General features: G+C 75.0%; 49 protein-coding genes and 1 pseudogene (1 of these 50 cut by a window edge). 27 read left to right on the top strand and 23 right to left on the bottom strand.

Going from position 1 to position 56,554, the window contains the following annotated elements:
- From PV342_RS24985 to PV342_RS25000, 4 genes are all read right to left on the bottom strand, one after another.
- Positions 1-2,735 (bottom strand): DUF5682 family protein (locus PV342_RS24985; protein ID WP_500318775.1); only part of this gene is annotated, 2,735 nt, incomplete at its 3' end.
- 10 nt (positions 2,736-2,745) lie between these two features.
- A complete protein-coding gene (locus tag PV342_RS24990; protein WP_500318716.1) occupies positions 2,746-3,915 on the bottom strand; it encodes an ATP-binding protein in 1,170 nt (389 codons plus the stop codon).
- The gene (locus PV342_RS24995; protein WP_500318717.1) at positions 3,912-8,897 is read right to left on the bottom strand and encodes a hypothetical protein; all 4,986 of its coding nucleotides are present in this window, start codon (positions 8,895-8,897) and stop codon (positions 3,912-3,914) included. The genes PV342_RS24990 and PV342_RS24995 overlap by 4 nt, the downstream gene beginning before the upstream one ends.
- Positions 8,894-9,748 carry a DUF4132 domain-containing protein gene (locus PV342_RS25000; RefSeq protein WP_400807075.1) on the bottom strand — a complete coding sequence of 285 codons (855 nt, stop codon included), beginning with the start codon at positions 9,746-9,748 and terminating at the stop codon, positions 8,894-8,896. The genes PV342_RS24995 and PV342_RS25000 overlap by 4 nt, the downstream gene beginning before the upstream one ends.
- 182 nt (positions 9,749-9,930) lie before the next feature.
- On the opposite strand from PV342_RS25000, the gene PV342_RS25005 reads away from it, so the two are divergent.
- The 4 genes and pseudogenes from PV342_RS25005 to PV342_RS25020 form a co-directional block, all read left to right on the top strand.
- The gene (locus PV342_RS25005; RefSeq protein WP_400807077.1) at positions 9,931-10,653 is read left to right on the top strand and encodes a transporter substrate-binding domain-containing protein; all 723 of its coding nucleotides are present in this window, start codon (positions 9,931-9,933) and stop codon (positions 10,651-10,653) included.
- Positions 10,654-10,805: 152 nt separating this feature from the next.
- Positions 10,806-12,683: a hypothetical protein gene (locus PV342_RS25010; protein ID WP_500318718.1), complete on the top strand. Its 1,878-nt coding sequence runs from the start codon at positions 10,806-10,808 to the stop codon at positions 12,681-12,683.
- A gap of 72 nt (positions 12,684-12,755) precedes the next feature.
- The gene (locus tag PV342_RS25015) at positions 12,756-13,310 is read left to right on the top strand and encodes a P-loop nucleotide/nucleoside kinase family protein (RefSeq protein ID WP_354795364.1); all 555 of its coding nucleotides are present in this window, start codon (positions 12,756-12,758) and stop codon (positions 13,308-13,310) included.
- A 320-nt stretch (positions 13,311-13,630) separates the two neighbouring features.
- Positions 13,631-14,191, top strand: a pseudogene (locus PV342_RS25020) (beta-galactosidase small subunit-related protein); the annotation flags it as partial.
- A gap of 363 nt (positions 14,192-14,554) precedes the next feature.
- Here PV342_RS25020 and PV342_RS25025 read toward each other — a convergent pair.
- The 3 genes from PV342_RS25025 to PV342_RS25035 form a co-directional block, all read right to left on the bottom strand.
- Positions 14,555-15,721: an MBL fold metallo-hydrolase gene (locus tag PV342_RS25025; protein WP_400807081.1), complete on the bottom strand. Its 1,167-nt coding sequence runs from the start codon at positions 15,719-15,721 to the stop codon at positions 14,555-14,557.
- 288 nt (positions 15,722-16,009) lie between these two features.
- Positions 16,010-16,438 (bottom strand): PPOX class F420-dependent oxidoreductase, encoded by a 429-nt coding sequence (locus PV342_RS25030; protein WP_329184379.1) that lies wholly within the window; start codon positions 16,436-16,438, stop codon positions 16,010-16,012.
- Positions 16,439-16,546: 108 nt separating this feature from the next.
- Positions 16,547-17,170: a GNAT family N-acetyltransferase gene (locus PV342_RS25035; RefSeq protein WP_500318719.1), complete on the bottom strand. Its 624-nt coding sequence runs from the start codon at positions 17,168-17,170 to the stop codon at positions 16,547-16,549.
- Between the two features lie 122 nt (positions 17,171-17,292).
- Here PV342_RS25035 and PV342_RS25040 point away from each other — a divergent pair, with 122 nt between their 5' ends.
- The 4 genes from PV342_RS25040 (at position 17,293) to PV342_RS25055 (ending at position 22,057) form a co-directional block, all read left to right on the top strand.
- Positions 17,293-18,120 carry an alpha/beta fold hydrolase gene (locus PV342_RS25040; RefSeq protein ID WP_500318720.1) on the top strand — a complete coding sequence of 276 codons (828 nt, stop codon included), beginning with the start codon at positions 17,293-17,295 and terminating at the stop codon, positions 18,118-18,120.
- Between the two features lie 255 nt (positions 18,121-18,375).
- On the top strand, positions 18,376-19,320 hold the full coding sequence (locus PV342_RS25045; protein ID WP_500318721.1) for an AraC family transcriptional regulator: 945 nt from the start codon (positions 18,376-18,378) through the stop codon (positions 19,318-19,320).
- Positions 19,321-19,337: 17 nt separating this feature from the next.
- The gene (locus tag PV342_RS25050; protein ID WP_400807091.1) at positions 19,338-20,474 is read left to right on the top strand and encodes a site-2 protease family protein; all 1,137 of its coding nucleotides are present in this window, start codon (positions 19,338-19,340) and stop codon (positions 20,472-20,474) included.
- Between the two features lie 47 nt (positions 20,475-20,521).
- The gene (locus PV342_RS25055) at positions 20,522-22,057 is read left to right on the top strand and encodes an ATP-dependent DNA ligase (protein ID WP_500318722.1); all 1,536 of its coding nucleotides are present in this window, start codon (positions 20,522-20,524) and stop codon (positions 22,055-22,057) included.
- Positions 22,058-22,067: 10 nt separating this feature from the next.
- Here PV342_RS25055 and PV342_RS25060 read toward each other — a convergent pair whose 3' ends face one another.
- The 3 genes from PV342_RS25060 to PV342_RS25070 all read right to left on the bottom strand — a co-directional run bounded on the left by PV342_RS25060 (position 22,068) and on the right by PV342_RS25070 (position 24,032).
- The gene (locus tag PV342_RS25060) at positions 22,068-22,466 is read right to left on the bottom strand and encodes a hypothetical protein (RefSeq protein WP_500318723.1); all 399 of its coding nucleotides are present in this window, start codon (positions 22,464-22,466) and stop codon (positions 22,068-22,070) included.
- Between the two features lie 140 nt (positions 22,467-22,606).
- Positions 22,607-23,137: an O-acetyl-ADP-ribose deacetylase gene (locus PV342_RS25065; RefSeq protein WP_400807095.1), complete on the bottom strand. Its 531-nt coding sequence runs from the start codon at positions 23,135-23,137 to the stop codon at positions 22,607-22,609.
- A gap of 52 nt (positions 23,138-23,189) precedes the next feature.
- Positions 23,190-24,032, bottom strand: a complete 843-nt coding sequence (locus PV342_RS25070; RefSeq protein WP_400807097.1) for an NUDIX domain-containing protein — start codon at positions 24,030-24,032, stop codon at positions 23,190-23,192.
- A gap of 144 nt (positions 24,033-24,176) precedes the next feature.
- On the opposite strand from PV342_RS25070, the gene dnaK reads away from it, so the two are divergent.
- Positions 24,177-26,045 (top strand): molecular chaperone DnaK, encoded by a 1,869-nt coding sequence (dnaK, locus tag PV342_RS25075; protein ID WP_400807099.1) that lies wholly within the window; start codon positions 24,177-24,179, stop codon positions 26,043-26,045.
- On the top strand, positions 26,042-26,737 hold the full coding sequence (grpE, locus tag PV342_RS25080; protein ID WP_400807102.1) for a nucleotide exchange factor GrpE: 696 nt from the start codon (positions 26,042-26,044) through the stop codon (positions 26,735-26,737). Before dnaK ends, grpE begins: the two co-directional genes overlap by 4 nt.
- Positions 26,738-26,768: 31 nt before the next feature.
- Here the strand turns inward: grpE and aroQ are convergent, their stop codons facing one another.
- The 3 genes from aroQ to PV342_RS25095 all read right to left on the bottom strand — a co-directional run bounded on the left by aroQ (position 26,769) and on the right by PV342_RS25095 (position 29,227).
- Positions 26,769-27,236 carry a type II 3-dehydroquinate dehydratase gene (aroQ, locus tag PV342_RS25085; protein ID WP_500318724.1) on the bottom strand — a complete coding sequence of 156 codons (468 nt, stop codon included), beginning with the start codon at positions 27,234-27,236 and terminating at the stop codon, positions 26,769-26,771.
- A 22-nt stretch (positions 27,237-27,258) separates the two neighbouring features.
- Entirely contained in the window at positions 27,259-28,020 is a 762-nt protein-coding gene (locus PV342_RS25090; protein WP_018561052.1) for a pirin family protein, read from the bottom strand.
- A gap of 61 nt (positions 28,021-28,081) precedes the next feature.
- Positions 28,082-29,227: a helix-turn-helix domain-containing protein gene (locus PV342_RS25095; protein WP_329184397.1), complete on the bottom strand. Its 1,146-nt coding sequence runs from the start codon at positions 29,225-29,227 to the stop codon at positions 28,082-28,084.
- 69 nt (positions 29,228-29,296) lie between these two features.
- Here PV342_RS25095 and PV342_RS25100 point away from each other — a divergent pair, with 69 nt between their 5' ends.
- From PV342_RS25100 to PV342_RS25110, 3 genes are read left to right on the top strand one after another with little or no spacing between them, the layout of a single operon-like run.
- A complete protein-coding gene (locus PV342_RS25100; protein ID WP_018561050.1) occupies positions 29,297-31,054 on the top strand; it encodes an FAD-dependent oxidoreductase in 1,758 nt (585 codons plus the stop codon).
- Between the two features lie 12 nt (positions 31,055-31,066).
- A complete protein-coding gene (locus PV342_RS25105) occupies positions 31,067-31,933 on the top strand; it encodes an intradiol ring-cleavage dioxygenase (RefSeq protein ID WP_018561049.1) in 867 nt (288 codons plus the stop codon).
- A complete protein-coding gene (locus PV342_RS25110; RefSeq protein ID WP_400807109.1) occupies positions 31,930-32,997 on the top strand; it encodes a maleylacetate reductase in 1,068 nt (355 codons plus the stop codon). Before PV342_RS25105 ends, PV342_RS25110 begins: the two co-directional genes overlap by 4 nt.
- 234 nt (positions 32,998-33,231) lie before the next feature.
- Here PV342_RS25110 and PV342_RS25115 read toward each other — a convergent pair whose 3' ends face one another.
- Positions 33,232-33,423: a hypothetical protein gene (locus tag PV342_RS25115; protein WP_400807112.1), complete on the bottom strand. Its 192-nt coding sequence runs from the start codon at positions 33,421-33,423 to the stop codon at positions 33,232-33,234.
- Positions 33,424-33,472: 49 nt separating this feature from the next.
- On the opposite strand from PV342_RS25115, the gene PV342_RS25120 reads away from it, so the two are divergent.
- Positions 33,473-33,928, top strand: a complete 456-nt coding sequence (locus tag PV342_RS25120; protein ID WP_400807114.1) for a hypothetical protein — start codon at positions 33,473-33,475, stop codon at positions 33,926-33,928.
- A gap of 322 nt (positions 33,929-34,250) precedes the next feature.
- Here the strand turns inward: PV342_RS25120 and PV342_RS25125 are convergent, their stop codons facing one another.
- Positions 34,251-34,505: a hypothetical protein gene (locus PV342_RS25125; protein ID WP_400807117.1), complete on the bottom strand. Its 255-nt coding sequence runs from the start codon at positions 34,503-34,505 to the stop codon at positions 34,251-34,253.
- 333 nt (positions 34,506-34,838) lie between these two features.
- Here PV342_RS25125 and PV342_RS25130 point away from each other — a divergent pair, with 333 nt between their 5' ends.
- Positions 34,839-35,870, top strand: a complete 1,032-nt coding sequence (locus PV342_RS25130) for a saccharopine dehydrogenase family protein (protein WP_400807118.1) — start codon at positions 34,839-34,841, stop codon at positions 35,868-35,870.
- Positions 35,871-36,031: 161 nt separating this feature from the next.
- On the opposite strand, the gene PV342_RS25135 is transcribed toward PV342_RS25130, so the two are convergent.
- The 3 genes from PV342_RS25135 to PV342_RS25145 are packed head-to-tail and all read right to left on the bottom strand — an operon-like array spanning position 36,032 to position 39,912.
- Entirely contained in the window at positions 36,032-37,180 is a 1,149-nt protein-coding gene (locus PV342_RS25135) for a glycosyltransferase (RefSeq protein WP_391575846.1), read from the bottom strand.
- Positions 37,180-38,439 carry a nucleotide sugar dehydrogenase gene (locus PV342_RS25140; RefSeq protein WP_500318725.1) on the bottom strand — a complete coding sequence of 420 codons (1,260 nt, stop codon included), beginning with the start codon at positions 38,437-38,439 and terminating at the stop codon, positions 37,180-37,182. Before PV342_RS25140 ends, PV342_RS25135 begins: the two co-directional genes overlap by 1 nt.
- Before the next feature lie 18 nt (positions 38,440-38,457).
- On the bottom strand, positions 38,458-39,912 hold the full coding sequence (locus tag PV342_RS25145) for a glycosyltransferase family 4 protein (RefSeq protein ID WP_500318726.1): 1,455 nt from the start codon (positions 39,910-39,912) through the stop codon (positions 38,458-38,460).
- A gap of 38 nt (positions 39,913-39,950) precedes the next feature.
- Between PV342_RS25145 and wecB the strand changes: the two genes are divergently transcribed.
- From wecB to PV342_RS25175, 6 genes are read left to right on the top strand one after another with little or no spacing between them, the layout of a single operon-like run.
- Positions 39,951-41,036, top strand: coding sequence for a non-hydrolyzing UDP-N-acetylglucosamine 2-epimerase (gene wecB, locus PV342_RS25150; RefSeq protein WP_500318727.1), 1,086 nt, complete (start codon positions 39,951-39,953; stop codon positions 41,034-41,036).
- Positions 41,029-41,670: a class I SAM-dependent methyltransferase gene (locus PV342_RS25155; protein ID WP_500318728.1), complete on the top strand. Its 642-nt coding sequence runs from the start codon at positions 41,029-41,031 to the stop codon at positions 41,668-41,670. The genes wecB and PV342_RS25155 overlap by 8 nt, the downstream gene beginning before the upstream one ends.
- On the top strand, positions 41,670-43,469 hold the full coding sequence (locus PV342_RS25160; RefSeq protein WP_500318729.1) for an NACHT domain-containing protein: 1,800 nt from the start codon (positions 41,670-41,672) through the stop codon (positions 43,467-43,469). The genes PV342_RS25155 and PV342_RS25160 overlap by 1 nt, the downstream gene beginning before the upstream one ends.
- The gene (locus PV342_RS25165) at positions 43,466-45,628 is read left to right on the top strand and encodes a glycosyltransferase family protein (RefSeq protein ID WP_500318730.1); all 2,163 of its coding nucleotides are present in this window, start codon (positions 43,466-43,468) and stop codon (positions 45,626-45,628) included. The genes PV342_RS25160 and PV342_RS25165 overlap by 4 nt, the downstream gene beginning before the upstream one ends.
- Complete coding sequence (locus PV342_RS25170) at positions 45,625-46,215, top strand: PadR family transcriptional regulator (RefSeq protein ID WP_500318731.1); 591 nt, start codon at positions 45,625-45,627, stop codon at positions 46,213-46,215. The genes PV342_RS25165 and PV342_RS25170 overlap by 4 nt, the downstream gene beginning before the upstream one ends.
- Positions 46,216-46,246: 31 nt before the next feature.
- Positions 46,247-47,170 (top strand): carbohydrate kinase family protein, encoded by a 924-nt coding sequence (locus PV342_RS25175; protein WP_500318732.1) that lies wholly within the window; start codon positions 46,247-46,249, stop codon positions 47,168-47,170.
- On the opposite strand, the gene PV342_RS25180 is transcribed toward PV342_RS25175, so the two are convergent.
- Entirely contained in the window at positions 47,146-48,210 is a 1,065-nt protein-coding gene (locus PV342_RS25180; RefSeq protein ID WP_400807137.1) for a DUF6745 domain-containing protein, read from the bottom strand. The two genes, PV342_RS25175 and PV342_RS25180, sit on opposite strands and share 25 nt — an antisense overlap.
- 21 nt (positions 48,211-48,231) lie before the next feature.
- Positions 48,232-48,558 (bottom strand): DUF8820 family protein, encoded by a 327-nt coding sequence (locus PV342_RS25185; RefSeq protein WP_361011344.1) that lies wholly within the window; start codon positions 48,556-48,558, stop codon positions 48,232-48,234.
- Between the two features lie 240 nt (positions 48,559-48,798).
- On the opposite strand from PV342_RS25185, the gene PV342_RS25190 reads away from it, so the two are divergent.
- From PV342_RS25190 to PV342_RS25215, 6 genes are read left to right on the top strand one after another with little or no spacing between them, the layout of a single operon-like run.
- On the top strand, positions 48,799-49,755 hold the full coding sequence (locus PV342_RS25190; protein WP_400807139.1) for an STM4015 family protein: 957 nt from the start codon (positions 48,799-48,801) through the stop codon (positions 49,753-49,755).
- Positions 49,756-49,762: 7 nt separating this feature from the next.
- Positions 49,763-50,728, top strand: coding sequence for an STM4015 family protein (locus PV342_RS25195; RefSeq protein WP_500318733.1), 966 nt, complete (start codon positions 49,763-49,765; stop codon positions 50,726-50,728).
- Positions 50,709-51,866 (top strand): STM4014 family protein, encoded by a 1,158-nt coding sequence (locus PV342_RS25200; protein WP_500318734.1) that lies wholly within the window; start codon positions 50,709-50,711, stop codon positions 51,864-51,866. The genes PV342_RS25195 and PV342_RS25200 overlap by 20 nt, the downstream gene beginning before the upstream one ends.
- 1 nt (position 51,867) lies before the next feature.
- Positions 51,868-52,677, top strand: a complete 810-nt coding sequence (locus PV342_RS25205) for an STM4013/SEN3800 family hydrolase (RefSeq protein ID WP_386993509.1) — start codon at positions 51,868-51,870, stop codon at positions 52,675-52,677.
- Positions 52,674-54,053 carry an STM4012 family radical SAM protein gene (locus PV342_RS25210; protein ID WP_500318735.1) on the top strand — a complete coding sequence of 460 codons (1,380 nt, stop codon included), beginning with the start codon at positions 52,674-52,676 and terminating at the stop codon, positions 54,051-54,053. The genes PV342_RS25205 and PV342_RS25210 overlap by 4 nt, the downstream gene beginning before the upstream one ends.
- Positions 54,054-54,064: 11 nt before the next feature.
- Positions 54,065-54,955, top strand: coding sequence for an STM4011 family radical SAM protein (locus PV342_RS25215; RefSeq protein ID WP_400807168.1), 891 nt, complete (start codon positions 54,065-54,067; stop codon positions 54,953-54,955).
- 83 nt (positions 54,956-55,038) lie between these two features.
- Here the strand turns inward: PV342_RS25215 and PV342_RS25220 are convergent, their stop codons facing one another.
- From PV342_RS25220 to PV342_RS25230, 3 genes are all read right to left on the bottom strand, one after another.
- Positions 55,039-55,845: an SAM-dependent methyltransferase gene (locus PV342_RS25220; protein WP_391575832.1), complete on the bottom strand. Its 807-nt coding sequence runs from the start codon at positions 55,843-55,845 to the stop codon at positions 55,039-55,041.
- Between the two features lie 79 nt (positions 55,846-55,924).
- Positions 55,925-56,167: a DUF397 domain-containing protein gene (locus PV342_RS25225; protein ID WP_018561026.1), complete on the bottom strand. Its 243-nt coding sequence runs from the start codon at positions 56,165-56,167 to the stop codon at positions 55,925-55,927.
- Positions 56,164-56,554, bottom strand: the end of a protein-coding gene (locus PV342_RS25230; protein ID WP_386993308.1) for a Sco1979 family transcriptional regulator. It continues 476 nt past the right edge of the window; the window shows 391 of its 867 coding nt (coding positions 477-867); its start codon lies off the right edge, out of view; it ends in the stop codon at positions 56,164-56,166. Before PV342_RS25230 ends, PV342_RS25225 begins: the two co-directional genes overlap by 4 nt.

A 56,554-nucleotide genomic window follows, 5' to 3' on the forward strand; every position in this document is an offset into this window, starting at 1 on the left:
GTGCCAGGCGACGCCGCGTCGGCGGGGCCCGACGCGGCGTCGGCCGCCGGGCCCGCGGGCCCGTCCCCGCGGGTGGCCGCGTCGCGGGCCCATACGGACACGACACCTGAGGCACCACCGGCGGACGCGGCCGTGACCGCGGCCGGACCACCGCCGCGAACGGCCGCGTCAGGCGCGGCGGCACCGCGTGGTGCACTCGGCGTCGCAGTGGCGGCGGGCCCGGGCGGGAACGCCGCCGCCGGGCCGGTGGAACCCGAGGCGCCGTCGGCCGCCGGGCCCGCGGGCCCGTCCCCGCGGGTGGGCGCATGGACGGGCGGTACAGACGCTGCAGCTGAAGCACCGTCGGTGGACGTGACCGTGACCGGGTGCGAGGGCGGCGTCGTGCGGGGCGGGAGCAGGGCGAGCCGGTCCAGGGCCGCGCGCGCGGTGAGGTCGGCGCGGGTCCAGGTGGCGAGGGCGACGGGGTCGAAGCCCGCGGTGTCGGCGATGCCCTCCGCGTCCAGGCGTTCCTCGACGGCGGCCAGGAGGCGGTCGCGGGCGGCCGGGCTGAGGGTGTCGAAGCCGCCGCGCAGGGCGGGGAGCCGGGAAAGGAACGCCCGGTCGGGCAGGTCGCGGACGCGGTCGAGCAGTGGTTCCAGCGCGGGGGCGGCCGCCTCCAGCAGCGGGCCGGCCGCCGTCAGCAGTCCGGTCAGCCGGGCGGTGAGGGCGGCGCGGGAGTCGGGGTCGCCCGCCGCGTCGACCCAGGAGGCGGCACGGGCGCCGAGGGTCTCGGCCGCCTCGTGCCCGAGGAGGACCCGGACGGCGCCCGCGGCGCCGCGCATGAGGGGGGAGCCGTCCGCGGCGAGCCGTGCGAGGGCGTCGGTGAGGCGGACGCCGCCCAGGAGGTCGGCGCGGTGGGCGAGTTCGAGCAGCGCGTGCGCGTCGGCGGGGTCCTCGGAGCCGGTGAGGCCGTCGACCTGGCGGACGGCCGCCGCGGTCAGCAGCTCGGCGACGGCGGTGACGCGGGCGGCGCGGGCCTCGTCGGCGCCGAGCCCGGCGATGTGCCCGGCGCGGACACGGTCCAGCAGGGCGAGTCCCGCGAGGAGTTCGGGGAGGGTGCCGGAGGCGGGGAGCACCTCGCCGGTCTCGGCGAGGCGTTCCCCGGCGAGCACGGGCAGCCCGCACTCCGCGGCCTGGGCGAGTCCGGCGAGGGTCTGCGCCGCGGTGGGGCCGCCCTCGTCCGTCTCCTGGCGGCGGCGTTCGCGCAGCACGCCCTCGGCGGCCTGGAGGGCGGTGACGCCGCGGACCCCGGCGGCGGTGAGCATGGCCGCGGTGGCGGGTGTCCAGCGGACCTCCCATCGGGTGGTGAGGCCCTCGGCGCCGGCCGCTCCCCTGACGTCCTTCGCTTCGGCGTAGGGCACGCCGCACACGGCGAGCCTGCGCAGCAGGAGTTCGCGGCGGCGGTCGAGATCGGAGCGGAGCGGGTCCAGGCGCAGGTCCCGGGCGTCGGCCGGGGCCGCGGCGTCCGGGCCGGGGGCGGGCAGGCCCAGTGCGGCCAGTTCCGCCTCGACGGCGGGGGCGAGGCCGCTGCGCGGCGCGCCGGGCGCGGGGCGGCCGCCGCGGGTGCCGACCAGCACCCGTTCCATGGCCCGCGCCACGGCCCGGCCGCGGCCGTACGGCTCCCCCTGGGCCAGCACGGTCTGCACCGCCTCGACGAGTTCCCCCCGGCCTGCCGCGGGCAGCCCGCGGAGCCGGGCGAGGTCGCCGGCGAGCCGGCTGATCTCGCGCGCGTCGGCGGGGCCCGAGGGGTGTCCCTGGGAGCGCAGTTCGGCGCAGATGCGAACGGCGGCCCGGGTGAGCGCCTCCTCGAGGGCTCCGGGGTCGCCGCCCGCCTCCAGCACCGTGTGCTGCCACTCGGGGTCGCGGATGCCCGCCGGATAGCCGGAGCGTTCGTCCAGCAGCGGGTACGCGTAGGGGATCAGGGAGGTCGTCCAGGCCGCGCCGCCCCCGGGTACGGGCGGTGCGTCCGGGCCTTCGGCGGGGGCGGTGCCCTGCGGCCACAGGCCGGCCGGTACCAGGGCCGGGGCGTGGAAGGCGCCGACGACCACGGCGGCGCGGCGGCCGTCCGCGGCGGCCTCGGCGATGCGGGCCCGCATCCACCGCTCGCGGCGCAGGTCGAGGGCCGGCACTCCGACCCCTTCGGCGGCGTCACGGCGAAGCGCCCAACCCGTCAGGAGCGCGGCGCGGCGCAGCGCTTCGGGCGGTGAGCCCGGGGCACCGGCCTCGACGAGGCGGTCCCACAGGTCGTCGCCGGGGCGGCCGGTGAGCCGGGCGCTCAGCGCGGCGTGGAGTCCGGGCCGGGGGGCGCCCGTCGGGGCCGTCGTGCGTCCGGCGTCCCAGGCGCGGTCCGCGAGCGGCAGGTCGCAGGCGACGACGGGGACGCCGCACCGCGCCGCCCAGCGGACGGCGGCGAGTTCGGGCGAGAAGTCGGCGAAGGGGTAGAAGGCCGGGCCGCCGCCCCCGTCGCCGGGGGCGGCGGCGAGGGCGACGGGGGCCCGGGTGTCCTCGTGGGCGAGCCAGGGCAGCCACTCCTGCATCTCGCCGGGGAGTTCGACGAGCAGCACGTCGGGCTCGGCCCCGTCGAGCAGTGCGGGCAGCGCGGCCGCCAGGGACGGGGCGTGGTGCCGTACGCCGACGAGGTAGGGCGCCGACGGGTCGGTGAGGACCGCGACGGCCTCGTCCGGGGTGAGGGGCAGGGACACGTGCTCAGCCTTCCAGGACGGCGCGCAGCTCCCACAGGGTGCGCCAGGTCGGGGAGCCCTGCTCGGCGCGGCGCCGCACGGGGCCGTCCCAGTAGCCGAGCAGCCGGGCGGCGTCGGCCGGGTCGTCCTTGCGCACGACGCCGAGGAGGTGGCCGGGCAGCAGCCCGAGCACGTCCCGGTCGCCGGGGAAGTACGCGGCCGCCAGTGCGAGCGCGCCGGCGACCGCGACGGCCTCCGCGGTGCTCATCACCGTGGAGGGCCGCTCGACTTCCCAGCCCTCGGCGGAGCGGCCCTCGCGCAGGTCGCGGAAGGCGGTGACGAGGGCCTCCAGGACGGCGTCGTCGACCTCGTACGGGGCGCCGGCCCGTTCGACGGCGGCGCGGGACTGGCCGCGCACGAGCGCCGTCTCGGCGTCGAGGTCGCCGATGGGGCCGACAGTCTCGAAGTTGAAGCGCCGCTTGAGGGCGGCGGACATCTCGGAGACGCCCTTGTCGCGGAGGTTGGCGGTGGCGATCAGGTTGAAGCCGGGCGCGGCGTGCGCCAGGGCGTCGTCGCCGCCCGCGAGTTCGGGGACGGCGATGCGCCGTTCGGAGAGCAGGGAGACCAGGGAGTCCTGCACCTCGGGCAGGCAGCGGGTCACCTCCTCGACGCGGGCGACGGCGCCGCGGGTCATGGCGGTGAGCACCGGTGAGGGGACGAGCGCCTGCCGGCTGGGGCCCTGGGCGAGCAGCAGGGCGTAGTTCCAGCCGTACTTGAGCTGGTCCTCGGTGGTGCCCGCGGTGCCCTGGACGACGAGGCCGCTGGTGCCGCAGATCGCGGCCGACAGCAGTTCGGAGAGCATCGACTTGGCGGTGCCGGGCTCGCCGACGAGGAGCAGGCCGCGCTCCCCCGCGAGGGTGACGACGCACCGCTCCACCAGGGCGCGGTCGCCGACGAACTTGCCCTCGACGACGAGGCGGCGCGGCACGCCCTCGGCGGTCTCGGCGTCGTCGGGCAGGCGCAGGGCCCGGCCGTCGCTGCCCATCACGAAGGTGACGACGGCGCGCGGGGTGAGCAGCCAGGCGGGCGGGCGCGGTCCGCCGTCGTGGGCGGCGAGGAAGGCGAGTTCGGTGGCGTACCGGTCCTCGGGCGGGGTGATCTGCCGCGCGGCGGGGGCGGGTGCTGTGGTGGTCATCGGCGGCGGCCCTTCCGGGTGGCACGGGTGGTGAGTTCCTCGAAGGCGGGGGCGTCGCCGGCGCGGACGCGTTCCCAGGCGCGGGCGAACAGCTCGGGCACGGGCAGCAGCGGTACGACGCGGGCGTGGTCGCGGACGGGGTAGAGGCCTTCCTTCCACGTCTCCACGGGAAGGGCGGGGGCCTTGAGGTCGCGCCAGCCGCAGGGCAGGAACAGGGTGCGGCCGGCCCGTGGGCGCTTGGCCTCCACGACGAGGCCGGTCGCGGTCAGTTCGGCGCGGGCCTTCTTCGTACGGGTGGGCTTCCAGCCCGTCCAGCGGGCGCAGTCGCGGTCCGTGGGGTCGGGCAGGGCGAGCAGTTGGAGGTAGAGCGCGGCGGCGTCCTCGCTCAGGCCGTGGGCCGCCGCGACCTCGGTGACGAGGGCGGGCACGGACACCGTGGGGTCCTGGGCGTGGCCGGCGGGTGCGCCGGCCTCACCACCCGCCGCGAGGGCACGGGCGAGTCCGTCGCCGAGCACGGCGCGCAGCGCCTGGACGCCCCCTCCGCCCTGGACGCCGACGAGCCCCTCCACGAGGCCCAGTACGGGATCGTCGGCCCCGGTCAGCCCGGCGGGCCGGACGAGCACCGTCTCGGTGTCGCTGTACCAGGGGCGGAGCACCAATGCCTCGCCGACATGGGTGAGTCCCCGCAAGCCGGCGCCGCCGGCGACGGGCAGCCCGTACGCCTTGCGGATCTGCACGGCGGTGGGGCCGCCCTTCTCCGACCAGGCGATGTCGAGGTCGAGCAGGAGCCCGGGGTCGGCCATCCGCCGCCGCAGCGCCGCCAGGCCCTCGGGGAGGGCGGAGCGCAGCGGGTGGCCGTACGGCAGACCGTAGGCGAGCCCGGCGAGGGCGGCGACGGAGCGGGTGATGTCCTGCCTGCCGGGCAGCGCGGAGGGGTCGGCCGGGACGAGGTCCCCGTCCTTGTCGGGGCGCTGCACCGTGGTGCGGCTCAGCCACGGCGTCCGCGCGGGGTTGAGAACGGCCTCGGCGGACGCCACGGTGACCCCGGCGAGGCCGGCGGCGACGTCCTCCGGCAGACGGACGACGGAGCCGAGGCGTTCCCGCCAGAGGCGGCCCGCGGCGGCCGTGTCGGGGCCGTGGGTCCACAGCTCGGCGGGGTCGTCGGGGAGCAGGGATCCGATGAGGTCGGCGCAGTCGTGCCGGGGGACCGGGCTCAGCAGTTCGTCACCGAAGCTCTTCTGGCGTGGCTTCAGTTCCATGAGTGCCAGCGCGTCGGCGCCCGGCTCCTCCGGTCGCCCGGCGACGATCAGGGCCGCCTGGACGGGGCCCAGTCCCGTGCGGGTCGACGCCGCGAGCGCGGCGGGCGCGTCGGCGCGCCAGGGCGCGGGGCCCTTGTCGCGTACGAGGCGGGCGACGGCGGCGAGCCGCTCGGCGGGGTAGACGGGCGCGCGGTCCGTCTCGTCCTCCAGGGTGAAGTGGGCGACGGCGCCGAACGCCCCGGTGGGGTCGTGGTCGAGGGCAAGCCAGTGGACGCGGTCGCGGTCGCCGTCGATGTTCTTGCAGCCGAGGATCACCACGGTGCGGCCGCCCTTGCGCAGGACCTGGCCCGCGCGTCGCTGCTTCTCGTGCCTCTCGCCGAGGACGATCTCGCGCAGGCCGCTCCCGGGGACCGCCAGTGGGCCCTCGGTGATCGCCTCGAAGAGGAGGAGCAGCCCCTCGCGCGTCGCCTGACTCGTGACGGGCGACGCGGCACGGTAGGCCAGGGGGCGCAGCACGGCCAGCGTGGACGGCCACACCATGCCGATGCCGGGGACGGTGTACTCCTCGCTGTGCCAGCCGTCGCCGAGGGCGCCCAGCGCGGCCGGGTCCGGCAGCGGCTTGCCGTCGGCCTCCTTGCCGGACAGGACGTGGTTGACCGCCCGGATCTGCCGGAGCACGCTCCACTCCATGCCGCCGCTCCACCAGGAGTAGCCCTGCTGGTCGGTGATGCCGGAGCCGGCGGAGCGAAGGGTCTGGTCGTCGCCGTGCAGCGGCTTGTAGTCGCCGAACATGCCCTCGGTGCGCCGGAGCGGCTGCCGGGACTTCTCGGCGGGCGGGGCGACGAAGGACGCGACGGACTCGGCGTGGCGCAGGGTGCCCCGGACGAGGGCGGTGACCCCGATGAGCAGCCGTTCGTCCGTGAGCGCGGGAAGGGCGGCGGCGACGGCGGTCCGCGCGGCCTCCTCCGCCGTGGGGCCGGTGTACTTCTTGGCCCGCTTCACCTCGGCCTGACGCTCGGCGAGGGCGTGCGCGGTGACACGCAGCACCTCGGTCGCCTGCCCGTCGTCGAAGGCCCGCAGCACCGCCGAGGCCCCCTCGTCGCGCGGGCGCAGGGCGTGCCAGTAGGCGAGCGGCGGTACGTAGCGGGTGCCGGCCGCGAAGTCGCCGCCCGGCTCGGTGAGCGCCACACTGCCCAGTTCGCCGTCGCGGGTGACGTCGCCCGCCGCGTACAGCGACACGGTCTGGTTCACGAGCGTGACGACGGGCTCGGCCCCGCCGGGCAGCCGCAGCGCGCCCAGGGGAACGCGGTGGATCCGCCTCCCGTCCCGGGTGGGGAGCGTGACCGTGCGGCCGTCGGGCGTACCGGTGGCGGTCCGGGCCTCCTCTCCCTCCCCCTCTTCGCGGACCCAGCGGCCCAGGACCACGCCATCGGTGCCGAAGGGGCTCTGCTCGAGGCCGGGTTGCAGCGGCAGGACCTCGCATTCCTCCTGGCGCAGCCTCGCCCCGTCGCGGATGCCGGAGCGCAGGAAGGCGGGCAGTGAGGCGCGGCCGTGGGTGCCGGTGGCCGGGTCGTACTCCATCCACACCTCGTGGCCGCCCTGCTTGCCCCGGCGCCAGAGCGTGGTGCCGTCGCCGAGGACGGGCCGGCCCGGCGGCAGCACGGTGTCACCGGCGTGCAGGGTGCGTCCGCCGGTGGCGCGGCCGCCGCCGGGCAGCGGGATCGACGGGGCGGCGACGTGGCCGTACCACCAGTGCGGGAGCTCCTCGCCGCCGACGGTGAACACCTCGGCGGGCCGGGCGGACCAGTAGCCGAGCTGCTTTCCGTCCTGCCACCACATGACGAGGAGTTCGCCGTCGGTCCAGCGGAAGTGGGGGCGGTTCCAGCGGTCGAGTTCGACGGGGATGCGCAGGTCGTGCTCGAGCAGCACCTGGTCGGGCCCGACGACGACGGCCTTGTCGCCGCGGTTGAGGATCAGCGCGGGCCACGCCTCGGCGACGGCCAAGGTGTGGTCCTTGGTCTTGGCGACCGCCGTGTCGAGCAGGCGCAGGCCCTCTTCGAGGGCGGGCCACCCCAGTTCGTCGAGGATGCCCTCACGCAGGGTGCGGCCGAGCAGTGGCGCGACCTCGTGCGCGGCGACCCGGGCCACGGCCTGCGGGTTGACCCGGCCCGCTACGGAGCGGAAGGGGCGCAGCCGTCGGACGGCGGTGCGCGCGGCGGGCAGACCGGCGGCGCGGGTGAACTGCCCCGCGGCCTCGTCCAGCCACGCGTGCAGGACGTCGCCGAGCACCGGGTGGCCGGCGAGGGCCTCCACCACGCCGGGCAGCCCGTGGTCCTCGCCGAGGCGGCCCACGGCCTGGTGCAGCAGGCGGCGCAGACGCGGGTCGGCGCCGGTGGCGACGAGGTCGCGGCGTCCGGGGTCGGCGGACTCCAGCCACTGGCGCAGCGGCAGGTGCACGGAGACGTCGTCGCCGGGGACGGTCAGCGGCACGCCCTCGGCGGCGCACAGGTCGAGCAGGTCGAGTTCGGCGCTTTGCTGCCAGCGGCCCGTGAAGAGGTCGACGGGCCTGCCGTCGGCCCGCAGCCGGGGCGCCATGCGGGTCACGAGGCCGAGGGTGGCCGCGGAGCGTTCGGAGGCGCCGGAGCCGTGCTTGCGGTGGCTCGCCCAGCGGCTCAGCCAGTCCGCCGCGTCGATCACCCGCGAGGCCTCTCCCGCCTCGCCGGTGAGCAGGGTGTCGGCGCCGGTCTCGACGAGCAGGGCGAGCCAGAGCTCGTCGCCCGCGGCATCGTGCCCGAGCCCGGTCGGCATGATCTCCAGAAGCCGAGCGCGGACGGCCGGTTCGCGTTCGGCGAGGACGGCGAGGATGGCGCGGTAGGCGGTCCAGAAGGACCCGGGGGCACGGACGACGGCGGGCGAGGCGACGAGGTCGGCGACGAGGGCGCACTCCTCGGTGACCCGGTCGAGGCCTGCGGCCTTGATCAGGCTCCTGGCGTCCTGCGGCAGGGACGCGTACGGGGGCATCCCCGCGGCGCAGCGCTCCACGGTCAGCTGCCGGAACTGCCGCCAGGCCTCGGCCGGGTCCAGCCGCCGCGCCAGGTCCTTGACGTGTTCCTTCAGGGCCTTGACGGTGAGGGCGCCGGCGAAGGCGAACTCCAGGAAGACGGCGCGCTGCCGGTCCTCGTCGACGGCGAGGCCGTGGACGCGCTCGGCGGCGCGGGCCTTGCCGAAGAAGGCGGCGGCGTAGGTGGTGTTCTCGTGCTGGAGGAAGACGCGGGCCGCCTGCTCGTGGAAGGTGGGCAGGAAGTGCGGTACGGCGCGGCCCAGGCGCTCGGCGAGCGCGTCGAAGCCGTCCTTGGCGGCGCCGGCACGGGACTTGGCCATCCGGGCGAGCCGCTCGACGTCCTTGACGAGGGCGAGCGCGTGGTGCCCGTTGGCCGGGTCGTTGACCAGGGCCCAGGCGGGGAACCCGAGGGTCTCCCGGCGGACCTGGCCGACCTCGGGGGCCTCGTCCTCGCGGGTCAGGCCGAGGAAGTCCAGGGCGAGGTCCTCGGCCTCCCCGAGGGTGCCGGGCACGAGGCGGACGACGCGCCGGTCGTCCAGCACGGGGTGGGTGTAGGTGCGGACGGTGAGCGTGTCGGCGTCCTCACGGGTGGTGGTGCCGGGGGGCAGCACCGCGCCGGCGTCGAGCAGCGCGGCCGTGGTGGTGGGGTCGTACGTGGTCATGCCGCCTGCTCCTCGTCCTCGATGTCGCGTCCCGCGTAGAGCGCGGCCGCCATGCGCATGCCCTCCGACCAGGCGACGGGCCCGACCTGATCGAACGTCAGGGTCTTGCCGGCGGTGTCGGTCCAGGACAGGGAGCCGGTCTCGGTCTCGCTCCAGCCGTCGTAGTCGCCGATCCAGATGCGGGCCTCGACGGAGCGGCCGTCCTCCAGCACGGGGCAGACGGAGTGCCCGCCGCGCACGCGGTAGCCGAGGGAGGTGGCGCGGCCGTGCAGGAAGCGCAGCTCCTTGAAGGTGCCGCCCGCGTACTCGTCGACGAGCGTGCCCTCCGGGTCGACTCCGGCGGGCCGCTGCCACACCTCGCGGAAGAGCTGCTGCGCCTTCTGCTCCACGCCCAGCTCGACGGCGAACTCCCGCAGCTCCGCCAGGTCGTCGAGGAGGACGGGGTGCGGGATGCGGACCATGTCGGGGGCGATGCGCACAGTGTCGCCGTCGAGGTCGACCAGGCCGAGGCCGCGCTCGGTGCCGGCGTCCCGCAGGAAGCCGGCGACCTGGCCGTCCTCCCCGGTGACGACGAGGTCCCGCAGGGCCGCCCGCCACGCGGGGTCGGGCCACACGCGGCCGATCACGGCGAGGGGCACCGGCAGCGAACGCACCATCCAGCGCTCGACGTCGGCCAGGCACCGGCGTTCGTGACGCTCCAGCCACTCCGTGAGCTGCCGCAGCCCCGTGATCACCGGGTCGTCCGCGAGCTTGGCGGGCACCGACTTCAGCCGGCGGCCCGCCGCGTTGCGGCACACGACCTTCCCCTCGTCGAGGGCGACTTCGTAGTCGCCCACCGATACCCACCCCATGCGTGCCTCCCTGCAACGCCGTGATCAAGTGACCGGAACACTAGGCGAGGCCACTGACAACGCCCCCGCCACTCTGTTGACAAGGCGCCCGGCCGCAACCGGAAGGGCTCGCGACGGCCGCCGGGAGCCGCGGGCGGGGGCCCTGACGGGCGGCCGGCGAGGGCGGGCCTACACTCCGCACCGTGAGGACCGTGACTGCTGCCGTCGTGAGGGACCTGGCGCCGACCGGCGTCCTGCGGGCGTCGATCAACCTGGGCAACCCGGTGCTGGCGCACGGCACCGCGCGCTCCCCCGGCGGTGTCACCGTCGACATCGCGCGCGAGGTGGGCGCCCGGCTGCAGGTGCCGGTGGAGTTCGTGTGCTTCGACGCCGCGCGCGCGTCGTACGAGGCGATGGCGAGGGGCCGGGCCGACGTCTGCTTCCTGGCGATCGAGCCCGCCCGTGAGGCCGAGGTCGCGTTCACCGCTCCGTACGTGCTGATCGAGGGTGTGTTCGCGGTGCCCGGCGACTCGGGGTTCACCACGGCGGACGAGGTGGACCGTGCGGGTGTCAGGATCGGGGTGAAGCGCGGTTCCGCCTACGACCTCTTCCTGTCGCGCACGCTGCGCCACGCGACCGTCGTCCGAGGGGACGAGGGCGTGGACGTCTTCCGCGCCGAGGGCCTGGAGGTCGCGGCCGGGATCGGGCAGCCGATGTCCGAGTACGTCGCGCGGCACCCCGACGTCCGTCTCGTCGAGGGCGCGTTCATGCAGATCCGGCAGGCCGTGGGCACGACGGTGAACCGGCTGCCGGAGTCGGTGGCCTTCCTCCGGGAGGTCGTCGAGGAACTGAAGGCGGACGGCTTCGTCGCCCGCGCCCTGCGCCGGGCCGGGCAGACGGGGACGCCGGTCGCCCCGCCCGCCTGACGGCCCGTCCGGCGCGATCCGTCCCGTACGCCGCGCAATGCCCCCTGATGGCAGGGCGGCAGGCGATTCGCCGCCCTTGCGCGGGCTTGGTGATCTCCGGTTGCGGGGATCACCAAGGGGTGCACAAGGGGGATGTGACGGGGGGATGTGCCGTGGGGACGGTCTTCGCCGCGCCCGCGGCCGCCGGGGACGGCGGCCCGTGGCCCGAGGGGTTCTGGCAGCAGTCCGGGGGCACCGCCGTGTGGGTGCTCGGCATCTTCGCGGTCGCCGTGTTCATCGGCCTGGTACGGCTGGGTTCGGGGCTGCTGCGGCGCCATCGCGGCAACCGGCTGCTGCCCGTGGTGGTCTGCGAGGACCGGGGTCTGCTCGGCGGCCCCGCCAACGGCCACCGCGGCAACGGCGGCGGGCCGGGCGGCCCCGACCACGGCCACGAGTCCGCGGCCACCGCCGAACTGGCCGCGTACATCACGGAGCACATGGCCGCCGACGCGCTCGGCCCGAACGTCCTCACCCCCGGCAGCGGCACGACCATCGGGCCCGATCCGGCGCCCGAGACGGCCTCCTCCCCGCACGGCTGGGTGGACGTGATGAAGCGGCTCGCGTTCTTCCGCCCCCGGGCCTACCACGTGATGCTGCACCGCCTGTCGACGGGCGACCAGCCGGCCCGCTTCTCCGTGCGGATCCTGTACATGCCGAAGAACACGGTGGTGGCGGCGACCCTCATGGAGGCCCGCGAGGTCGAGCCCGGCGCCACCGACCGGGACAGACGCGAGGCCGACCGGCAGCTGTACGAGCGCATCGCCTGCTACTGCACCGTCAAGATCCTCGCCGACCCGCGCTCGCAGGACCGCATCCCCCGCTGGGAGAGCTGGGGCGACGACCCCGACGCATACCTCCTCTACCGCCTGGGCACCAAGGCGCAGGAGGACGCGCTGGCCGCGAACAAGCGCCGGGACGTGGACGGCGAACGGGCCGGGCACGAAAGGGCCCTGAGGCACTTCGAGGAGGCGGCGGCGCTGGTGCCGGGCAACCTCACGGTCCGGCTGCACCAGGCGGGCGTACGGGAGCTGATGGGCCAGTTCCCCGGCGTCACCGACCCCGGTGACCACATCCGGCGGGCCGTCGAGATCTACACGTACTGCGTCCAGTTGTGGCCCGAGCACGTCGAGACCGCCTACCGGCTCTCCATCGCCCGCGCCGAGGAGAGCCGCCACCCGGCGCACCGGGACGAGCGGGCGAGCCGCCGCGAACCCGGTTCGCGGGAGCACCTGGACCTGCTGCTCGGGCGCCTGTCGCGGCGCGCCATCCTGCGGCGGTACGCCCGCACCCTGCTCCCCGGCCGCCGCAACCTCGGGGAACGCCGCTACTGGCGGCAGTGGTGGGCCATGGAGCGGCCCCGTCCCTCCCTGCGCACCCGCCGCCGGTCCTTCCGCGGGGCGGTGCGGATCGCCAGCGCCGCCGAGGTGCTGCGCGCGAACGGCTCGCCCCCTCCCGGGGAACTGCGCACGGCGTTCCGGGACGTGGCGCGGGAGGTCACCGGTGGCTGGGCACGCTGGGGCCGGCTGTGGGACGGCCCCGACTGGGGGATGCGCAGGCTGCTCTACGCCGACCACCACTCGGGCGCCGACCACGTGGGCGGGGACACCCACAGCCGGGCGGGCATCTCCGGTTCCGCGCCCCGGCACCGCGGTTCGAACCGGGCCGCCGCCGGATACCTCGTCAACTACAACGCGGCGTGCTTCCTCAGCCTGGCGCTCGCCACGCGGCCCCCGGCGGGGTCCGCCGCCTGGACGGACGACGAGTGGCGTGAGGACTGCGCACGGGCTGCCGTCGTCCAGCTCAACACCAGTCTGCGGGTGACCCGCAGCCAGTTCTCCGCCGCCTGGGCGGAACGCGACACCGACCTGCGCCCGCTGTTCACCGGCCGGCTGGGCGGCGGGCCGGTGACGGCGTGGGGCGAGATCGGGCGCAACTGGGCCCGGTTCACGGGCATCGACGTCACCGAGGAGGCGGCCGCCGCCCAGCCGTGAGGCACGGGGTGCCGCGCGCACGGAAGGGGCGGCGTCCACCACTCCCGCCCGTGGCGTGGTTAAGGTCGCGGCATGTTAGCTGTGTTGGTCAACGGACTGCCCGGCGCCGGGAAGACGACCCTCGCCCGGTTGCTCGCCCGCGAACTGGAACTCCCGCTGTTCAGCAAGGACTCCGTCAAGGAGACCCTGGCCGACGCGCTGGCCGCGCTGCGCCCCGCCGGGAGCGGCACGCGGGAGTGGAGCCGCAGCCTGGGGGCCGCGGCGGGCGAGACGTTGTGGACGCTGCTGGCGGACGCGCCCGTCGGGGCCGTGCTGGAGAGCCCGTGGCTGGCGCACATGCGCCCCGTCGTGGCCGCGGGCCTGGCCCGGGCGGGCGCGTCCGAGGTGCACGAGGTGTGGTGCGCCGTGCCGCCGGACACCGCGCGCCGCAGGTTCCGGGAGCGGGCGGCGGCGCGGCACCCGGTGCACACGGAGGGCGCGCGGTTCCCCGAGGAGGAGTGGCGGTTCTGGACGGAGATGGCCGAACCGCTGGGCCTGGGCAGCGTGCACCGGGTGGACACCACCCGCCCGGTGGACGTCGTACAGCTCGCGCTGCGGATCGCGGGCGGCCCTTTCCCGGCGCTGTGACGCACGGCGGGGTGTGCGCGAAGCGCTTGTCCGCCTCCCGCCCGGCGCCTTAGGCCTTGTCGTCAAATGCCCTCCCCCAACCTTCGGCCGGGGGTGCCCCCACTCAGCGACGCCTGGCACGGCGCCTCGCTGCGTTGTCGAATCGTCCGAGTAGCCCACTACGAGGACGATCCTCCGCCTTGCGATGCACCGCACCTGGGGGCCCCTCCCAGCGTCAGCTGGGGGAGCCGCTGAGCCCGCCCTTCGGGCGGCCGGCGCTCATTTGACGACAAGGCCTACCGTGAGGACCCGTCGGCGCGGGCGGCGGCACGGCACCGCCCCCGTCATGCGGAGGGCGTGTGGTGCTGCTCGGGCCCGGCACCTTCGACGCGGCCACCGGCGAACTGCGGCTGCTCGACGGCTTCGCCCTCGCCGGCCCCCGGCTGGACGTGTGGCGCGCCCCGACGGACAACGACCTCGGCGCCCCTGGCAGTCCGAACCGCGCCACGGCCTGCTGTGGCGGGAGGCCGACCTGCACCGGATGCGGCACCGGGTGGACGGCGTCGTCGCCGGGGACGACGCGCTCACCGTCACCACGCGGGTGGCCCCCGCCGCCGGTTCCATCGGGCTGCGCACGGTCTACCGCTGGACCGCGGACGGCGAGCGGCTGCACCTGGCGGTGGCGGTCGTCCCCGACAGGCGGTGGACGCTGCCGCTCCCCCGGCTCGGGGTACGCCTCGGCCTGTGCGGCACGCTCACCCGTGCCGAGTGGTTCGGCGGCGGCCCCGGCGAGGCCTACCCCGACACGCGGGCCGCCTCCCGCCGTCGGCCTCCACACCGCCTCCGTCGACGCCCTGCAGACCCCGTACGTCCGCCCGCAGGAGAACGGCGCCCGCGCCGACGAGTCCCGGTGACCACCGTCCTGCGCGACACCAGCCCGCGTCCCGCCTCTTCAGCCGGCCCGCGGTGGTGGCCTCGTGCGCCGGGTTCGTCCTCATCAGCGCCCTCCGGCGCTGTACGGCGCCGCGCTGCCCGCCCTGCGGCAGGAGCACGGGCTGTCGCCGTCGGTGGCCGGGCTCGGGCTGAGCGCGCACTTCGTCGGCGGTGTCGCGCCGGCATCGGCGCCGTCCCGCTGCTGCTGCTCGTGCTGCCGGCGGCGAGCCTCGCGGCGACGGCCTGGCTCACACGGGCGGCGGGCGACCGCTGACGGTGACCGCCCGCGGTGGAGGGGAGGGGCGGGCGCGGTGGGCGCCCGCCCCTCGTGCTCACGCCGGGGCGCTGTCCGGCTGGGGGGCGGGCGGCCGCGCGTCGTCGGTGAGGGCGGGCCAGGTCCGGGCGGCGGCGCCGTGCGCGATCGCCCGCCACCAGGGGTCGAGCGGGAGCCCGGCCGCGGGCTCGAAGGGCTCGCCGGGCCGCGGTACGGCGACCCGGGCCCCCACGGCCAGCGCCGCGGCGACGGTGCCCTCCGCGGGCTCCTCCCAGGGGTGCGGGGCCAGGTTGAACGTGCCCCAGTGGATGGGGAGCATGATCGCGCCGCGCAGGTCCTGGTGGGCGCGGACGCCTTCCTCGGGGGTCATGTGGATGTCCGGCCAGAAGTCGCTGTAGGCGCCGATCTGCACCATGGTGGCGTCGAACGGTCCGTACGCCTCGCCGATCTCCGCGAAACCGGGGAAGTAGCCGGTGTCCCCGCTGTGGTAGACGCGGTGCTCCGGCCCCGCGACGACCCAGGACGCCCACAGGGTGTGCTGGGTGTTGCGGATCGCGCGGCCGCAGAAGTGCCGCGCCGGGGTCGCGGTGAGGGTGAGGCCGGCCACCTGCGTCGACTCGTGCCAGTCCAGCTCGGTCGTCCGGTCCGCGGGGACGCCCCAGCGTTCCAGGTGCGCACCGACGCCCAGCGGCACCACGAAGCGGGTGCCGGTACCGGCCAGCGCCTTGATCGTGGGCATGTCGAGGTGGTCGTAGTGGTCGTGCGAGATGACGATCACGTCGGCCTCGCCCAGCTCCTTCAGCGCCGCCGGCGGCCGGTGGAGGCGCTTGGGGCCGACGAAGGAGAAGGGAGAGCACCGCTCGCCCCAGACCGGGTCGAACAGGACGCGGCGCCCGTCGATCTCGGCCAGGACGGTGGAGTGGCCCATCCAGGTGAGTCGCAGGCCCGAAGCGGGCGGGGCGGCCAGATCGGCGAGGGTCGTGGTGTGCAGCGGGATGGCCCCGGCCGGGGCCCTGCGGATCCGCTCCCCCTTGCGGAAGTACGTCCGGGCGAACCGCAGCATCGATCCGGAGGGCGCCGTACGTGCGCCGACGGGGTTGGTGAACACCCCGTCGGCGAAGTTCGGCGACCGCCGGATGCGCTCCATCCTCTCCCCGTAAGGGTTGTCGCCGAAGGCGGGGATGAGGCTGGAGAGCAGGGAACGCTTCGGACTGGAGCCGGACACGGCACCTCCCGTTGGTCGGCGGTCACGAACGTGCCGTGAGCCGTCCGGGCCCCGGCAGAACCAGTATGTACAGCGACAACTCCTACACCGGTCATTCCGGTTCCGCGCCCCTTTGCGGGATCGGCCGGCGGCAGCCCGCCCCCACCCGCCCGCAACCGGCGGCACGACTGTGACCAGGCTGTTCGCCGGAGCGGGAGATCGTCGCCCGCACTTTCGATGGTGCCACCGTCACGGGCCGGGTGCCGCCCGCCCCACCGGGCGCGAGCGGCGGACCGCGCCGGAGGGGCCCTACGCGGGGCGGGGCTGGCCGTAGGCGCGCTCGACGTGCAGCTTCAGCACGAGGCGCCTGTCCTCCACCATGGCCCGGCGGTAGTCGTCCCAGTCCGGGTGCTCGCCCTGCACGGCACGGAAGAGGTCGATGAGCTCCTCGACCGTGGCATCGTCCCGCTCCGCGGCGACGGGGGTGAGTTCCGCCGTGCCCTCCGCGACGGTCCAGGCCCAGCGGTCGGCCGTGGTGACGTGGTAGCTGGCCCGGGGGTCGCGCCGCAGGTTGCGGGTCTTGGCCCGGTCGTCGGTGAGGGAGACCCGCAGGACTGCGGTCTCCGGGTCGTAGTGGTGGTTGACGTTGGACATCTGGGGGCGGCCGTCGCGCTTGAGGGTGACGAGCACGCCCCCGTTGGTGTCGGCGAGCAGGCGGAGAAGGTCTTTGTCGCTCATGCCAGCCTCAACGACCCTCCGGGGGCGGGGATTCCACGACCGCGTCCGCCGGGGCCGGCAATCTCCGTGCGACGCTCCCCCTCCGCCGGGGGCGCCGCCCGGAATCTCTCAGCCCCCTGCCGACGTCCCGCGTCCCAGGTACGTCAGGGGGCCCGGGTCCGGGACGGGGAGCTCGCAAAACCCCATCCGGTCGTAGAAGGCACGGGCCGGGGTGTTCGCGGTCACCATGGCGAGGTACACGGCCTCGACGCCCCGGCCGGCCAGGGCCGCGAGAAAACGTCCCATCAGTTCCCGTCCGTAGCCGCGTCGTTGGCACTCCGGCAGCAGGTCGATGTGCAGGTGCGCGGGGTATTCGGCGAGTTCGGGCACGATCATGTGCTCGGGGCGGTGCAGGAGTTCGGCCATCTCCTCGTCCGGGGTGGCGGGCGGTCCGGACGGCTTCGGATGGCGGTGTTCGAGCCGGGGAAGCCACTCGGCGCGGAAGCGCCGCACGAAGGCGGCGGTGTCCGCGGTGCCGACGATGTAACCGACGGCGCGCGTGCCGTCGTCGACGACGAAGGCGAGTTCGGGTTCGAGGTGCGCGTAGGGCCCCGCGAAGATGTCCGGCAGCAGATCGTGGTCGGTGTAGAGGTGCCGCGCGTCCCCGCCTTCGTGGCCGGTGCGCACGCAGATGTCGTAGACGGCCGCCCGGTCCTCCGGGCGGTACGGGCGGATCACGGCGCGTGGGGTCATGCGGGCATGATGCGCCCATGGGAGCGCTCCCACAACCCCCGCGGCACACCGCGTTAGGCTGAGCCACACGGGGGCCCACAGGCCGAGGGAGGTCGCCATGGCCCCGGCCAGAGGCACTGGCCGTGTCGCACGGCCCGTACCGGCTGCACGCCGAGATCACCCCGGGCCCCGGGGCGCCCGCCGTGCTGATGCACGGCTTCCCCGACAGCAGCCGCCTGTACGACCGCCTCGTCCCCCACCTCGCGGGCAGACTCCCGGTGGTGCGCTTCGACTTCCTGGGGTGGGGGCGCTCCGACAAGCCGTCCGGCCACGCCTACACCGTCGCCCAGCAGGTGGACGACCTCGCGGCCGTCGCCGACGCCCTCGCGGCGGGCCGCACGAACCGGCGCCTGGTCCTGGTGGCGCACGACGCCTCGGGACCGCCCGCCATCGACTGGGCGCTGGACCACCCCGAACGCGTGGCCCGGCTGGTGCTGCTCAACACCTACTACCACTGGACCCCCGCGCTGCGCCGCCCTCCGGCGATCGCCCTCTACTCCACCCCGCTGCTGCGCTCGGCGGCCCGCGCGGTCGCCAGGCGCCTGCCCGACCTGGACCGCAGGCTCTACGTCTGGCAGGTGGGCGGATTCATCCGCGACCCTCAGGTGCGCGAGGCGTACGTGGAGCGGCTCTACGCACAGTTCCCCGCGGCGCGTCCGGCGTTCTGGGCGCTCAACGACGAGTTGCTGCACGCGGTGCTGAGCCGGCGCCGGCGGATTCCGGAGATGCGCGAGTTCCAGCCGCCGGTCCGGGTGGTGTTCGGCACCCTGGACCGCTGGCTCAACACCCGTGTCGCCCGGCAGTTCTCCGTGATCTTCCCGCACAGCGAACTGCGCCTTCTGATGCGCGCCGGGCACTACGTCCAGGTCGACGAGCCCGAGCGGGTCGCCGACGCCATCACCGCCCCGTAGTGCGACGGGGCCGGGCCCCGGACCGGGCGTCGCGCGCCGCCCGCGCACACGACACCATGCGTCACGACTCACGCGCGGAATCCCCCCGGTGCCCCGCACGAGTGACCGACCCCTGTCGTCCCGGACGCGGAAGTGCCGTATGGACCAGGGACGGTGACGCCGCGTCAGTCGAGTGCGGCAAGTTCGCCGGCGCCGGTCGAGACGTACCCTGCACGGGAGGCGCCCTCCCCTACGCGGACGTCTACGCTGGAGGCCGTGGACGCGCTCTCGGGCCTGCTCGACGGACCCCGTGCGAGGGGTGCCTTCCTGCTGCGCGTGGTCATGGAACCGCCGTGGTCGGTGCGGATCGAGGACCGGGCGCCGCTGTGCGTGATGACGGTCGCCCGCGGCGGGGCGTGGGTCGTCCCCGAGGACGGGGATCCCGTGCGGCTGCGCCCCGGGGACGTGGTGGTGGCGCGCGGCCCCGCTCCGTACGCGGTCGCCGACCTCCCCTCGACCCCGCCGCACGCGTGGATCCTCCCCGGCGAGGTGTGCCGCACCGCGGACGGCCACGCTCCACCCGACGCCATGGCGCTGGGGGTGCGGACGTGGGGCAACCGGCCGGACGGCCGCGACGTCGTGCTGGTCGGCACCTACCTCCTGGACGGCGCCGTCGGCCGGCGGCTGCTGGAAGCGCTGCCCCCGCTGCTGGTGCTCCCGGCGCGTGAGTGGGAGAGCCCCCTGCTGCCGCTGCTGGCCGAGGAGATCGTCAGGGACGAGCCGGGGCAGGAGGCGGTGCTGGACCGGCTGCTGGACCTGCTGCTGATCTCGGTGCTGCGGACGTGGTTCGCCCGGCGCGGCGAGGCCGCCCCCGCCTGGTACCGGGCCTTCGCCGACCCGGTGGTGGGCCGGGCGGTGCGGCTGCTGCAGAACAACCCGGCCCACCCGTGGACGGTGGCCGGGCTCGCCGCCGAGGCGGGCGTGTCGCGGGCGGCGCTGGCCCGGCGCTTCGGCGAGTTGGTGGGCGAGCCGCCGATGGCGTACCTAACGGGCTGGCGGCTGGCGCTCGCCGCCGATCTGCTGCTGGAGCCGGACGCGACGCTCGGCGCGGTCGCCCGCCGGGTCGGCTACGGCAGTCCGTTCGCGCTGAGCGCCGCCTTCAAGCGGGTACGGGGGGTGAGCCCCCAGGAGCACCGTGCCGGAGCGGTCCGGGCCGAGTGACACTGGAGAGAGGAGTCATGAACGGTTCGGTCCAGGTCGGACGCGTGTTCGGGGTCCCGCTCCGGATGCACTGGAGTGTCCCCGTCCTCGTCGTGCTGCTCGCCTACGGGCTCGGCCGCGAGACGTTGCCCGCCCGCGTCCCGGGGCTGTCGGCGACCGTCTACACCGTCGCGGCGGCCGCCGGCGCGGTCCTGCTGATGGCGAGCCTGCTCGCGCACGAGGTCGCCCACGCGGCGACGGCACGGCGCGAGCACCTGTCGGTCGAGGACGTCACCTTGTGGGCCATGGGCGGTATGACGCGCATGGGGCGGCCGGGCTCCGCGGGCGCGGCCTTCCTGGTGGCGGTCAGCGGCCCGCTCGCCAGTCTGGTCATCGGCGGCGCCGCGCTGGGCGCCGGTGCAGGCCTGGACGCGGCGGCCCACCGCTCGGTACCGGGGGCACTGCTGACGTGGCTGGGCTGGGCGAACCTGCTCCTCGGCGTCTTCAACCTGCTGCCCGCCGCGCCCCTGGACGGCGGGCGCGTGCTGCAGGCGCTGCTGTGGTGGCGGACCGGGGACCGCGACCGCGCCGACCGGGTCGCCGGGCGTGGTGGGCAGGTCCTCGGCTTCGTGTTCGTCGTGGTGGGCTGGCTGGTCTTCGCGCGCGGCGTGCCCAGTGGGCTGTGGCTCGCCCTGGTCGGGCTCTTCATGGCGCTCACGGCGGGCGCCGAGCGCCGCAGCGCGGTCATCAGCGCCGCCCTGCGCGGCGTACGGCTCGGGGAGGCCATGTCCGCCCCCGTCGTGACGGGCCCCGACTGGCTGCCGGTGGACCGCTTCATCGACGAGGTCGCGGTGGCCGCCCGCCATTCCACCCTGCCCCTGGTCGACTTCGACGGCCGCCTCAGCGGGGTGGTGCAGTTGCGGCGGCTCACGTCCGTCCCGGCCGATCGCCGGGCCGAGGTGCGGGTCCGCGACGTCGCCGTACCGCTGTCGCAGACCACCACCGGCACCCCGGAGGAGTTCGTCAACGACGCCCTCGACCGCCTCCGTCCCGGCGCCGGCGGTGTCCGCGTGGTCGTCGTCGACGGCGGGCGGCCGGTCGGCATCGTGACCGGCGGCGACATCTCCCGGCTCGTCCAGCGCCGCCGCCTGACGGGCGGACGGCCCCCGGTCTGACCCGTCCGACGGCTGCGCGCACGGCCCGGGCGGTCCACGATGGAGCCATGTTGCTCGCGGAGCTCGCACGGACGTCCCGGGAGGTGGCGGCCACGTCCGCCCGGTCGGAGAAGGTGGCGGCGCTGGCCCGGTTGCTGCGTACCGCGGAGCCCGACGAGGCGTCCGTGGTGGTCACGTACCTGGCGGGCCGGCTGCCCCAGCGGCGCACCGGGGTCGGCTGGAGCACCCTGAGGGAGCGGGTGGAGCCCGCGCCGGCGCCCCGGCTGACCGTGCGCGAGGTCCACGGGGCGATGGACCGGATCGCGGCGGTCACCGGCAAGGGGGCGGCGGCCGAACGCAGACGGCTGGTGGCGGAGCTGATGGGCGCTGCCACACGGGACGAGCAGGCGTTCCTGCTCGGGCTGATCGGCGGGGAGTTGCGGCAGGGGGCGCTGGACGCGCTCGCGGTCGAGGGGCTGGCCGTGGCGGCGGGGGCGCCTCCGGAGGGGGTGCGCCGCGCCGTGATGCTGGGCGGTTCGCTCGGCGCCGTCGCCCGGGCGCTGCTGGCCGGGGGCCCGGAAGCGCTCGCGGCGTTCCGTCTGGAGGTGGGCCGGCCGGTGCAGCCGATGCTCGCGCAGACCGCCAAGGACGTGGACGAGGCCCTGGACCGGCTGGGCCCGTGCGCGCTGGAGGAGAAACTGGACGGCATCCGCGTCCAGGTGCACCGCAAGGGCGAGGACGTCCGCGTGTACACCCGCACTCTGGACGAGATCACCGACAGGCTGCCGGAAGTCGTCTCCGCGGCGCGGGAGTTGGCCGTCGACGAGGCCGTGCTCGACGGGGAGGTCATCTCCTTCGGCGAGGACGGCCGCCCCCGCGCGTTCCAGGAGACCTCCTCCCGGGTGGGGTCGCGTCTGGACGTCGCGGCCGCCCGGGAGTCGCTGCCCGTGGCCCCGGTCTTCTTCGACCTGCTGTCGGTCGACGGCCGCGACCTGCTGGAGATGTCCACCGCCGAACGCCACGAGGAGCTGGCCCGGGTCGCCCCCGCGCCGCGCCGGGTGCGACGGCTGGTGGCCGCGGATCCCGGCGACCCGGCCGTCCGCCGGGCGGCCCGCGACTTCGCCGGGGAGGTGCTGGAGCGGGGACACGAGGGGATCGTGGCCAAGGCGCTCGACGCCCCCTACAGCGCCGGGCGGCGCGGGGCGGCCTGGCTCAAGGTGAAGCCGGTGCACACCCTCGACCTGGTCGTCCTCGCCGCCGAGTGGGGCCACGGCCGCCGGACCGGCAAGCTGTCCAACCTCCACCTCGGCGCGCGCCGCCCCGACGGCACCTTCGCGATGCTGGGCAAGACGTTCAAGGGCCTGACCGACGCCATGCTCGCCTGGCAGACCGAGCGCCTGCGGGAACTGGCGGTCAGTGACGACGGATGGGTGGTCCGGGTCCGCCCGGAACTCGTCGTGGAGATCGCCTTCGACGGCCTGCAGCGCTCCACCCGCTACCCGGCGGGTGTCACGCTCCGCTTCGCCCGCGTCCTGCGCTACCGCGAGGACAAGACGGCCGCCGAGGCGGACACCGTCGACGCGGTGCTGGCGCTGCGGCGCTGAGCGGCGGGGCTCACACCGTCCTCCCCGGTTCGCACAGGGGCGTCACCGAGGCGAGCCGATCGGCCAGTTCGTCAAGCGCCGCGTCCACCTGCTGCCACTGCGCGCGGCTCAGCGGGGGCGGCGGTATCCGCTCGCCGTCCGAGCCGGCTGCGTCGTGGGGGTGCTGCGCGGGGTCCGGCTCCCGGTCGCCCTCCCGCGTGCCGCCGGGATTCGCGCGGGCGGTGCCGAGGCCGCCGCCGCTGCCGAAGCCGGTCCGTCCGGTCAGCTCGAACTGCACCGTGGTCTCCAGGATCTCGTGTGCCCGCGGCCCCGGTCGGGCGGGGCCCGTGCGGGCCTGCGACCAGTCGTCGCGCAGTCCGCTCACCGTGGCGACCGGGGCCTTCCCCGGCGTCGTACGGTGCGTGACCACCCCATGCTAGGCAGGGCTTGGGAGCCCTGACCTCTCCCAGAGGAATCGATGACCAAGAGTTCCGCCCCGGTTAACCCGCGCCGCCGGCCGGAGGGCCCGGGCGCAGGAGCATAGGGGCGCCCTGCCTCCGGAGGCCGTCATCACCGCCCACCCGGCCCTCCCTCGGGCAGTCGCGCGGCGAACGCGGCGTAGGCCGCCTCGTCGAAGAGGACGAAGCGGACCTCCTCGACCCCCGTCTCGGTGTCCTGGACGGTGCCGACGGCGATGCGTGCGGCGTCCTCGACGGGCCAGCGGTAGACGCCGGTGGAGATCGCGGGGAAGGCGACGGTCCTGGCGCCGACCTCGTCGGCGACGCGCAGGGCCTCCCGGTGGCAGGAGGCGAGCAGTGCGGAGCGGTCCTCGCCGGCGCTGTGCACCGGGCCGACGGTGTGGATCACCCAGCGTGCGGGGAGGCGGCCTGCCGTGGTGGCGACGGCCTGCCCGGTCGGCAGGCCGCGCCCGTACCGCGAGGCCCGCAGCGCACGGCACTCCTCGAGGATCTCCGGGCCGCCGCGGCGGTGGATGGCGCCGTCGACGCCTCCGCCCCCGAGCAGCGAGGAGTTGGCCGCGTTGACGACGGCGTCGACGGACTGCTGCGTGATGTCGCCCCGGACGAGGGTGATGCGTGGCATACCCGTGATCCTGCCACCGCCGGTGCCCGGCCGCCCGGCCGTTCCCGCCTGGTCACCAGTCGCAGGGCACCCGCAGGTCGAGCAGCGAGTCGCAGAGCTCGGCGGGGTGCTGCGGCCAGCCCTCGCGGTGCCAGTGCGCGATGCGCCAGCCCAGCCGTTTGGGCCACAGCGGCAGGTGCCGCAGGTCCTCGACGGGTACCCAGACGGGAGCGGCCGTCTCCTCGAGGTCCAGCGAGGAGCGGGGGCCGATCTCGCCGTGCGCCTCGACGAGGAAGTAGTGCCCGGGATGCGAGCCTCGGTGCACCCGGTTCACCCGAGCGATCTCCGGCCCGACGGTGCCATGGAGCCCGGTCTCCTCCGCGAGTTCGCGCAGGACGGCCGTCTCGGGGGTCTCCCCCGGCTCGACCCCGCCGCCGGGGATCTCGTAGAAGTCCCCGCGCCGGTGGCGGTAGCGGATCAGCAGCATGTGCCCGTCGCGGATGATCACCGCGCCGGCCCGGGTCCGCTTGGGCGGCCGGCCGAGCGGGTCCTCCAGCACGAGGCGGCCCCGCCACCAGGGCGGTCCGTCCCAGGAGCGCAGGATGGCCTCCCACGCCGTCCAGGGCGCGAGCGGCAGGTGCAGCGCCTCGGAGCGGCTGAGCAGCCGGGCGGGCGTGGGGCCGGGCGGCGGTACGGCGGCCCGGTAGTACAGATGGGTGCCGCCGGTCGCGCGCACCTCCAGGCAGGGCCGGGGGTCGGTGCGGACGTCGGCCCCGAGGATGTCGCGGGCTGCCGCACGGGCGGTCCCGGCGGGGTCGCCGCGCGGCGGGACGGGGGCCTGCGGCAGGTTCGAGTCGCTGTTCACGGCGAGGCGTCGGTGGTGGAAGAGGATCACTCCCGCATGCAGTGAGGACATCCCGCCGACGCTAGCAGCGCCCGCCGCGCGGGCCCCGCGATTATTCCGGACCGGCGCACGGCGGTCCGGAAGGTACGCGCCGCCGCGGCCGTCTGGTGGTCGGCCCTCTCGCGTCGCACCCTGGAGGGGAGGAGGCGAGCTGACATGACACGTCCGGTCGGTATTGACCTCGGTACCACCAATTCGGTGGTCTGCGCGCTGGAGGGCGGTGAGCCCACCGTCATCACCAACACGGAGGGTGCGCGGACCACGCCTTCGGTGGTGGCCTTCAGCAAGGGCGGCGAGGTCCTCGTCGGCGAGATCGCCAAGCGCCAGGCCGTGACCAACGTCGAGCGGACCGCCCGCTCGGTCAAGCGGCACATGGGCGACCCCGACTGGCGGTTCCCCGAGTCCGGCACCATCGACGGCAAGCGCTACACGGCCCAGGAGATCTCGGCCCGGGTGCTGCAGAAACTGAAGCGGGACGCGGAGGCGTACCTGGGCGAGGACGTCACGGACGCGGTGATCACGGTGCCCGCGTACTTCGACGACGTCCAGCGCACCGCGACCAAGGAGGCCGGGGAGATCGCCGGCCTGCGGGTGCTGCGGATCATCAACGAGCCCACGGCCGCCGCGCTGGCGTACGGCCTGGACAAGGAGAACGACCACACGATCCTCGTCTTCGACCTGGGCGGCGGCACCTTCGACGTGTCCCTGCTGGACATCGGCGAGGGCGTGGTGGAGGTCAAGGCCACCAACGGCGACACGGAACTGGGCGGCGACGACTGGGACCAGCGGGTCGTCGACCACCTCGTGGAGCGCTTCAAGAACGCGTACGGGCTGGACCTGGCGAAGGACAAGATGGCGCTGCAGCGGCTGCGCGAGGCGGCCGAGCGGGCGAAGATCGAGCTGTCCTCGTCCACCGAGACGACGATCAACCTGCCCTACATCACGGCGTCCGCCGAGGGCCCGCTGCACCTGGACGAGAAGCTCACCAGGGCGCAGTTCGAGCAGCTGACCGCGGACCTGCTGGAGCGCTGCAAGGGCCCCTTCCACCAGGCGGTGAAGGACGCGCGGATCAACGTCGCCGACGTCGACCACGTCATCCTGGTGGGTGGTTCGACCCGGATGCCGGCGGTGACGGATCTGGTGAAGTCGCTGACCGGCAAGGAGCCGCACAAGGGCGTCAACCCGGACGAGGTGGTGGCGATCGGCGCCAGCCTCCAGGCGGGTGTGCTCAAGGGCGAGGTCAAGGACGTCCTGCTGCTGGACGTCACCCCGCTGTCCCTGGGGATCGAGACCAAGGGCGGCATCATGACCAAGCTGATCGAGCGCAACACCACCATCCCCACGAGGCGTTCGGAGATCTTCACGACGGCGGAGGACAACCAGCCGTCGGTGCAGATCCAGGTCTTCCAGGGCGAGCGCGAGATCGCGGCGTACAACAAGAAGCTCGGGGTGTTCGAGCTGACCGGGCTGCCCCCGGCGCCACGCGGCATCCCGCAGATCGAGGTCTCCTTCGACATCGACGCCAACGGCATCATGCACGTCGCGGCGAAGGACCTCGGTACCGGCAAGGAACAGAAGATGACCGTGACCGGCGGCTCCGGGCTGGCCAAGAGCGACATCGACCGCATGATGCGCGAGGCCGAGCAGTATGCGGAGGAGGACCATCGGCGCCGCGAGGAGGCCGAGACCCGCAACAACGCGGAGAGCCTGGTCTACTCCACCGAGAAGCTGCTGCGGGACAACCCCGACAAGGTCCCCGGCGACCTGAAGTCGGAGGTCGAGTCGGCGGTGGCGGAGCTGAAGGAGCAGTTGAAGGGCGAGGACGCCGCCGGCATCCGCCAGGCGACGGAGCGGCTGACCGCCTCGGCCCAGAGGATCGGTACGGCGATGTACGCCCAGGCCCAGGCGGAACGGTCCGCGGCAGGCGAGGGCGGGGCACCGCACACGGCGCCGCCGGAAGGCGACGAGGACGTGGTGGACGCCGAGATCGTCGACGACGACAAGCGGGAGGGGGGCCCGGCGTGAACCGCGCCGGTCCGCCTCCGGGCGGCGAGCTGCGGGCGCGGCTCGTCGAACGCACCGCGGACCTGCAGCGGCTCAAGGCCGAGTACGACAACTACCGCAAGCGTGTGCACCGGGACCGGCTGGCGGTGCGGGAGGTGGCCGTCGCGAACGTGCTGCGCGGGCTGCTGCCGGTGCTGGACGCCGTCGACGGTGCGCGGGAGCAGGGCGAGGTGACCGGTGGCTTCCGGGCCGTGGTCGAGGTGCTGGAGACGCGGCTGGCGGAGCTGGGCCTGCGGTCCTTCGGCGAGCCGGGCGAGCCCTTCGACCCGGCTCGTCACGAGGCGGTCGGCACCTCGTGCGCCGCCGGCGCGGACGGCCTCGTCTGCGGCGCGGTCGTGCGGTCCGGTTACCGGGTCGGCGCGCACCTGCTGCGGCCCGCGGAGGTGGTGGTCGGCGGATCTGCGGGGGCGACGGCCGGGGTGCACCCTGGAGGCATGGAGACAACCCACAAGGTCGACGTGGCCCCGCTCGGGTCCGACCACCGCTACCGCCGGGTGCACATCCGCGGTGTGGGGTGGGAGCAGCTGGAGCGCGAGGAGTTCGAACTGCGGGTGCGCCGGGCCTTCCCGGGCATCGACGTCTCGGACCCGGATCAGGTGCACTGGGCCGACCACCCGGGCGAGTGGCCGGACTGGCAGCCGGGCGAGGCCTGAGCCCGGCGGTCCGGGGAGGTACCCGCGCGGTTCAGCGGGCGCCGGCCTCCAGCAGCGCGGCGATGCGCTCGACGGCGAAGGCGTAGCCCTGGACGCCGCAGCCCGCGATCACGGCGTCGGCCCGCGCCGAGACGTAGCTGTGGTGCCGGAAGGCCTCGCGCCGGTGGATGTTCGAGATGTGCACCTCGACGACGGGCAGGCCGTCGCAGGCGTTGAGCGCGTCCAGGATCGCCACCGAGGTGTGGGAGTAGGCGCCTGGATTGATCACGATGCCCGCGTGGTGTTCGCGGGCCTCGTGGATCCAGTCGATCAGCTGTCCCTCGTGGTTGCTCTGCCGGCAGTCGGCGGTGCCGCCTTGCCGCGCCGCCGTCGCGGAGCACAGCGCCGCGACGTCGGCGAGGGTCTCGGAGCCGTAGATCTCGGGCTGCCGCTGACCGAGCAGGTTCAGGTTGGGACCGTTGAGGACCATGATCGGCGCGCTCGCGAGGGTACGGGTCATGGCCCCAAGGTCTACCACGCGATCACCCGAAGGTGACGGCGGCGTCCATCTCCCAGACCAGCACCTCGGCACCCTCGGCGCCGGCGGTGACCCGCTGGCCCTCGGCCCCGGTGACGCGTACGGCGTCGCCCTTGGCGAGCAGTCCGGCACCTTCCAGGGCGACCTCGCCCTTGGCGACGTACAGGTGCGCGAAGGGGGCGGTGGGCAGGGCGAGGGTCTGCTGCGGGCTCATGCGGGCGGCCTGGAGCGCGGCGTGCTTCTGCGCGATGGAGATGGCGCGCTCGTCGCGGTCGCGGTCCATCCCGGAGGCGACGGTGACCCAGCCGCCGCGGGCGAGTTCGTCGTTGATGTCGAGCTGCTCGTAGCCCGGCTTGATGCCCTGCTCGTCGGGGAAGACCCACATCTGGACGAAGTGCACGGGGTCCTTGTGCTCGGGCGCGCCGGTCAGCTTCCAGCTGTCGTTCTTCTCGCTGTGCAGGATGCCGGTGCCGGCGCTCATCCGCTGGGCGAGGCCCGGGTAGATGACGCCGTTGTGGCCCTCGGAGTCCTGGTGGACCAGGCCGCCGTCCAGCACCCAGGTGACGATCTCCATGTCCCGGTGCGGGTGGGTGTCGAAGCCGGTGCCGGGGGCGACGACGTCGTCGTTGGACACCAGCAGCAGCCCGAAGTGGGTGTTCTTCGGGTCGTAGTGGTGGCTGAAGGAGAAGCAGTGGTGCGAGTCGAGCCAGCCGGCGCGGGTGTGGAACCGCTGGCCGGCGCGGCGGACATCCAGCTGGGTGGCCATCGGGGATCTCCTTCTGCGGGGTGTGCTGCCTGTCAGCCAACCTAACATGTTGAATCTCGAACTATATTCCTTGGATGCCGTAGCTCCGCAGCTTGCGGTAGACCGTGGCCCGCGCGATGCCCAGCGCCTTCGCCGCCCGCGCCTTGTTGCCCCCGTGGGTGCGCAGCGCCTCCAGGATCGCGTCCCGCTCGGCCCGCTCCAGGCTGCCGAGCCGGCGACCGCCGGCCCCGCCGCGCACGGCGTCCGGCAGTTCCTCCGGGCGCACCGGACCGCTCAGCCGGCGCTCCTCCGCGAGCGCCCTGACGACCGTCGCCAGCTCGGCGACGTTGCCCGGCCAGCTGTGCCGCTCCAGCGTGCGCCGGGCCTCGACGGTCCAGGTCAGCGGCGGATGACCGGGGACAGGGCGTGGGCTGAGGGCGGCCAGCAGTACCGGGAGGTCCTCGGGGCGCTCGCGCAGCGGCGGCAGGGACACCGAGCGCACCGCCAGCCGGCCCATCAGACGGTCCAGGCACGGGTCCGTACGGTCGCCGGGAGTGCGGGTGGCGGTCAGCCGCAGGGCGGGACGCTGCTCCAGGAGCGCCACCAGCGCGGCCGCGGCACCGGCGTCCAGCGCCTCGACGTGGCGGACGAGCACCTGTCCCGGCGCCGGGCGCACGGCCGTCCGCCGCACCCAGTCACGGGCCGCCGCGCCGGTGACCTGCGCCGCGTCGAGCTCCAGGTCGCCCGCCCGGACGGCGCGGGCCAGCGTGGCCTTGCCGGTGCCGGGCTCCCCGGACACCAGCAGGGGACCCTGCTCGCCCCCCAGCCGTACCGCCCGGGCCACCGCGGCGCGCCAGGACAGCGAGACGCCCACGAGCCCGGGCAGCGCCGGCTCGGGCACCGCCGGCGGCGTGCCGGCCCCGTCCGCCGAGGCGGACAGCACGGCGACGGCGCCGATGACCTCGCCGGAGTCCAGCACCGGATGGAGCCGGGCGCGCCAGCCGCCGTCCGGCAGGGGCAGCTCGTACGCCTCGGTCCGGCCGTCGCGCACCATGCCGCCGGCGCGGCGCTCCAGTAGCGCCAGCGCCTCGTCGGACAGCCGCCGCGCGGCCTCCGCGCTCACGATCCGGGTCCTGCCGTCGGCGGCGACGACCGCCCGGCCGCCCGGCCGCTCGCGCAGGTAGGCGCCGAGCAGCAGCTCTTCGGGGGTTGTATCGGATTGAGACACGCCGGCGGTCTCCCTCTGATCCACGATCGGTTCGTTGCCATTTCAATTATCCGTCAAGGAGCCGCATTGATGGAGACCGTCGAGACCGATGTGCTCATCGTGGGCAGTGGGCCCGCCGGGGCGAGCGCCGCACTCGCGCTGAGCACGTACGGGGTGCCGAACATCGTGGTCACGCGCCACGCCAGGCTGGCCGACACCCCACGGGCCCACATCACCAACCAGCGCACCATGGAGGTGCTGCGCGACCTGGGCGTCGAGCAGGAGGTCGTCGCCCGGGCCACTCCCCAGCACCTGATGGGGAACACCGTCTTCTGCACCAGCCTCGCGGGCGAGGAGCTGGGGCGCCTGCGCTCGTGGGGCAACGACCCGCTGGTGCAGGCCGCGCACGACCTCGCGAGCCCCAGCCGCATGTGCGACATGCCGCAGAACTGGATGGAGCCGGTGCTGGTCGAGGCGGCCGTGGCGCGCGGCACCCGGCTGCGCTACAGCACCGTCTACAAGTCCTTCGAGCAGGACGCCGACGGCGTGACCGTGGTCGTGGAGGACCGCCTGCGCGGCGACGAGTACGCGATCCGCGCCAAGTACCTGATCGGCGCCGACGGCGGACGCAGCAAGGTCGCCGAGGACGCCGGGCTGCCCATGGGCGGCAAGATGGGCGTGGCGGGCAGCGTCAACATCGTCTTCGAGGCCGACCTGTCCCGGTACGTCGCGCACCGCCCCAGCACCCTGTACTGGGTGCTCACCCCCGGCGCGACCGTGGGCGGCATCGGCGCGGGCCTGGTGCGCTGCGTACGGCCGTGGAACGAGTGGCTCATCGTGTGGGGCTACGACGTCGAGGGCGCGCCCCCGGACCTCACGGAGGAGTACGCCCTGTCGGTCGTACGGCAGCTCGTCGGGGACGACGACGTCCCGGTGACCATCCGCTCCTCCTCGGCGTGGACGGTCAACGAGATGTACGCGGAGAGCTACTCGAACGGCCGGGTGTTCTGCGCGGGCGACGCCACCCACCGGCACCCGCCGTCCAACGGGCTGGGCTCCAACACCTCCATCCAGGACGCCTACAACCTGGCATGGAAGCTGAAGCTCGTCCTGGACGGCGCCGCCGCGCCCTCACTGCTGGACACCTACACCGACGAGCGGGCGCCGGTCGGCAGGCAGATCGTCACCCGCGCCAACAAGTCGATCGGCGAGACCGCCCCGGTCTTCGACGCCCTGGACCTGCTCACCCCGCAGAGCCCCGAGCAGCTCCTCGCCAACATGGAGTCCCGCAAGGAGGCGACCCCGGCCGGCGAGAAGCGGCGCGCCCGGCTGCGCGAGGCGATCGATTTCAAGCGGTACGAGTTCAACGCGCACGGCGTGGAGCTCAACCAGCGCTACGCCTCGGCCGCGGTGGTCCCGGACGGCACCGCCGACCCGGGCTTCGACCGCGACCCCGAGCTGTACCACCAGCCGAGCAGCCGCCCCGGCGCCAAGCTGCCGCACGCCTGGCTGACGGCGGGCACCCGGACGCTGTCGACCCTCGACCTCGGCGGCGGGGGCCGGTTCACGCTGCTGACCGGCATCGGCGGCGAGGCGTGGGTGGCGGCGGCCCGTACGGCCGGCGCCGAGCTGGGCCTGGACATCGCGACCGCGGTGGTCGGCCCCGGGCGCGAGTACGAGGACCCGTACGGCGACTGGGCGCGGCTGCGCGGCATCGGCGACACGGGCGCGCTGCTCGTGCGGCCGGACCTCTACATCGCTTTCCGGCGCGCCGACGGGGCCGCCGACGACGCCGAGGCGCGGGCCGTGCTCGGCGCCGCGCTGCGGCGCATCCTGGGACGGGACTGACGAGGAGAGAGCATGGACTTCAACGAACTGAGCGCGACCCCCGCCGTGGTGGAGAGCTTCGCCGGGACGCCCGACCCGCGGCTGCGGGAGATCCTCGGCAGTCTGACCCGGCACCTCCACGACTTCGTCCGGGACATCGAGCCCACGATGGAGGAGTGGGAGGCGGCGATCGGCTTCCTCACCCGCACCGGGCACGCCTCCACCGACACGCGGCAGGAGTTCATCCTGCTGTCCGACGTGCTCGGCGTCTCGATGCTGGTCGAGACGATCAACCAGCGGAAGTCGGCCGGCGAGGGCGTGACCGACTCCACCGTGCTGGGCCCGTTCCACATGGTCGACTCCCCGGAGCGGGAGTTCGGCGACGCCATCGACCTGATCGGCTCCGGCGAGCCCTGCGTGGTCACCGGGCGCGTGGTCTCCGTGGACGGCACGCCGCTGCCCGGCGCGAAGGTCGACGTGTGGCAGGCCGACGACCAGGGCTTCTACGACGTCCAGCAGCCGGGCGAGCAGCCCCAGGGCAACGGGCGCGGGCTGTTCGAGACCGACGGGGAGGGCCGCTTCCGGTTCCGCACCGTCGTCCCCGCGCACTACCCGATCCCGACCGACGGCCCGGTCGGCGGGCTGCTGAACGCCACGGGGCGCCACCCGTACCGGCCCGCGCACATCCACTTCATCGCGGCCGCCGAGGGCCACCAGCCGGTCACCACGCACGTCTTCGTGCAGGACAGCCCCTACCTGGAGTCGGACGCGGTCTTCGCGGTGAAGAAGAGCCTGGTCCAGGAGTTCACCGAGGTGGACGACCCGGAGCGGGCGGCCGGGTACGGGGTGGCCAACCCCTTCCGGCTGGCGACCTTCGACATCGTGCTGCAGCGGTCATGAGCCCGGAGTTCGTCCACGAGGCGCTGCCGATGCGGGTCGTCTTCCGCGCCGGGGCCGCCACCACGGCCGTCGCCGGGGAGACCGGGCGCCTCGGTCTGCGCCGCGTGCTGGTCCTCTCCGGCCGCCACGGCGAGGACACCGCGCGCTCGGTCGCCGCCTCGCTCGGCGCCGTCTGCGCGGGCGTCCACCCGGGCGCGGTGATGCACGTGCCGGTGAAGGTGGCGGACGAGGCCGTCTCCGTGGCCCGGGAGCTGGACGCCGACGGGCTGGTCGCGGTCGGCGGCGGCTCGGCCGTCGGCCTCGGCAAGGCGGTCGCGCTGCGCACCGGGCTGCCGCTGCTGGCCGTGCCGACGACCTACTCGGGCTCCGAGATGACCCCGATGTGGGGCCTGACGGAGGACGGCGTCAAGCGCACCGGCCGCGACCGCCGCGTGCTGCCGCGCAGCGTCGTCTACGACCCGGAGCTCACCCTGTCGATGCCGCCGGCGCTGTCCGGTACCAGCGGCGTCAACGCCCTCGCCCACGCGGTCGAGGCGCTGTACGCCCCCGACGCGACCCCCGTCGTGTCGCTGATGGCCGAGGAGGGGGTGCGCGCCCTGGCGGAGGCGCTGCCCCGTGTCGTCGCCGATCCGGGCGGCCTCGACGCGCGCGGCCGGGCGCTGTACGGGGCCTGGCTGTGCGGGGCGTGCCTCGGGGCCACCACGATGGGGCTGCACCACAAGCTGGCCCATGTGCTCGGCGGCGCCTTCGACCTGCCGCACTCCGCGACCCACACGGTGCTGCTGCCGTACGTGCTCGCCTTCAACGCCCCGGCGGTTCCGGACGCGACGGCCGCGCTGCGCCGGGCGCTGGCCACCGAGGACCCGGCGCGCGGACTGTGGGAGCTGGGCGGACGGCTCGGCGCGCCGCGCTCGCTGGCCGAGGTCGGTCTGCCGGCCGACGGCATCGGCCGCGTCGTGGACGTGGTCGCCGCGGCCTCGTACGCCAACCCTCGCCCGGCGGACGCGGACGAGCTGCGCGCGCTGCTGACGAAGGCGTACGAGGGCGCCCCGCCGACGGGCTGAGCACCGGGCCCGCGCCCGGGCTTTCCCGCCGGGCCCCGTCGGGGCCCGGCGGGGCCCGGCGGGGCCCGGCGGGGCCCGGCGGGGCCCGGGAACGGGCCGGCGGCATCCGGGCCGTATTCCGCGGACACACTCAAACACCTTTGCGCTTTTCGCACATCCGGCCGAGCGCATTTCCCGGCGGCGGCCCCGTGCAATTCCCGGCGGGGCCCGCCTTCCGCCGGCGGGCGGAATACCTCAGCCCTGGCTCCGCGCCTCCCCGTCCGCCGCCGCGGGCGGGCCGCCGCCGTAGTCCAGCCGTTCCGCCGTCCTCACCAGCCGGTCCAGCGCGGCACCGTCCCGCGGGCCGCCACCCAGGGCGCGGCGGGCCCGCGCCGCAACACCGTACAGGCGTACGGAAAACAGGCGTTTCGCGTTCCAAAACGCCATGCCCCGCCACCCCTTCCGCCGGTTAGAAATATCTACCAAGGTTGAGCGTATGAGAAATGCGGCACCGAAACAGGCAATGGAGTGGCTGGCCGCCGCCGCGGCGGATCCGCGGGCGTGCAAGCGGGAATGGGAACACGGCGAGAGCGGGACCGTCCTGCTGCCCGCCGGGCGTTTCTGGGACGTGCTCGTCGTGCCCGAGGACCTCGGCCTGCTGGCCCTCGACGCGCTGCTGCGCCTCCCCCGCACGGAGCCCGGGCCCACCCTCGCCGACACGGCCTCCCACCGGGTCGGCTTCTTCCTCCCACCGGACCCCGTCAGCAGATGGGTGGGCACCGGGATCCGCTACGCCGGCCGGGGCGCCTGGATCGCCGTACCGCCCCCGAACCGGGCCGCGGGGGCCCTGCGGTGGCTGGTACCCCCCGACGGGACGGGCACCCTCCACACGCCTACCTCGGTGGAACTTGCCCTGTTCCAGGCGGCAGTTGCGGCAGAGTGCCGCCGCTGAGCCCCGCCGCGCGCGGTACGTCCGCCGCCGCGGACCCGGGGACGGCGCGCCCGCGGGCCCGCCAGTCGGCCAGGAGTTCCGTGTAGATCGGCGGGTCCATCCAGTAGGCGCCGGTGAGCTCGGCGAAGGTCCGGTGGTGCTCCGGGTGGTCCTGGAGAAGGCATCCACGGGTCGTGGGCGTGCTGCTGTCCATGTCCCCTTGCAACGCGGCTCGTGCGCCGGTGGTACGTCCTGGGCGGCCGGCGCCACTGGAACGAGTGAGCGCGCCCCCCTCGATAGGGGCCTTGCGCTCACCGTCTCACCCTTTCGTCGGCTCGTCCTCTCATCGGTGTGCGGCGGCAGTGGGCCCCGGCAGCCCGAGCGCACGGGCGAGCAGCGGCCATGCCGTGGCGAACTCCCTTCGCCAGTACGTCCATTCGTGCCGGCCGCCCTCGCAGTAGTGCGTCGTCACCGCAATGCCCCGGAGCTCCAGCGCGGCGGCGAAGACACGCGTGGCCGGCCACAGGGTGCTCTCCAGCACCTCCGGCAGCAGTTCGGTGCCGCCCGCGACGGGGGCGGCACCGCTTCCGCAGGACACGTACAGTGCCGTGCCGCGCAACCCTCCGGCGCGCGCCGCGGGGTTGAAGGCTCCGCCAGGTGTCCCGGTGGTCGACGGGATCGCCCCACAGCGACCCGGGGCACAGGCTCTCACGGAGCAGGAGGGCGTCGAGGGCGGCGGGCACCCCGGCGAAGGCGGTGTCCAGGACGCCGCTGAAGGAGGCGGCGGCGCGGAAGGCGCCCCCAGCGGGGGCCGCGGTTCCTCGCGACGCACCGGCACTCCACGGCGCGAGGGGGGAACTCCGGTGACCGACCGGTAGCTTCGGAGCCGGGCCCCGGCGCGGGGCCCCGACGGACGAGGGAGCGCACTCGCATGACCTGGTTGCTGTACGGAGCGACGGGCTACACCGGCCGCCTGGTCGCACAGGAGGCCGTAGCCCGCGGGGAACGCCCGGTGCTCGCGGGCCGGTCGGCCGCCGCGCTGGCCCCGCTCGCGGCCCGACTGGGCCTGGAGCACCGGGTGGTCGGCCTCGGCGACCCGGCGGCGCTGCGGGCGGCCCTCGCGGACGTGGACGCCGTGGCGCACTGCGCGGGGCCCTTCTCCGCGACGGCCTTGCCGATGGCGGAGGCGTGCCTGGACACCGGCACGCACTACCTCGACATCACCGGCGAGATCGACGTGCTCGAGGCGCTGCACGCGATGAGCGCCCGGGCCCGCGCGGCGGGCGTGATCCTGCTGCCCGGGGCGGGGTTCGACGTGGTCCCCACCGACTGCCTGGCCGCCACCGTCGCCGCCGCGCTGCCCACCGCCACCCACCTCGACATCGCCTTCGTGGCCGGCGGGGGCGCGAGTCCCGGCACGGCGCGCTCCGCGCTCGAGGCACTCGACAGGGGCGCCGGGGGCCGCGCCCGCGTCGACGGGGTGATCCGCGACGTCCCGCTCGGGCACCCCCGGGTGACGGCGGCCTTCCGCTCCGGCCCGCGCCGCGTCGCCGGCATCGCCTGGGGCGACGTCAGCACGGCCTACCACTCGACCGGCATCCCGAACGTCTCGACGTACACATGGCTGCCGGGCGCCCCGCTGGTGGCACGCGTGCTGGGCGCCGGCCCGGTACGGCGGCTGGCCCGCGCGGGGGTCGACCGCTTCCTGACCGGCCCCGGCGAACGGGCGCTGAGGCGGAGCCGTTCGCAGGTCTGGGCCCGCGCCCGCGACCCCCATGGCGGCGAGGCCCAGGCGGCGCTGTCGGCCCCCAACGGCTATGCGCTGACGGTCGATTCGGTGCTGCGCATCGTGACCCGGCTGCCGCGGCTGCCGCACGGCACCCGGACGCCCTCCTCGGCCCTCGGCGCGGACTTCGTCCTCGAACTGGACGGAGTGCGCCGCAACGGGCCCCACGTCAGCTGATCCCGGCCACGGCGCGCGGTCGTGGCGCGCGGCGGGGACGGACCCCCACGGCCGTGCGGTGACACTCGGTCCGGAGCCGCGGCCGGTGATCCCGCCGAGGGCCGCGGATTCGGGGCAGCGCGCCGCGGCCCGGCTGCCGCGGCCCGGCTGCCGCGGCCCGGCTACGACGGGCGCACCGCCCGGGGGCGCTCGCCCGCGGCGGTGGCGGCCGCCACCGCCCAGCCTTCCAGGCTCGTGACGAAGCGCGCCGCGCAGTCCGGCCAGTGCAGCGCGCCCCGGGCGGCGGCATGGCCCCGGGCGCCCATCGCGCGGCGCAGTTCCGGGTCGTCGCGCAGGCGGCGGACGGCGTCGGCGGCGGCCGCGGGGGCCTGGAACGGGACGAGGAGGCCGCAGTCGTGCCCGCGGACCAGTTCCGCGGCGAGGGGGTTGGGGGTGCTCACGACGGGGATGCCGTAGGCCATGTACTCGACGACCTTGGTGGGCCGCGAGTGCCGGTAGTTCGCCTCGTCGCGCAGCAGCGACACCCCGGCGAGGGCGCCGCGCAGCCGGTCCAGGGCCGCGTCGTTGGGCAGGAAGCCGTGCCAGCGCAGCACGCCGTCGCGGTCGGCCGCCGCCAGCACTCCGCGGACGTCGCCGTCGGCGGCGCCGATGACCTCCACGCGCACGTCCGGGGCCAGCAGCCGTGCCATGGCGACCAGTTCCTCCGCGCCGCGCGCCCGGGACATCTGCCCGAGGTAGACGACCCGCTCGTCGCCCGCTGGCGGGGGGTCCTCGGGGACGGTGACCAGGTTGGGCACCACGGGGTGCGTACGGCGGAACCGGCGCTGGTAGGCGTGCTCGGCGAGCAGCAGGTGCAGATGCCGCTCGGCGGCGAGTTCCGCCGCGCGCACGACGAGGCGCAGCGGCGGGCGCAGCGGCCGCGGCACCCAGCCCTTCATGGCGAGGGCGGCGGCGGTGTCCTCGTGGACGTCCCACACCACGGCGGGCCGCCGGGCACCCGTGCGGTGCCAGTGCCGCAGGGTGCGCGGCAGGGTGAGCAGGAGTTCGGGGTCGTGGAGCACCACGGCGTCGACGGTGGGCCCGCGCCGCGCCAGCAGGCGCCGGGCCTCGCGGACGGCCGCCCTCCGGTCGCGTCCGGTGGCCCGGGGCAGGTCGACGCCCTCGACCCCGGGGCGGGGCGGGGTCGCCCGGGCGGTGAAGGGCGCGGCGTAGGTGACGGTGTGCCCGTGGGCGATGAGGGCGGCTATCTGCCGGTGCAGGATGCGCGCGTCCTCGGGGTGGTGCACGACGGTGACGACCAGTACGTGCATCACAGCACCTCGACGTCCGGCCGGAAGATCCGCCCGCGCGTGTCGAACAGCAGGCGGGCCCGGTCCGCCACCATCTGCAGGTCGTACACGCTGTGGTCCTGCAGGAGGATCGTCAGGTCGTACTCACGCAGGGCCGCGGCCAGGTCGCCCGCCCTGGTGACGGGCTCGCCGTCGACCTCCCAGACGTCCACGAAGGGGTCGTGGAAGGAGATCCCGGTGCCGAGCCTGCGCAGCAGCCGCGCCACGGGGACGGCGGGGCTCTCGCGCCGGTCGGCGACGTCGGGCTTGTAGGTGACGCCGAGCAGCAGCACCCGCGAGCCGTGCAGCGCCTTCCCTGCCGTGTTGAGCAGGTCCTGCGCCCGGCGCACCACGTACTCCGGCATCCGGTGGTTGATCTCCCGGGCGAGTTCGACGAAGCGGAACTCGTAGCCGAGCGTGCGGACCTTGTACGACAGGTAGTTGGGGTCGATCGGGATGCAGTGGCCGCCCACGCCGGCGCCGGGCCGGAAGGCCTGGAAGCCGAAGGGCTTGGTGGCGGCGCAGTCGATGGCGTTCCAGATGTCCACACCCAGTTCGCGGCAGAGCACGGCCAGTTCGTTGACGAGCGCGATGTTGACGTGGCGGTAGGTGTTCTCCAGCAGCTTTGCCATCTCGGCCTCGCGGGTGCCCTTGGCCCGGACGACGGTGTCGACGAGCTTGCCGTAGAACGCGACGGCGCGCGCCGCGCAGCCGGGGGTGTGCCCGCCGACGATCTTCGGGGTGTCGCGGAGGCGGTGCGTGTGGTTGCCCGGGTCGATGCGCTCGGGTGAGAAGGCGAGGGCGAAGTCCGTCCCGGCGCGCAGTCCCGAGCCCTCCTCGAGGATGGGCCGGACGACCTCGTCGGTGGTGCCGGGGTAGGTCGTCGACTCCAGCACGACCAGGACGCCGGGACGCAGCCGCGCGGCGACCGCCCCGACGGCCCCGGTGACGGCGGTGAGGTCGGGTCCGCCGTCCGCGGACAGCGGGGTGGGGACGCAGATGACGACGGTCTGCGCCTCCCCCAGGCACTCCTGGCCGGTGGTGGCGGTGAACCCGGCGGCCAGCATGTGCCGCAGATCGGCGTCGGAGACGTCGTCCACGTGCGAGCGCCCGGAGTTGAGGGCGTCCACCACCACGGGGTCCAGATCGTGTCCGACGACGCTCAGTCCCACCGCCGCGGCTTCCCTGGCGAGGGGCAGACCGACGTACCCGAGGCCTACGACTGCGAGTTGCACCGTCATGCCGCACCATCCAGAGCGCTATACGGCCCCCAGACCGCGGTAGGCGTCGCGCGTCCGCCCCGCGATGTGCGCCCACGTACGGTCGCGGGCCACTCGTGCGCGGGCGGCGTCACCCATCATCCGCCGTCGATTCGGACTATAGAGCAATATTTCGAGCGCATCCGCCCAGGCTTGTACGTCTCCTGGCGGAATCAACCTTCCGTTCACCTGGTCCTCGACCAGTTCACCCATCGCCGTGACGTCGCTCGCCGCGACGGGAAGACCACTGGCCATGGCCTCCACCGGCTTGAGAGGCGTGACGAGCCGGCACACCCGCGCCCCCGTCCGGGGCACCGCGAACACGTCCAGCACGGCGTGGTGGGCCCGCACCTCGGCGTACGGCACACGCCCCGTGAACAGGGCGGCGTCCCCCAGGCCCAGCCCGGCCGCCTGCCGCTGCAGCGCGGGCCGCAGCGGGCCGTCCCCCACGATCAGCAGGCGCAGCGGCACCCCCCGTCGGCGCAGTTCGGCCCCGGCGCGCAGCAGGGTGCCGACGCCCTCGTGGGGCGTGAGCGTGGAGACCGTGCCCACGACCACCTCACCGGGGCCGATGCCGAGGCGGGTGCGCAGGTCACCGGGGTCGGGCAGGGGCTGGAGGAACACGTCGTCCACGGCGTTGGGCACGACCCGCACCCGTTCCTCGGGCACGCCCCGGGAGACGATCTCCTCCTTCATGGCCTCGCCGAGGGTGAGCACCAGGTCGGCGGCCTTCATGCAGTGCGTCTCCAGGGTGCGCCGCTCCCGGTAGGACGCGCTGTCACGGCCGCGTCCGGGCCCCTGGGTCAGCCAGGTCTCCTCCAGGAAGCCGCGCACCTCGTAGACGACCGGCAGGCCGAACGATTCACGCAGCGCGAGGGCCACTCGGCCATTCGGGTGATCGGTGGCCGCGTGCAGCACCGCGGGGCGGAGCCGTTCGACGAGCCGGGCGGCCAGTTCGGCGTTGCGGGCGAGGGCGGCCTCCGGCGTCCCCGGCATCCGCAGGGGCAGCAGACGGTGGTAGGGCACCCCGTCCACGACCTGCGCGGGCCGTCCGTCCCAGACCCCCTGGGCCACGGGGAAGCCCAGCCGGGTGACGACCTGCGGGTCCAGGCCCGCCTGCCGCTGGGCGCGTGCGATGGCGTGCGTCCTGACGGTGTAACCGGCGTCGCGGTACGGCAGGGAGTTGGTGACCAGGTGCAGCACCCGCCCCGGCACCGCCGTCCCCGGGACTCCGGCAGGGGCGGGCACGCCGCGCGGCCCGTACCGGCGGGCGCCGCCGCGCCCGCGGTGCGGATCGCGCTCGGGGAGCCGCGCCAGCGCCCGCCGGGCGGGCCGCCGCGCCGGCCCCGGGGCGACCCGCAGGGCCAGGGACGCGGCGCGCAGCGGGTCGTCCCGCAGATGACGTACCGCCACCGAGGCGGCGAGAATCAGGGCACGAAGAGTACGACGACGCACATTCCCACCCTAAGCACGTCCAGTGAACGGGAGGCACCGTGCTCGGCTCGGTGGTCCACGTGGTCGGTGCCCGGCCCAACTTCGTCAAGGCCGCCCCGGTCGTCGCAGCGCTGCGCGCGGCCGGGCAGCCGCAGTCGGTGGTGCACACCGGACAGCACTACGACGAGCGCATGTCGCACGTCTTCTTCCGGGAGCTCGGCCTGCCCGAGCCGGACGTGGACCTCGGCGTCGGCTCCGGCAGCCACGCCCGGCAGACCGCCGCCCTGCTGACCGCGCTGGAGGACGAGCTGGCGGCCCGCGCCCCCGCCCTGGTCACGGTCTACGGGGACGTCAACTCCACGCTCGCCGCCGCGCTGGTCGCCGCCAAGCTGGGACTGCCCGTGGCGCACGTGGAGGCGGGCCTGCGCAGCTTCGACATGACGATGCCCGAGGAGGTCAACCGCCGGCTGACCGACCAGCTCTCGGACCTCCTCTTCGCCACCAGCCCGGAGGCGGTGGGCCATCTGGCGCACGAGGGCGTGGACACCGCCCGGGTGCACTTCGTCGGCAACCCGATGATCGACACTCTCCTGGCCCATCTGCCGCGCTTCGACCCGCGGGCCGCACGCGCCGCCCACGGTCTGCCCGGGCGCTACGGCGTCGTGACGCTGCACCGGCCCGCCAACGTCGACGACCCGGCCGCCGCGGCCGCCGCCGTGGCGGCGCTGCGCGAGGCGGCGCGGCACCTGGAGCTGGCGGTCCCGCTGCACCCGCGCGGCCGGGCCGCGCTGGAGGCGGCCGGGCTCGGCGACGCACCCGGCATCCGGATCCTGGAGCCGCTCGGCTACCTGGAGTTCATGGGGTTGCTGCGGGGCGCCGCCGCGGTGGTCACCGACTCGGGCGGGGTGCAGGAGGAGACCACCGTCCTGGGTGTGCCCTGCCTGACGCTGCGTCCGAACACCGAGCGGCCGGTGACGGTCACCCACGGCACGAACCGCCTCGTGACCGCCGACGGGCTGGCCCCGGCCCTGCGCAAGGCACTGGACGGCGACGCCCCCGCCCCCGAAGGCCCCCCGCTGTGGGACGGCCGCTCGGGCCCCCGCATCGCCCGCGTCATCACCGAGTGGCTGGACCACCATGTCTGAGCCGCGCCCGCTCGACCCGCTCGCGTACGGGGACGGCCGCCCCGGCGGGCACGAGGACCTCGGCCGCGACGGCCCCGGCGGCCTCGACCGGCCGGGGAACGAGATCTTCGACGCCCTGCGGGTCGCGCAGGTGCTGCGCATCGCCGGCGACGGCGAGAGCGCCGGCGACCGGCCGCTCGTGCTCGACGCGAGCTGCGGCGAGGGGCACTTCGCGCGGGCCCTGGCCCGCTGCGGCCACCTCGTCGACGCGATCGACGCCGGCCCCTCGGCGGTGGACCGCTGCCGCGCGCTCGGCGGCGGCCCCCGCTACGCGGTGGCGGAGATGTCGCAGTGGCGCAGCCCGTGGCTGTACGACGTGGTGCTCGCCGTGGACGTGCTGTTCCGCGTCCTCGACGACGCCGCCTGGCGGGCCGCGCTGGTCAACCTCGCCTCCCTCGTCCGGCTGACCGGCCGGCTGGTCGTCACCGACGAGGACGCGCCCGGGCGCGTGGCGCGCGGCGACCGCGTCCTGCACCGCCCGGCGGCCGAGTACCGCGCCGCCGTCGAACCGCTCGGTCTGCGCTACGGCGGCTTCACGCCGTACGGTTTCCGGGAGAGCAGGGTCGGTTTCCACGTCTTCACGAGGACCTCCTGATGCGCCTTCTCGATCTGCTCCACCCGCACCTGGACGGGGTGACCGAGGTCGTCGACGCAACCGGCGGCGGCCTCCCGCTCGGCCCGTACCTGCACCTTCCCGAGGGCGTGCGGCTGCGCCCCTCCCCGCCCGGCGACGGCGAACCGGTCGGCGGTGGACGGCTGGCCCTGCTCAGTTACGGCCCCGACCCCGCCCGGCACGGCGACGAGGCCGCGTGCCTGGCGGCGCTGCGTCGCATGCGGCCCGGCGGCAAGGGCCTGATCGTGTTCGGCCACCCCGGCGCCGAACTGCCGTACCACCGGCTGCTCGACTCCCTGGTGGCGCAGCGCTGCCAGGTGCTGCGGGCGGCCGCTCTCGACTATCTGCACCTGCACGGCGGCGCGGTGTTCACCTGCACCGAGGCCCTGCTGCCGCTCCTCGACCCGGCCGGGCGGCCCGTGCCGGACGGGGACGCCACGGCGCTTCGGCTGGCCGGCGAGTACGTCCTGGCGGAGTTCGTGTCGCGCGCCGGACGGGCCCGGCTGCTGGAGCTGGAGCGGCGGCACGAGGAGGACGGCCGCGCCCTGGAGGCGCTGCGGGACGGCACGGACGGTGAGCGGACGGGGGCCGTCACCCGCGAGCGCGACCGGCTCGCGGCGGAGTTGCGGCGCGCCCGGGAGCGCATCGGGGTGCTGGAGGCCCGCATCGCCATGCTGCAGGGCTCGACGTCACTGAGGGTGGGCCAGGCGCTGGTCTCGGCCGCCCGGTCCCCGGTGCGCGGTTCGAAGCGGCTGCCCGGCGAGCTGTACGGGATGTGGCGCGGCCGCGGCAAGGGCGGCCGTCCGTCGGCCCCACCGGCCGGTGCCGCCGCGCCAGCGGCTGACCCGGCGGCCGACGGGCACCTGCACCTGGCCCACCGGGCGTTCACGGCCGGCCCGCGCGACCGGCTGGTCGTCGCCGGCGTGCTGGACGCCGCGACCGCCGCCGACTTCGGCCACGACGCCGTCGTCAACCGTGCGCTGCCGCACGACGCCCGGCAGGTCGCCGAGCGCACCGACCCGGACGTGCTCGTCGTGCAGCTCAGCGCCTGTCTCTCCGGCCCGTGGGCGCACACCGGCACCGGTGCCGCCCCCGACCTGGACCGGCGGCTGGCCGAACTCCTCGCCGCCGCCCACGCGCTCGGCCGCACCGCCGTGCTGTGGCGGGACGCCCCCGCCTCCGCCGCCCCGGGTCTGGCCCCCTTCCCCTGGGACGCCGTGCTCGACGGGGACACCGGGGTGCAGCCGGCCCGGCTGGACCCGGCGACGGTGGACCGCGCGGGCCTGCGGGAGATCTTCGTCTCCCGGGCCACCCGGGTCCGGCTGTCGGAGCTCGCCAGGATCGCCGGGGCGCCGGACCCGCTGGACGCCCGGCGGGTGGCCGTGCTGTCCGCCCCGCGGGACGACGCCGAGATCTCGCGCCTGGTCGCGCAGGTCATGGCGCAGCGGCACCGTCCCGCCGAGGTGCTGGTGCCCGCACCGGGGCCGGCCTACGCGGAGCTCACCGCGGGCGGGGTCACCGTGCGGGCCGCGGCGGACGGGCCGGGAGCGCCCTGGATCGCGGACTGGTCGGACCTCGCGGAGGAGCGGTCGGCGGTCCACCTGCTGGACCTGATGTGCGCCCAGGAGTGCTCCGGGGCCGACGCGGTGGCTTTCAGCGCGCACACGGCGGGCTTCGTGCCGCACGTCAACGGCTTCCGCCCGGCGCTGGTGCGCAGGACGCTCTGGCCGTCCCCCGGGGCGGGGCGGCTGTTCACGATCCGCCCGGAGGAGGTCCAATGACGGGCACGCGCACGGTCAGGGCGATGGTCTACGGGGACGTCGACCTCAACCTCATCGACGGTTCCGCGGTGTGGGCCCAGTCGACGGTGCAGGCGCTGGCCCGGGCCGGCTGCGCGACGCGGCTGGTGCTGAAGGCACCGGTGCGCACCGGGCGGCTGGTCGATCCGCTGGCGGAGCTGCCGGGGGTGTCCGTCGTACCGTCCGGGCACGTCCTGTCCCCTGTCCAGGCCTCCCGGGTGCTGCGCGAACGGGACGAGCAGGAGCCGTGCGACCTGCTGGTGCTGCGCGGACGGCGGCTGGTGGCGCAGGTCGTCGCCGACGGCGCCTTCGACGGGCGGATCTGGGCGTACCTCACCGACATCCCGCAGTCCGCGGCGCTCATGACGGAGGAGGCCGTGGACGAGCTGACCCGGATCGCCGAGGCGTCGCGCTATCTGCTCTGCCAGACCGAGGAGTTGCGCTGCTTCATCGAGGCCTGGGTACCGGCCGCGTGCGGCAGGTGCGTGCTGTGTCCGCCGAGCGTGCCCGATCCGGACTTCGCGGTGCCGGAGCACGACGCGACGGGCGACCCGGTGCGCATGGTGTACACGGGGAAGTTCGCACCGCGCTGGAACACCCTGGAGATGACGGAGCTGCCGGACGCCCTGGCCGCCCGGGGGATCAGTGCCGAACTGCACACCGTCGGCGACAAGATCCACGACGACCCCCGGCACCCCGGCTTCCACGCGGCCATGGAACGCGCGCTGCGCACCGCGAACGGTGTGGTGCACCACGGCGGCACGCCGCGCCAGGAGGCCATGCGGATCGCCGCGGGCTGCGACCTGGGGCTGGGCTGGCGCCGGCCGGAACTGGACGCGAGCCTGGAACTGTCCACCAAGGTGTTGGAGTTCGGGACGCTCGGACTGCCCGTCGTGCTCAACCGCACCCCCGCGCACGAGGCGCTGCTCGGCGCCGACTACCCGCTGTTCGTCCCCGGCGGGGGCACCCTCGACGACGCGGCGGAGGCGGTCGCCACCGCCGTCGGCTCCCCCGAGGCCTACCGTGCGGCCGCTCTGCGCTGCCGCGAGGCCGCCGGCCGCTTCTCACTGGACCGGGCCGCCGAGCGGCTGCGGGGACTGATCGAACGGGCGCTGCCCCCCGTACCGGCCGGGCTCGCCGGACGCGGCCGGCCCCTGCGGGTCGGCGTCGCCGGGCACGACCTGAAGTTCTTCACGCGGCTGCTGGACCACCTCCAGGCCCTGCCCGGGGTCGAGGTGCGGGTCGACGCCTGGGAGGCGCTGGCCCGGCACGACGCGGCGGCCAGCCGCGACCTCGCCGCCTGGGCCGACGTCGTCGTCGTGGAGTGGTGCGGGCCCGCGGCCGTCTGGTACAGCCGTCACAAGCGGCGCGGCTCGCGGCTGCTGGTGCGCCTGCACCGCTTCGAGCTGTACGCCGGCTACCCCTCGCAGGTGGACATCGACGCCGTCGACCGCGTCGTGTGCGTCAGCCCGCACTACAACCGGCTCACCCGGGAACGCACCGACTGGCCCCAGGAGAAGCTCGTCACCATCCCCAACTGGGTCGACGACCGGCAGCTGGACCGCCCCAAGGTCCCCGACGCCCGGCACCGCCTCGGCATGATCGGCATCGCGCCCTCGCGCAAGCGCCTCGACCTGGGACTGGACGTGCTCGAGGCCCTGCGGTCCAGGGACCCTCGGTGGCGGCTGTCGGTGAAGTCCAAGATGCCCTGGGACTACTGGTGGATCTGGAACAAGCCGGAGGAGCGGGCGCACTACGACGCCGTACTGAGGCGGGTGCAGTCCGGCCCGCTGGAGGACGCCGTGGTCTTCGACGACTTCGGACCCGACGTGGCGAGCTGGCTGCGGCGCATCGGCTTTGTGCTCTCCACCAGCGACGACGAGAGCTTCCACCTCGCCCCCGCCGAGGGCATGGCCTCCGGCGCGGTACCCGCCCTGCTGCCCTGGCCGGGCGCCGACGCGATCTACGAGCGCCGCTGGATCCACGACTCGCCCGAGGCCATGGCGGACGCCATCGCGGCGCTCGCGGCCGACGGCTGGGAGGAGGCGGGCGAGCAGGCCCGCGACCGGCTGCGCGAGACCTTCGGGCTGGACACGGTCCGCGCGGCGTGGACGGAACTGGTCACCGGCTCGGCGCCGTGACGCCCACGAGGCGGCCGGCAGGGGGCGGTCACCGCGGCGGAGGCGGCGGCCCTCGCGCGGGTGGCCACGGCACGGCTGTAGCGCGTCGTGAAGACCACGGGGAGGGCGACACCGCGGACGACGTCCCTCGCAACGTCTGGCCCGCCACCCAGAGCCAGCTCTACACGGAGCTGAACCGGCTCGCCGAGGCCGGACTCGTGACCGTCGCCGCCGAGGGGCCGCGCGGGCGCAAGGAGTACACCGTCACCGAGGCCGGCCGCGCGGAGCTGCTCCACTGGCTCGTCGAGGCCGAGCCGCAGCGCAACCGCCGCAGCGACGCGCTGCTGCGGGTCTTCTTCCTCAACCACGTCGGCCCCGGGCAGGCCCGCGCCTACGTGGAGCGGGAGGGTGCGCAGGCCGCGGAGCACCACGAGGCCCTGCTGGAGGTCGAACGCTCCGTCGACTGCGACGAAGGCGGTGACCTCGCGTTCTACGGCCGGCTGACCCTGGAGTGGGGTCTGCGCTTCACCAGGATGCAGCAGGAGTGGGCCGCCTGGGCGGCGGAGCACATCGGTGATCGCGCATCGCGGGACACCGCCCGGCCGTAACATGGCGCCGGGGTGGTGACTGGAGGTGCGCATGACCACGGATGAGTCACCGTACGACGTACTCGTCGTCGGCGGTTCCGGGGTGGACACCGTGGTGCGGGTGGACAGCCTGCCCGTACCGTTCGTGGACTCCCTGGGGGTGGAGCCGGTCCGGGAGTGGCCCGGCCAGACGGGCGGCAACGTGGCACTGGGCTGCCGCGCGCTCGGCATGAGCGTGAAGTTCCTCGACTTCGTCGGCGAGGACTGGGTCGGCACCATGCTCCGGGAGCGCCTGGCCAAGGGCGATGTCGACTTCGAGCCGCTGATCTCCCCCGCCGGGACCCGGCGGGCCGTGAACCTCGTGGACGCGACGGGTCACCGGATGTCCTTCTACGACGGACGTGACCCCGCGGACCTGCGGATGCCGCGCGAGTTCTATCTGCCGCACCTGCGCCGGGCCCGGCACGTGCACCTGTCGATCTCTCACTTCGCCCGCTTCCTCTACGACGACATCGAGGAACTCGGCCTGCCCGTCTCGACCGACCTGCACGACTGGGACGGACTGGCCGAACACCAGCGGGAGTTCGCCCGCCGCTCCGACCTGGTCTTCCTCAGCGCCGCGGGAGCGGGCGAGCGCATCGCGGACGTGATGCGCGGAATCCTGCGCGACGGCCGCGCCCAGGCCGTGATCGCCACCGCCGGCGCGGGCGGCGCCTATCTGCTCGCGCGCGACGGGGGCAGCACGCCCCGGCACATCCCGGCCGTCGCCCCGCCCGGCCCGGTGGTGGACTCCAACGGCGCGGGCGACGCCTTCCTCTGCGGCTTCCTCTACGGGCGCATGCGCGGACTGGACTTCGGGTCCTGCGCCCGCCTCGGCGCGAGCGCGGGTGCGTACACCTGCACGGCGGGCGGCAATCTGGCCCTCATCGACGCCGCGACGCTGGATTCCGCTCAGGTCTCCCGCTCCGGCTCGTAGTCGGCTTCCTCCAGTCCGAAGGTCCAGGCGACGCCCTCGCGGGCCGTCCGGGTCCGCGGCGGCACCCGCAGCCAGTAGGTGCGGTGGGTGCCGTCCGGCTCCGGCGTGGAGTTGACGACCTCGACCATCACCAGCGGCTCGTCCCCCTCCAGTTCGATCCGCCACAGCACCCCGGCTGCGTCCCGCTGCACGGGCTCGGCTCCGGACTCCTCCAGGTAGCGCTCGTAGCCGTAGTGCTCCAGCATCACCCGGCGCAGCTCGGCGTTCTCCTCCTCGCGTATACGGCCGGGGGTGAGCCCGGCGAGCCCGTCGAGGAACTCGGCGGGGACCGGCATGCCGCGCCAGGCGTGCAGCGCGAAGCCGTCCGCGAAGGCCAGCGCGGGGCCGTCGCCGCGGTCCAGCCGGCCCGCCTCGTCCCGGTGCAGCTCCAGGGGGCGTTCGGCGACGACCGCCGTCCGCTCGTACGGCCACCACCAGCCGGCGTTCCGGGCGACCGCGGCGATCCCGGCCAGCTCCCCCGTGCCCTCCTCGCCGTCGAAGGCCGCCAGCCACGCCGCGTCGTGCTGCCCGAGCACGGCGTCGAGCAGCGCGAGCCGCACGGCCTGCCCGCCCCCGGGCACCCTCGGTCCGGCGTCCACCACGGCGGTCCGTATCCGCTCGGTCAGCAGCACCGTCGTGTCCCACAACTGCGCGCCCGTGACGGCCCAGTGGTCCGCCCACCCGGCCGGTCCGAGCCGGTCGGCGACCCGCTCCCGCGCAACGGCCCACGGTCGCGTGCGCACCGCATCGCGCACGCTGCCGCCCGCGGTGCCGTCCGCCGTCAGGCGCATGGCCAGGGCCACCGCCTCCAGCGGTGAGGCCGCCCACACGATCCGTTCCGGCTCCGCGAGTCCGGCCAGCCGGTAGGCCAGGCGTACCCCGCCCTCCGCGGCCGCCCGGTCCGCCGGTCCCGTCGCCGCCACGACCTCGCGCCACAGCGCCGCCCGGTCCGCTGCCGGCACCGCCGACGTGCCCGTGCCCGTGTTCGCCACCGTCGTCATCGCTCCGCTCCCCCGTCCTCGTCAGTCCGCCACGACGCGCACCGCGCCGGGCGCGTACTCGCGCTGCCGCACCACCCGGTACCAGCCCTTGGGCAGCGGTATCGCGGCGTGCTCCTCGTGCACCACCCGCCCGCCGTCGGGCAGATGGAGGTACGCCGCCCCGAACGGCCCGGCCTCGCGCACCAGCGTCCCCGGACCGACCACCGCGTGGGCGTGCCCCGTCACCTCGCCGAGGGCCAGCACGAGCCTCCCCCGCACGTCCCTCGGCTGGCGCGGCAGCCGGTCCGTGCCCGGCGGCACGGCCGCCTCCGCTACGGGCACGATCAGGACGTCCCCCTGCCGGTACATGCGTGTCTCCCTTCGCCGTCGGCACCCGCCGACCCGATGTCCACGACGCTACGCGGGGGGTGTGACAACGCCCCCGGACGGCCTGTGCACAGCCCGCGGCAGCCGCTGTCGGAGCGACTTGGTAGAACTCTTCGCGGGCCCGGTACCACCGGCTCGACGCACCACCGGCTCCACAGCGGCACCGCATCCAAGGCACCACCCACACACAGCACCGCGTCCGTCCACCTCGGGAGACCACCGATGTCCCACGTCGAACATCTGCAGGAACTGAACGGCCTGCCGGCCTTCGACTTCCCCGCGCCCGGCGCGCGGCAGGAGCTCCCGGCGGCGGGCGCGGTGGCGTGGCGGCTGGCCGTCAACCCCTGGGAGGACGACGCGAAGGAGACCTTCGCGCAGTTGTGGGACCGCTTTCTGGAGACGGTCGAGCCCGCGGGCGTGCGGGCCCTCGTCCTGGGCCAGTGGGGCGAGCCGTACGACAACGACTCCGGTGTCCTCGTGCGGCTGCTCGTGGACGCGCGCGAACGGCTGACCGCGCTGGAGGCCGTGTTCCTCGGCGACCTGGAGATGGAGGAGGCCGAGATCTCCTGGATCGAGCAGTCCGACGTGACGCCGGTGCTCGAGGCCTATCCGCGGCTGGAGGAGTTCGGCGTCCGCGGCGGCACCGGACTGCGCTTCCCTGCGACCCGCCACCAGCAGCTGCGCACGCTCCGCTTCGAGGCGGGCGGCCTGCCCGGTGAGGTGGTCCGCGGTGTCGCCGCGAGCGAACTCCCGGCGCTGGAGCACCTGGAGCTGTGGCTGGGCGTGGAGGAGTACGGCGGCGACGCCACGGTCGCCGACCTCGCGCCGGTCCTGGCCGGCGGCCGCTTCCCCGCGCTGCGCCATCTCGGCCTGCGCAACAGCGAGATCCAGGACGAGATCGCCGCCGCCGTCGCCGCTGCCCCCGTCGTGGCCCAGCTCTCCTCGCTCGACCTGTCCCTGGGCGTGCTCACCGACGAGGGCGTGACCGCCCTGCTCGCCGGCCAGCCGCTGACCCACCTGAACTGGCTGGACCTGCACCACAACTTCGTCACCGAGCCGGTCGCCGAGCGCGTGCGGGCCGCCCTCGAGCCCTCGGGCGTCGAGGTCGACCTCTCCGAACCCGGCGACGAGGACGAGTGGGACGGCGAGGTCCACCGCTACACCGCCGTCGCGGAGTGAGGCCGTCATGACCGTCACACGTCACCTGGAGACCTTCCACGGGCTGCGCGTGCACACGCTGCCCGAGGCCGGCACGGCCGAGCTGCCCGGCCCCGACGCCGTGGCCTGGCGGCTGGACTGCTTCGAGGCCGGCGAGATCCCCTTCCCCGAGCTGTGGGGCCACTTCACCGCGGCGGTCGACACCACGCGGGTGCGCGCGCTGGTCCTCGGCCCCTGGTGGGACGACGAGTACTCCGAACTGCGTCCCGCGCTGGAACTGGTGCTCGCGGACGCGGAGCGTTTCCCCGCGCTGCGCGCCCTGTTCCTCGCCGACGTGACCGGCGAGGAGTGCGAGGTCTCCTGGCTGCAGCTGACCGACGTCACGCCCGTCCTCGAACGCTTCCCGCTGCTGGAGGAGTTCGGTGTCCGTGGCGGCGACTCGCAGGGGCTGGGCGAGGAGCCGCTGTCGCTGCGTCCCGTCCGTCACGAGGCGCTGCGCGTGCTGCGCCTGGAGTCCGGCGGGCTCCCCGGCGCGGTGGTGCGGGCGGTCGGCGCCTGCGAGCTGCCCGCGCTGGAGCGGCTGGAGCTGTGGCTCGGCGTGGAGCAGTACGGAGGGGACTCCACGGTCGCCGACCTCGCGCCGGTCCTGGCCGGCGGCCGCTTCCCCGCGCTGCGCCACCTCGGCCTGCAGGACAGCGAGTTGCAGGACGAGATCGCGGCGGCGGTGGCCTCCGCTCCCGTCGTCGCGCAGCTGGAGACGCTGAGCCTGTCCATGGGCACCCTCACCGACACCGGCGCCGAGGCACTGCTGGGCGGCCAGCCGCTCACCCACCTCAAGCGGCTCGACCTGCACCACCACTACCTGAGCGATGCCGTGGCCGAGCGGCTGCGCGCCGTCGTGGGCTCCGCGGGCACCGAGGTCGACCTGTCGGAGCACTGCGAGCCGCATCACTGGCGGAACGAGGAGTGGCGCTATGTCGCCGTCTCCGAGTAGCGGTACCGGCGGTGCGCTCCGCATCGCCGTCGTCGGCAACCCCGGCAACCGCAGGACGACCCTCTTCGCCGACGCGGTGCGTGCCGCGGGCCATCCCGCGCCCCGCGTGCTGGCGTGGCGCGACGTGCTGCGCGGACGGTACGCCTTCGCGCCCGGCGAGTTCGTGCGCGTCGACTCCCCCGGTGAGGACGCCGAGGTCGACCGGCTGCTGCGGGGCGCCGACGACCCGGCCCGGGTCGAGGGCACCGCGTTGTGGTACCGCCGCTTCACCGCCGCGGTGCGCGAGGTGACGGAGGCGGCCCGCCGGGCCGGCGCGGTGCCGTCGGCGGACGCCGGGGAGATCGCCGTCCTGTTCGACAAGCGGCGCTGCCACGCCCGGCTCGCCGCCGCGGGCGTCCCGGTGCCGCCCGCACCCGACGGGCCGCCGGTGCGCGGCTGGGACGAGCTCAAGGACCGCCTGCGCGCCGCCCGGATGCCCAGGGCCTTCCTCAAACCCGCGCACGGCTCCTCCGCCTCCGGGGTGGTGGCGCTGGCGACGGCGGGCCCGGGACGGGTCAAGGCCACGACCTCGGTGGAGACCACCGCCGACGGGCGCCTGTTCAACTCGCTGCGGGTCCGCGAGTACCGCACGGAGCCGGAGGTCGCCGCCCTCGTCGACGCGCTGGCCCCGGACGGGCTGCACGTCGAGCGCTGGCTGCCCAAGGCGTCGCTGCACGGCCGGGCGGCCGACCTGCGGGTGGTGGTGGTCGCCGGCCGCGCCACGCACGCCGTCGTCCGCACCAGCCGGCACCCGATGACGAACCTGCACCTCGGCGGCGTCCGCGGCGACCTGGACGCGGCCGGCGCCGCGATCCGCGCCGCGGGCGGCGACTTCGGCGATGTGCTGGCGACCGCGGAACGGGCGGCCGCGTGCTTCCCCGGCACGCTCTGCGTCGGCGTGGACGTGCTGCCCACGACAGGCTGGCGCCGCTTCGCCGTCGGCGAGGTCAACGCCTTCGGCGATCTGCTGCCCGGGCTCACCGGCCTCCCGGGCGGCGGCGCCGAGGGCCTGGACACCTACGCCGCCCAGGTCGCCGCCGTACCGGCCGCGATGGAACGCGCGCGACGCGAGGAGCACCACCATGACGCCACCGCTTGACATGAACCAGGTCGTGGGCAGCCACGACATCCTGCTGGTCACGCTGGACACCCTCCGCCACGACGTGGCCGAGGAGCTGGCCGCGGCCGGCCGCATCCCGCATCTGGCCCGCCATCTGCCCGGCGGCCGCTGGGAGCGCCGGCACGCGCCCGGCAGCTTCACCTACGCCTCCCACCAGGCGATCTTCGCGGGCTTCCTGCCCACGCCCACCGCGCCCGGCCCTCACCCCCGGCTCTTCGCGGCGCGCTTCGCGGGCAGCGAGAGCACCGCGGACGGCACCTTCGTGTTCGACACCCCCGACCTGGTGTCGGGCCTGGCCGCGGCCGGCTACCGCACGGTGTGCATCGGCGGTGTCGGCTTCTTCAACAAGCAGGCGCCGCTGGGCTCGGTGCTGCCCGGGCTCTTCCAGGAGAGCCACTGGGAGCCGGAGTTCGGCGTGCCCTCGCCCACCTCCTTCGAGGCGCAGGTGACCCGCGCCGAGGAGGTCGTCGCCGCCCTGCCGCCGGAGCAGCGGCTGTTCCTCTTCGTGAACGTGTCCGCACTGCACCAGCCCAACTGGTTCCACCTGCCGGGCGCCACCCGGGAGGCGGGCGACTCGCGCGCCACGCACGCCGCCGCCCTGGAGTACGTCGACCGCCACATCGGCAGGCTCTTCGCCGCCGCCTCGAGCCGCCGCCCGTGCCTGGCCGTCGTCTGCTCCGACCACGGCACGGCGTACGGCGAGGACGGCCACACCGGCCACCGCATCGGCCACGAGGTCGTGTGGACGGTGCCCTACGCCCACTTCCTCCTCGACGGGGCCGCCCGATGACACTCACCGACGTGACGCTCTCCACGACGCCCCCGGCCACGGCCGCCGTGCGCCCGTACCGGCACTACGTGTACGCGTACCCGCACAAGACGGCCTACCGCGCGCTGCCCCGCGAGCGGGCCGGGCTGCGCGACCTGTGGGCGGACGAGCCGAAGGACGCGCTGTCCCTCTACTTCCACATCCCGTTCTGCGAGGTCCGCTGCGGCTTCTGCAACCTCTTCACCAGGATCGGGGCGCCCGGCGGCCTGGCCACCGCCTACCTGGACGCCCTCGAGCGCCAGGCCGCGGCGGTGCGGGAGGCGCTGGGCGAGGGCGCGCGGTTCGCCAACGCGGCCTTCGGCGGCGGCACTCCGACGTATCTGGAGGCCGCCGAGCTGGAGCGGCTCTGCGACCTCGCCGAACACGGCCTGGGGGCCGACCTGCGGGCGATACCGCTGTCCGTGGAGGCCTCCCCGGCCACCGCGACCGCCGACCGGCTGTCGGTGCTGGCGGAGCGCGGCACGACCCGGCTGAGCCTGGGGGTGCAGAGCTTCGTCGAGGCCGAGGCGCGCGCCGCCGTCCGCCCCCAGCGGCGGGGCGACGTCGAGGCGGCGCTGGGCAGGATCCGGGAGGCGGGCATCCCCGTCCTCAACATCGACCTGATCTACGGCATCGACGGCCAGACCGAGCTGTCCTGGACGGAGTCCCTCGACGCCGCGCTCGCCTGGCGCCCCGAGGAGCTGTATCTGTACCCCCTGTACGTCCGCCCGCTCACCGGGCTCGGCCGGCACACCGCCGGCACCGAGCGGGGCGAGCAGGCGTGGGACAAGCAGCGGCTGCGGCTGTACCGCCACGGCCGCGACCATCTGCTGGCACGCGGCTACGAGCAGGTGTCGATGCGCATGTTCCGCCGTGCGGACGCGCCGGCCACCGGCGGCGGGGACTACGCCTGCCAGACCGACGGCATGGTCGGCCTCGGCTGCGGGGCCCGCTCGTACACCTCCACGCTGCACTACTCCTTCGACTACGCCGTCGACATGCACCGCATCCGCGGCATCATCGACGCCTACACCGCGCGCACCACGCGGGAGTTCGGTCACGCCGATTACGGCTGGACGATGGACGACGAGGAGGCCCGCCGCCGTCATCTGCTGCAGTCGCTGCTGCAGGCCGAGGGCCTGTCCGTCGCGGAGTACCGGGCCCGGTTCGGCTCGGCGCCCGGGGAGGACTTCGCCGAGGAGCTGGAGCGCTTCGCGGACCGGGGCTGGATGGACGCGTCCGCGGGGCCGGACGTGCTGCGGCTGTCGCCCGAGGGCCTGGCCCACTCCGACGCGGCCGGTCCCGAGCTGTTCTCCACCGCCGTCCGCCGCCGTATGGCCGCCTACGAGCCCAAGTGAGCACCCACGCCATGGACCTGACGATCCTCTATCGCGGACCGCTCGCCTCGTGCGACTACGACTGCCCGTACTGCCCGTTCGCCAAGCGCCGTGACAGCCGCGCCCAGCTGACCGCCGACCGCTCCGCCCTGGAGCGCTTCGCCGGCTGGGCGGGCGAACAGACCGGGGACCGGCTCTCCCTGCTGTTCACCCCGTGGGGCGAAGGCCTGGTCCGCTCCTGGTACCGGCGCGCCCTGGCGGAGCTGAGCCGGCTGCCGCACGTCCGCAGGGTGGCGATCCAGACCAACCTGAGCGGCCGCACACAGTGGCTGGACGACGCCGACCGGGACACGATCGCCCTGTGGTGCACCTTCCACCCCGGCCAGACGCCCTACGACCGCTTCCTGGCCAAGTGCCGGGACCTGGCGGAGCGCGGGGTCCGCCACAGCGTGGGCGTCGTCGGCCTGCCGGAGCACCTGGAGCAGGCCCGCCGGCTGCGTGACGATCTCCCGGACCACGTCTACTTGTGGGTCAACGCCGCCGAGGGCCACACCTACACCGACGCCGAGGCGGCGCGGTGGACCGCGCTCGACCCGCTCTTCCCGTACAGCCGGCATCCGCACCGCAGCGCGGGCCTGCCGTGCCGCACGGGCGAGTCGGTCGTCTCGGTGGACGGCGAGGGCACGGTACGCCGCTGCCACTTCGTCCGCGAGGAGCTGGGCAACCTCTACGACGGCTCCTACCGCGCGGCGCTGCGCCCGCGCGCGTGCCCGCTGGCCGTCTGCGACTGCCACATCGGCTACGTCCACCTGGAGACGCTGCCGTTGTACGACGTGTTCGCGGGCGGGGTCCTGGAACGGATCCCCGCCGCGGCACCGCCCGGGCGGACACCGCTGCGGCTCCTGACGCCGGCCTCCTCGTAGCGGGGCGGCCCGGCACGCCCGGCCCCGGCGCGCCCGGCCCCAGCACGCCAGGCCCCGGCGCACTCGGTCCGGGCCCGGCGGTGTCAGCCCTTGCGGCCGACTCCTCCCCAGAAGGCGATGCGGACGTTTTCGCCCTCCTGCACCAGCGGGCCGTCCGGGCGCCACAGCGGTACCTGCACCAGGCCCGGCTCGACGAGGGAGAACCCTTCGAAGAAGGGCTCGATCTCCGGCTTGCCGCGCAGGGTGAGGGTGGAGGTGGCGTTCTTGTACGCCTCGCCGGCGTCAGCGTCGACGTCGCGGTGGAAGTCGGTGGTGCCGTGGCTGAGGATGAGCAGGCTGCCGGCCGGGAGGTTCTTGGTGAGGGTGCGCACGATCCCGGCCGGGTCCTCGTCGTCGCGGACGAAGTGCAGGAGCGCGACGAGCATCAGGGCGACGGGCTGGTCGAAGTCGATCAGCTCCCGGATCGTGGCGTGTTCCAGGATGGTCTCGGGCTCGCGGACGTCGCCGAGGAAGAAGCCGGCGTTGCCGGTGTTGGTGAGCCGCGCGCCGGCGTGGGCGGCGACGATGGGGTCGTTGTCGACGTAGGCGACCCGGGCCTCGGGGACGACGGAGCGGGCGACCTCGTGGGTGTTGGGCGAAGTGGGGATGCCGGTGCCGATGTCGACGAACTGCCGGATGCCCTGTCCCGCCGCGTAACGCACCGCGCGCTGCATGAAGTCCCGGTTGGCGCGCGCGCTGGGGCGCGCGTCGGGGGTCATGTGGATCACCATCTCGGCCGCCTCGCGGTCGGCCTCGTAGTTGTCCTTGCCGCCGAGGTAGTAGTCGTACATCCGGGCCGGGTGCGGCCGGCTGGTGTCGATCTCCTCAGCGGGGAAGCCCTTGTCGGTCAACGCCTGCTCCGTTCGGATTCCGGTGGCCCTTGCGGGTCCAGGTCGGTGCGGTCGGTGGTCTTCCGTTCCGTCCCGCCGCTCACGGCAGCAGGAAGTCGGCCTGGCCGGCCTTGGCGCCCTGGATGAACGACATCATCTCGCTGCCGGTGTAGATCAGGCAGGGCCCGTCCGGGTCGTCGGACTGCCGTAACGCCACCCGGCCGTCGTCCATCCTGAGGGCTTCGACGCACGAGCCGCCGTTGCCCCCGCTCCACGGCTTGCGCCAGCCCTCGTCGGCGAGTTCCCCGGCGGGCATGCCGTTGTAGATCCGCTCCATGGTCATGTCTCCTTGTGGATGCCACCGAGGATCCGCTCGGTGCTCTGGGTCGGCGCGGCTTGTGCGCACATCCGGTCCAGGGCCTCCAGGAAGGTCGAGACGTCGTCGCGGTCGTCGAAGTAGACGGCCCCGACCAGGCTTTCGGAGTAGACGACGTCCGGGAGGTCGTGCGTCTGGAACCGGAAGATGTGGAACGGGCCGTACATGGCGGGGTGCGGTCCGGCCGTGAACGGCATGATCTGCAGTCGTACGTTGGGCAGGGCGCAGGAGTCGATGAGCCTGGCGATCTGGGCCCGCATGACCGCCGGTCGGCCGATGGGTCTTCGCAGGACCGTCTCGTCCATGACGATCCAGACCAGCGGCGCGTCCTCCCGGGTGAGCAGCGCCTGGCGC

This window comes from Streptomyces sp. PA03-3a, from assembly GCF_033792735.1.
Classification (GTDB): Bacteria; Actinomycetota; Actinomycetes; order Streptomycetales; family Streptomycetaceae; genus Actinacidiphila.

Excerpts from the sequence above, each read along its gene's own strand:
- PV342_RS25190 (WP_400807139.1), top strand. The coding sequence starts at position 48,799 with ATGTCCCACGTCGAACATCTGCAGGAACTGAACGGCCTGCCGGCCTTC.
- PV342_RS25035 (WP_500318719.1), bottom strand. The coding sequence starts at position 17,170 with ATGACCCCACGCGCCGTGATCCGCCCGTACCGCCCGGAGGACCGGGCG.
- PV342_RS25180 (WP_400807137.1), bottom strand. The coding sequence starts at position 48,210 with ATGACGACGGTGGCGAACACGGGCACGGGCACGTCGGCGGTGCCGGCA.
- PV342_RS25030 (WP_329184379.1), bottom strand. The coding sequence starts at position 16,438 with ATGAGCGACAAAGACCTTCTCCGCCTGCTCGCCGACACCAACGGGGGC.
- PV342_RS25205 (WP_386993509.1), top strand. The coding sequence starts at position 51,868 with ATGAACCAGGTCGTGGGCAGCCACGACATCCTGCTGGTCACGCTGGAC.
- PV342_RS25070 (WP_400807097.1), bottom strand. The coding sequence starts at position 24,032 with ATGTCCTCACTGCATGCGGGAGTGATCCTCTTCCACCACCGACGCCTC.
- PV342_RS25115 (WP_400807112.1), bottom strand. The coding sequence starts at position 33,423 with ATGGCGTTTTGGAACGCGAAACGCCTGTTTTCCGTACGCCTGTACGGT.
- PV342_RS25215 (WP_400807168.1), top strand. The coding sequence starts at position 54,065 with ATGGACCTGACGATCCTCTATCGCGGACCGCTCGCCTCGTGCGACTAC.
- PV342_RS25050 (WP_400807091.1), top strand. The coding sequence starts at position 19,338 with ATGAACGGTTCGGTCCAGGTCGGACGCGTGTTCGGGGTCCCGCTCCGG.
- PV342_RS24995 (WP_500318717.1), bottom strand. The coding sequence starts at position 8,897 with ATGACCACGTACGACCCCACCACCACGGCCGCGCTGCTCGACGCCGGC.
- PV342_RS25000 (WP_400807075.1), bottom strand. The coding sequence starts at position 9,748 with ATGGGGTGGGTATCGGTGGGCGACTACGAAGTCGCCCTCGACGAGGGG.
- PV342_RS25165 (WP_500318730.1), top strand. The coding sequence starts at position 43,466 with ATGACGGGCACGCGCACGGTCAGGGCGATGGTCTACGGGGACGTCGAC.
- PV342_RS25090 (WP_018561052.1), bottom strand. The coding sequence starts at position 28,020 with ATGGCCACCCAGCTGGATGTCCGCCGCGCCGGCCAGCGGTTCCACACC.
- PV342_RS25185 (WP_361011344.1), bottom strand. The coding sequence starts at position 48,558 with ATGTACCGGCAGGGGGACGTCCTGATCGTGCCCGTAGCGGAGGCGGCC.
- PV342_RS25225 (WP_018561026.1), bottom strand. The coding sequence starts at position 56,167 with ATGACCATGGAGCGGATCTACAACGGCATGCCCGCCGGGGAACTCGCC.
- PV342_RS25055 (WP_500318722.1), top strand. The coding sequence starts at position 20,522 with ATGTTGCTCGCGGAGCTCGCACGGACGTCCCGGGAGGTGGCGGCCACG.
- dnaK (WP_400807099.1), top strand. The coding sequence starts at position 24,177 with ATGACACGTCCGGTCGGTATTGACCTCGGTACCACCAATTCGGTGGTC.
- PV342_RS25210 (WP_500318735.1), top strand. The coding sequence starts at position 52,674 with ATGACACTCACCGACGTGACGCTCTCCACGACGCCCCCGGCCACGGCC.
- PV342_RS25175 (WP_500318732.1), top strand. The coding sequence starts at position 46,247 with ATGACCACGGATGAGTCACCGTACGACGTACTCGTCGTCGGCGGTTCC.
- PV342_RS25155 (WP_500318728.1), top strand. The coding sequence starts at position 41,029 with ATGTCTGAGCCGCGCCCGCTCGACCCGCTCGCGTACGGGGACGGCCGC.
- PV342_RS25140 (WP_500318725.1), bottom strand. The coding sequence starts at position 38,439 with ATGACGGTGCAACTCGCAGTCGTAGGCCTCGGGTACGTCGGTCTGCCC.
- PV342_RS25105 (WP_018561049.1), top strand. The coding sequence starts at position 31,067 with ATGGACTTCAACGAACTGAGCGCGACCCCCGCCGTGGTGGAGAGCTTC.
- PV342_RS25160 (WP_500318729.1), top strand. The coding sequence starts at position 41,670 with ATGCGCCTTCTCGATCTGCTCCACCCGCACCTGGACGGGGTGACCGAG.
- PV342_RS25110 (WP_400807109.1), top strand. The coding sequence starts at position 31,930 with ATGAGCCCGGAGTTCGTCCACGAGGCGCTGCCGATGCGGGTCGTCTTC.
- PV342_RS25135 (WP_391575846.1), bottom strand. The coding sequence starts at position 37,180 with ATGCACGTACTGGTCGTCACCGTCGTGCACCACCCCGAGGACGCGCGC.
- PV342_RS25065 (WP_400807095.1), bottom strand. The coding sequence starts at position 23,137 with ATGCCACGCATCACCCTCGTCCGGGGCGACATCACGCAGCAGTCCGTC.
- PV342_RS25130 (WP_400807118.1), top strand. The coding sequence starts at position 34,839 with ATGACCTGGTTGCTGTACGGAGCGACGGGCTACACCGGCCGCCTGGTC.
- PV342_RS24990 (WP_500318716.1), bottom strand. The coding sequence starts at position 3,915 with ATGACCACCACAGCACCCGCCCCCGCCGCGCGGCAGATCACCCCGCCC.
- aroQ (WP_500318724.1), bottom strand. The coding sequence starts at position 27,236 with ATGACCCGTACCCTCGCGAGCGCGCCGATCATGGTCCTCAACGGTCCC.
- PV342_RS25120 (WP_400807114.1), top strand. The coding sequence starts at position 33,473 with ATGAGAAATGCGGCACCGAAACAGGCAATGGAGTGGCTGGCCGCCGCC.
- PV342_RS25200 (WP_500318734.1), top strand. The coding sequence starts at position 50,709 with ATGTCGCCGTCTCCGAGTAGCGGTACCGGCGGTGCGCTCCGCATCGCC.
- PV342_RS25195 (WP_500318733.1), top strand. The coding sequence starts at position 49,763 with ATGACCGTCACACGTCACCTGGAGACCTTCCACGGGCTGCGCGTGCAC.
- PV342_RS25100 (WP_018561050.1), top strand. The coding sequence starts at position 29,297 with ATGGAGACCGTCGAGACCGATGTGCTCATCGTGGGCAGTGGGCCCGCC.
- PV342_RS25015 (WP_354795364.1), top strand. The coding sequence starts at position 12,756 with ATGTTAGCTGTGTTGGTCAACGGACTGCCCGGCGCCGGGAAGACGACC.